Origin of the sequence: Flammeovirga sp. EKP202, assembly GCF_014534745.1 — a bacterium.
Taxonomy (GTDB): Bacteria; Bacteroidota; Bacteroidia; order Cytophagales; family Flammeovirgaceae; genus Flammeovirga.
In genome coordinates, this window is the sequence record NZ_JACVVP010000009.1 from 173,014 (window position 1) to 214,779 (window position 41,766).

Sequence of the window (41,766 nt, forward strand, 5' to 3'; positions counted from 1 at the left end):
TGGCAATATGGAGAGGCTAATTTAGCAGATTCATCACTTATTGCTATAAAGAAATCGATTCAATACGGTTTAAATAATCCATATATTCTAGAGAAGGTAGGGATAGAGGAAAATACTAAAAAAAGTCCTCTCAGAGAGGAAGTAGATCAACTTTTAAAACAGATTGAAAAACGAAATACAGAAGTTCAAAATTTTGAAATTGTCACCGCTCCAGTAGATCGTTTCTGGAACTACTTTAATAAAGCCCTTGATGATACATTAAATGCTAAAATTTACCTTACTAATTATATATGCGAGGGTTCAAATGCTCTAAAAGACTATTACCATATTCGCTATGAAAATGTGGATAATATGTACAACGTGATGATCAAAAGAAATCCTGACTATTACCTGTATCTAAGGAAATATATTACTTCCCAAATGCTACATCAAGTAGCAGAAGAATCTACAGAGATGATGCGAAAGTTTGCAACACTTTATCCAAAAGCCGTTTTCCCAAAGACTTATATTGTTCCTGATCTGATCAATGGTTCTGGTACCCTAACAGAATCAAGTTTGTATATAGGAGTAGATATGTTTGCAAAATCAGATAGCATGCCTTTGACTAATTTAAACGATTGGCAAATGGGAACAATTACGGAATTTGAGAATATGAAATTTGATCTAGTGCATGAATTAATGCATTTCCAACAGTCGTATTCTGATTTCGAAGGAAAGGAAATCTTATTGGGGAAGTTGATCGAAGAAGGATCTTGTGATTTTTTAGTGTCTTTATTGACTAAGAATAATAAAGTAAGTCCTGGAGTGCAGAGAAATCTTGATTATTTATCAGATCAAAAAAACTATGATTTTGTAATGGATGCTTTAAAAAAAGAGCTTTACAGTCATGATTTATCGAATTGGATGCACAATGGAGGGGGCATCAAAGATAGGCCTAGTAATCTTGGATATACAATGGGTTTCTTGATTTGTCAATCTTTTTATGAAAATGCAGAGGATAAACAAAAAGCAATTAAAAAGATACTGACAACTGATGATTTCAAAGAGATAATCCGTAATAGTAAATATAAAGAGATCCTTTAAAAGAGACTGATTAGATAATAAAATAATCAAAAACAGGTGACAGATTTTATAACAATTGAATCTGTTTTGATGGCAGGCTTATGGATTTAAAAATATCATTAATTTAATGCTACTTTTTAAACGATCCTTGCTTTAGTATGAAATACTTATTGACTCTTTTTATTACTTTTCTTCCCATTTTTTCTTCTGGACAATCCAATAATTATTTTGAAAGAATCACAAGCAATAACGGATTAAGTCAAAATGATGTTTTGTGTATTCTTCAAGACCAAAAAGGCTTTCTTTGGTTTGGAACAAATGATGGTCTTAACCGGTATGATGGCTATAGTTTTAAGCGTTACGGCATTAATCCAAATAGCGATATAAGTTTAAATAGTAATCTTATTTATAAGATTGCAGAGGATGAAAATGAGAAGCTATGGATTGGTACAACTGGACAAGGATTGAATGTTTTTGATCAAAAAAAGAATAAAATTTCCTCAATTACGACCAAAGATAAAAGGCATCAAGGGTATTTGAGTAGTGATTATATCAAGGAACTATTGATAGAAGAAGATACTGTTTGGGTGGGTACCAGAAATGGACTCGACAAAATTGTTTTTAATCTGCACACTGGAAAAGCTTCTATTGTAAATGTATTGATCAATAAGAGTAAAGATAATCTTGAGGTAAATTCGATAGTAAAAGATAGCAATGGATCTTTTTACATAGGAACCACAAAAGGTCTTTTTCTTATCAATAGGAAAAATGAACTTCAATTCGAAATCCAAAATCTGAATGATGAAATAACTGTCTATGATATCATTATTAAAAATCAAAAAGTAATATTAGCCACTCTAAGCGGTCTTTTTGTATATGATCAGGAACATTTTGAGAGAATAAATCATCAGAGTTATACAGTACTTTTGGATCATATCGGAGATCTCTTTTGGGCGGGTACAAATCAGGGATTACAGCTTTTGAAACTAACAAATTTCGAAGTTAGTATTGAAAATGAATTTATTCATCAAGTAAATGAGAGTAATAGTCTAAGTACTAATAGTATCAGGTCACTTTGTAAAGATCATACAGGGATGCTATGGATAGGAACTTTTGGAGGAGGCGTGAATAAATACAACATTCGTAAAGAACAGTTTCACCATATCCACAAAACACAAAATGTTCAAGGACTTTCTAATAATACAATTAAGTCTTTTGGAGTAAGTCAAGATGGACATTTGTTGATAGGGACACGAAAAGGAGTCAATGTTAGTACGTTAGGTGATCTTCAAAAGGAAAGAATTGCTTTCAAACACTTACCCATAAATTCAGCGGTGTGTGTCAAAGATCTTAAAGTAAATGATACTTATAAAATGTTTATTGGAACCTCCAATGGTAGTGGTCCTTATTGGTTAAATTATGAGAGGGATGATTTTAAAATAGAGCCTTTTCAGGCCTATAAAGGAGCGGTTTTTAGTATAGTACAAGATGAAAATGGGATACTTTGGTTAGGTACTTATTTTGATGGATTACTAAGGTTTAACCCCAAAACCAATCAATTGACAAAGTTTAATAAAAAGACAACGCCTTATTTTCCATCAAACACGGTCAGAAGTCTTTTAACGGATAGTGACCATAATCTTTGGGTGGGAACGGACCAAGGTTTAGTGAAAATTAGGAGAGAGGAAAAATACTTCAATATCCCAACATTTCAAGTATTCCGGCATGACTTAAATAATAAATGTTCCATCAGTCATGACTATATCCTTACAATTTTTGAAGATAGAGGTCAACACATTTGGGCAGGTACTTTCGGTGGAGGGTTAAACAAACTAGAAGATGGCCTCAAAGGTCATTTTAGACGATACACCACATCAGACGGATTACCGAATAATACTATAAAAGGAATTCTACAAGATGAGGATGGAAACTTATGGGTAGCTACGAATAAAGGGTTGTGTAAAATGAATACTACCAAAAATTTGTATGCTGTCTATGATGTAAGTGATGGATTGCAAGCCAATGAATTCCAAGAGCAAGCATGTATACAATTAAAGGATGATAAAATGTTTTTTGGAGGTATAAATGGGTTGAATAGTTTTTATCCCAAAGAAATAACGATCAATCATGTACCTCCAAAGGTAAGAATTACTGCTTTCCACTTATGGAATAAAGAAGTGAAAGTTGGTGAAAAAATAGAAGGAAAAACAGTATTGGTCAATGAATTGAATTCGCCTCAAAAAATCCAATTAGATCATAATGAGAATAGTGTTTCGTTTGAATTTTCAGCTCTACATTATCTATCACCGGCTAACAATAAATATCAATATAGATTAAAGGGATATCAAGAAAATTGGTTGAGTGAACCAGCTTCAAGGCGATTTGTGAATTATACCAATTTACCACCTGGGATCTACACTTTTGAAGTTAGAGGAGCAAACAATGATGGTGTATGGTCCACTGAACTAGCTCAAGTGAATTTTCAAATCTTTCCCGTTTTTTGGAAGACAAATTGGGCTTATGGTACCTACTTTTTGTTCTCTATTGTTGTTGTATTTATCTTTTTTCGATGGCTGAAAAAGCGTAGAGAGATGAAGAATAACCGATTAATAGATCATCTGGAAAGAAAGAAGGAAGAAGAGATTCAAGAGATGAAACTCCAATTTTTTACTAATATTTCTCACGAATTTAGAACTCCATTGACCTTAATTAGTGGCCCTTTGGATTACCTTGATGAAAATGAAGAGGACCTTACTAATCAACAAAGGCATAATCAATATAATTTAATGAAAAAGAACAGTGCTTTGTTGTTGAAGTTGGTCAACCAAGTACTTGATTTTAGAAAAATTGAAGGTGGAAAATACGAATTGGAATTTGAGAAAAAAGATATCATTGAATTCATCAAGAATATCATTGACTCATTTCATCCATTGGCAAAGAAAAATCAAATCAAATTTGATGTAGAATTACCAACCTATTCAGTGGCTTTTCTTTTCTCTGCTGATGCTGTAGAAAAGATGCTTTACAACTTACTTTCTAATGCTTTTAAGTTTAATAAAGTTGGAGGGAATGTGAAGTTGAAGCTAAGTGTAGTTGAAGACTTTTGTGTTATTACTGTTCAGAATAGTGGTACGGGAATTTCTAAGGAAAATGAGAAGAGGCTTTTCGATCGTTTCTTTACCACAAAAGGTAAAATATCAGATAGTGATCATAGTTCTGGGATTGGTCTTTCATTGACAAAAAGTTTAGTAGAGTTACATCATGGAAGTATAGAATTTGATAATAATAAAATGGAAGGAGCAAAATTTGAGGTGAAAATCCCTATGCATGAAGCGTATTACTCAAGAGATACCGTGATTCAAAACAAACCTTCAGAACATAAAAATGTAAACGTACAAAACCATGATTCTGAATTAAACTTTGTCAATCAAAATCGCATAAAAGAGAAACCTGTTGTATTATTGGTAGAAGACAGTGAAGACATGAGGTTTTTCTTAAAAGAAGGAATCATAAACCACTTTCAAGTTCTAGAAGCAAGTAATGGAAAAGAGGCATTGGAGATACTCAAAAACAGGACACCCAACCTTATTATAAGCGATATTATGATGCCTGTAATGGATGGTTTAGAGTTTGCTAAACTTTTGCGTTCTAATAAAAACTTTGATCATATTCCTTTTATTTTTCTCACCGCCAAAACCGCCGAACAAAGTCAAGTGATGGGCCTAAAAGCAGGAGCTGATGATTATATCTGTAAACCATTTAAGATGAATATTCTACTTCAGAAAATGAATAATATTATCTCCTACAGATCATCTTTAATCAATGCGTTTGAGGATGAGAGGGTAATTCGTCCCAAAACAATAGATATGATTTCTACCGATAAAGCGTTCTTGGAGGAAGTCACTTCAATCCTTGATAAAAACCTAATGAACTCCGATTTTAATGTGGATGCTTTGGTTGAAATAATGGGGATAAGTAGAACAGGTCTTTATCATAAATTCAAGGATTTAACAGGACTTTCTGCAGGAGATTATATTCGTAGATACAGGTTGATGTGTGCACATCAATATTTAGAAAAAACAGATTGGAGTATCAAAGAAGTAATGTATCGGTCGGGCTTCAATACCACCTCTTACTTTGCAAAGTGCTTCAAGAAGCAATATGGAAAGTTGCCAAGTGAGTTCAGAGAAGAATTCGAAAATCATGAAAGCAAATAGTTTGGTGGTTGTTTGATTTATTTACCTGGAAAACAAATGTTCAAAATTAGAGATCAAATGTTTAAGATCTTGATTTTGAATAAATAGCATCTTTTAAATCTTCATGTTTATAGATATTTGAATCATATTTAAACACCTGAAGATGATGAAAAGAATATTACTTATATGGATGTGTGGCTTTATTTATCCATTGGTTTGAGAGCACCTTACAGAGTTTTTGATGCACCAGATGGCTATGCTGAAGGGGTAGATACTTATCCTAACCCTGAAGCTTCTATAAGAGATAAAGATTTATTCCCAACAACGATGTTAGTGGATTATGTGAGGGTTTGGCAAAGAAATGAAGCATGGGTACAACATTCAGATTCTAATTTTAAAAAAGGGAAAAATAAAGTTTCCGTAAAATATTCAAGCGTAGGAACTAAAAATTTACAACTTCAAATTATTAATAAAGATGGAGAGGTTGTTCATCAAACAATAAAAACTATTGAAGGGCAGGGTTTTGTAGAATTTGATGTGGATATGTCGGAGTATACAGAAGGAAACTACTCATTTGTGACTACCCTTCTGAAAGGGCAAATGGAGGAAATTTCAACGCATCAAAAGACAATCCCAGTTCTCGATAAAATAGAGGAAACACCGACAAGTCTTGATGTAGAAAATCAACTTATTCAAATCTATCCTAATCCCGCTACAACTCTACTAAATATAAAGTCACATGTTGTCGATGATTACCAAATCATAAGCTTAACAGGAAAAGTTGTTCAAGAAGGTGAAGTGAAAATAGGAGAGAATCAAATTGAATTAAATGGACTGAAAGGCAGCCTTTATTTTGTTCATCTGATGGAAAATAATTTCACATCAAAACTACTAATTCAAGGAAACTAATCGAATACTAAACGTTTAAAACAAATGAAAGTAACAACCAAAAAAGCGATAACGCTACTGTTTATATTGACAGTTTATCAGCAATTGGTCAATGCACAAATTCAGAGTGAGAACCGCCCTAATATTATCGTTATTCTTGCAGATGATTTAGGATATGGTGATGTAGGTTTTACAGGTTGTAAAGATATAAAGACACCGCAAATAGACAATTTAGCTCAAAGTGGAGTAGTTTGTACCAATGCTTATGTGACACATCCGTATTGTGGTCCCTCACGGGCAGGCTTACTAACGGGCAGACATCAAGCGAGGTTCGGGATGGAAATCAATCCAACAAATTCACCATTTGATTTACATATGGGGTTGCCTTTAGAGGAAAAAACATTTGGTGAAAGATTGAAAGAAGTAGGATATACAACGGCTATTATTGGAAAGTGGCATATGGGAGGTGCACCGCCTTATCACCCCAATAACAGAGGATTTGACCATTTCTACGGTTTTCTTTCAGGGGGACATAGTTATTTTCCTTCAGGAATTAATGCTATTTCACCTTTAGTCAACAAAAATGGACAACCTAATTATTGTGCTAATGAAGGAGATTATAAACCTTTATGGAGAAATAACGGCGCTGGAGAATTTAAGGAGTACCTTACAAGAGCATTGAGTAATGACGCTGCCGCATTTGTGAAATCGGCAGATAAACCTTTCTTATTATACTTAGCCTATAATGCACCACATCAACCACTCCAAGCTCCCAAAGAAACGATCCAAAAATACAGCCATATTGAAAATAAGTATCGTAGAACGTACGCGGCAATGATTGATGAAATGGATCAAGGTATAGGAACGGTTGTCAAAGCTTTAAAAGCTACAGGGAAATATGAAAATACAATTATCTTTTTCCTTTCGGATAATGGTGGAGATAGAGCGATAAAACCTTGGCAACCGGTACACTATACTAGTAACTTTCCTTATAGGAAGGGAAAGGGATCATTCTTTGAAGGAGGAATTCATGTGCCCTTCTTCATTCATTGGCCTGATGGAATTGAAAAGCCACTTGAATTTGATGGTTTGGTTTCCTCATTGGATATTTCTGCTACTGCTTATGCTGTTGCAGGGGTAGACACAGTCGGTCGGAAGCTTGATGGTATTGATTTGGTTCCTTTTATACAAAGAAAGAAAAAAGGATCTCCTCATGAAGCTATTTTCTGGAGAGAAAATGAAGGAAAGGCTTGGGCCGTTAGAACCGTTGATGCTAAATACCTTTTAACTTCATCAAAAGAAAAACCTCAGCTTTTTGATATGAAAAAGGATCCTTATGAAAGTGAAAATATTGTAGAAACTAAATCCAAAAAGCGAGCTCAAATCGCTTCATTATGGAACAAATGGAATGAAGAAAATAAACCAGTGATTTGGTTACAATCAGGTGAATACCAAAAACGTAGGTTACAACTTTATCAGGAACTACATCAAGAAATGATAGATAAGGCCTCAGAAAGAAAACCTTTAATTATTGAATAGTTACTGTAAGAAATGATATATTATCAAGCCTCATGACTCCTTGATCATGAGGCTTTTGGGTTTTAAAGATTATTCAGAAATAATAATCGTAAAGGTTTTGTCATTTGAATCAGGTGATTCAATAATTACTTTATATTCTCCCGTTTCATTTGGAGTGAAATTAAAGGTGACCTCTCCAATAGGTGCAATGTCAGTACAAATACAGCCTTCATAGACCGCTTCGACTGAAAGAGTCACTGTTTTACCTTCTATGTTTTGATTTAATTTGCTGAATTGTCCACATCCATTGGATAGTGTGTATTCAATAGTACCTTCAATCGGTTCTCCAACTTTGCCTTGAGACGGTAGAGAAACGTCATTGATATAGCTTAGTTCAGTAGATCTACAATCTTCAATAATGTTATCATCAGAACTGCATGAGAAAATGAAGATGGATAAAATAAAGAATTGTAATACTTTTAACATTGTTTGCTTATTTTGATATAAATGAATTTGAAATTAAAGATAAAAAAAACTCCTTACATCTCTGTAAGGAGTTCGCAATCTATGTTTCAAATATTACTTTGCTAAGATTAATTCAGCTTGAATATTCTTTTGTTCCGCTTCACCCTGCATAAAATCTTCAATGATTTCTTTTACGTCACTATGAAGTGTTTTACTCTTACTTGCATCAATCACTACTTGTGAGTTTTCTGGGACATTGTCCAAGGCTTTTTTTACTTGTGCTTTATTCAGGAAACTGACCTGATTAGCCAATTCAATATGAATTGGCCCCTCTGCACTTTGTTGTTGATTGTCTTGCTTCACATCCACTACGTCTTTCATGGTTTCCCAAACGATTTCTACGACAGAAACGATAAGACCAAGTGCAATACCTTCTAATAAATCGGTAAATACTACACCTAAAGCGGTTACAATAAATGGTAAAAACTGTTGAATACCCTTGTTGTACATCGAAATGAAATTCTGAGGTTTTGCAAGTTTGTAGCCCACTGTAAGTAGAATTGCCGCCAAGCATGCCAAAGGAATTAAATCCAATAATACAGGGATAGTTAAGACACAAATAAATAGTAAAACACCATGAAAAATAGCAGATAATTTACTTTGTCCACCAGATTGAACATTTACAGAACTTCGAACGATTACTTGAGTAATCGGTAAGCCCCCAATTAATCCTGAAATAATATTACCCGTTCCTTGAGCGATCAGTTCTCTATTGGTTGGGGTATGTCTTTTTTGAGGATCCATTTTATCTGCTGCTTCAACAGAAAGTAGCGTTTCTAAACTTGCTACAATAGCCATTGTAAAGGCAATGGTATATACATGAGGGTTATTCCAAGCACTGAAATCAGGGAATCTAAAAGTTCCTAAAAACTCATCCATATTGTGAATTACAGGAAGAGCAACTAATTGAGATTCAAGAATACCAAAGGTTGGATGTCCTTCGGTTCCTACATAAAAAAGAATACCGAAGAGTACTGTAGCTAACGGTCCCGGTATAATTTTAAGTATTTTATTTTTTTGTATGAATGGCTTTTCCCAACCAATCAAAATAAGTAATGATACTGCAGTCACAATAACGGCACCCGTAGTAATATTAGAAAGGCTTAATGTTAATTCATGATCCGGTCCTACATATCCCAAAGCATTAGGTAACTGCTGGAATAATATATTAATACCAATACCTGTAAGCATTCCTTTGATCACAGCATTCGGAAAATAATACCCGATCACACCTGCTTTGAAAACGCCTAATAAAATCTGTATTACACCGGCTAATACAACTGTACATAAAAATGCTTCAAACGAACCTAAATCCTGAATAGAATGAAAAACGATTACAGCAAGCCCAGCAGCAGGTCCACTTACACCGACCGCAGATCCACTGAACGACGCAACAACAATTCCACCAATAATACCTGCAATGACACCAGACAATAATGGAGCACCTGAGGCTAATGCTATTCCAAGGCAGAGGGGTAATGCCACTAAGAATACAACTATACTAGCAGGAAAATCCTTCTTATAGTTGTTGAATAAATTTGATTTGTTCATCTTAAAAGTTATAGACAGAAATATCTGTTTGAATTATTATAGTATATGATTATAATACAATAATAGTGTGTACACTTTTAGAGGAACAATGCTAACAATCATCTTTTCATATTTGGATTAAAAGGGATATTGAATTATGAAAACACCCCTAATCATTGATAACAAAGTGCAGATTGAAAAGATGTTTATAGTGAAACAATTGTTATTTTTTTTAAATTATATTCTAGCTTGGTATTTATACAATTGATGGTACCTTCCTTCCTTTTGAAGCAAGGCATCATGGGTACCGGTTTCAATGATTTTTCCTTGGTCCATTACTAATATTTGATCGGCTTGTTGAATTGTGCTTAGACGGTGTGCAATAACGATTGTAGTTCTTCCTTTCATTAATTTAGCTAATGATTCCTGAATTAATGCTTCACTTTCAGTATCTAAGTTTGAGGTGGCTTCATCTAAAATAATGATTTGAGGATTGGCAATAATTGCTCTTGCGATTGCAATTCTTTGTCGTTGTCCACCTGATAATTTTACACCTCTTTCTCCTATTATTGTTAGAAGTCCATCATCGAATCTGTCCGTAAATTCATCAACATAGGCACCTTTAATAGCATTTTGTAATTCTTCTTCAGTGGCATCCGGATTGGAGAAAAGTATGTTTTCTCGAATGCTTCCTTCAAAAAGGAAATCATCTTGAAGTACAACTCCTAGGTGTTGTCGAAAGGAGTGAAGTTGTACTGTTCTTAAATCCTGTTGATCGAGGAATATTTTACCTTTTGTAGGGTTTAAAAATGATGCTGCCAAGCTGGCAATAGTTGTTTTACCAGAACCAGAAGATCCTACTAAAGCAGTAATACTACCTGCCTTTGCTTCAAAACTTATATTGTGTAATACTTCCTTGTCTTCCTCGTATTCAAAAGACACATTTTCAAATTTTATATTTCCTTCTATGGCATGTGGAACAATTTCTATTCTTAATGGATCATCTTGCTCGCCTGCTTGATTCATGATCTCCTCCGTTCTGTCTAATCCAGCGAAAGCCTCGGTAAGTTGGCTGCCAATATTACTCATTTGAATAATTGGGGCTACCATAAACCCAAGGTATAAGGTAAATGACAAAAAGTCTCCGACAGTGAGTTCACCTTGCATTATTTTATAACCACCAATACCCATAATACCAGTTGACGCAAGCCCTAAAAGAAAAGCACTAGAACTTGTCATGATAGCAGTGGCCGTCATGCTTTTCTTGATGTTGTTAAACAGTCGAATTACACCTTCTTCGAAAATACGATTTTCTTCTCCCTCAGCATTAAAACCTTTTATTACTCTTACACCATTCAAGGACTCTGTAAGTCGGCCTGTTACTTCAGCCTTAATCTGTCCTCTTTTTCTAAAAATAGGACGTATAGATTGAAAGGCTTTCATGGAGACGACTCCAAATATGGAGACAGGTACAAGTACAAACAAGGTCATGGAAAGGCTAATCTTCACGAGTAGTATGGTTGAAATTACAGCAGTAATTGTACCTCCAATTAATTGAACTAGGCCAGTACCTACTAAATTTCTAACCCCCTCCACATCACTCATAATCCTTGAGACTAAAACCCCTGATTTTGTATTGTCGAAAAAAGAAATCGGAAGTGAAATGATATGTTTTTGCACTTTCGCTCTTAATTCAGAAATCAAGCGTTGAGCTTCTATACTGAGTACTTTAGTAAGCAAGAAACTACTAAAAGCTTGAATGAAGATTGATGAAATGACTACAGTTACTAATAGTTTTAACTGTTCATAATCTTCATTCACGATTACATCATCCATTAAATATTTACTTGCACCTGGTAAGACAAGTCCGCTTAAACGATTAATGATAATGAGGACTAAACCGAAGAAAAGATATTTTCTTCTTGGCCAGATAATTTCTTTAAAAACTTTTTGAAGGGAGATTCTTTGTTTTGCCATATTACGTATCCTAAAGTATTCTATATATAATACTACATCAAAAATTGGACAAAAAAAAGATCTATACATTCTAAATGTATAGATCATATAATGATTAATTTACAGTTAGTACTTGGGTGTCAATGTTCTTAATGGGTTAATAAATCTTGCTTATTCTAAAAGTACCAAAAAAAATCTTCTAACACAGTGTAATGAAAGTAGAATCTTTAAAAGGTTCAGCGTTTTCTTACTATCCTTCTATTCGGTATTTATCTTTATAAAATTACACAATTTATCATGTATTTACCCCTTCATTTTTTTCCATGTGAAGCAAAATCTTTTTGATTTGAAGCATATGCCTTTCTTCATGATTAATGATAAAATGAATAGTATCTCCAAGTTGAAGTGTAATCCATTTTGAAATTGTTATGGGACACCTTTTTTGCTCTAGGTCTTTATTTTTTGCCTGTTCAACGATGATAAGCAGCTTGTTGATTTGCTGTATACGAGTAGTGATAACATCACTTTCAAGAGGTAAACCTAGTGGATTTTTCTCTTTAGGAGAGGGCATTTTATTTTTAATCTTTTGTTCGGAAGGCTTCATGCTATTGGCAAAATAATTACCAAGCCACCCACTTTTATATTGCTCCTTTTGCTTGTCTTTAGCTGTTTTAAGTAAATGTTGGAATTGAGGAATATAGAATTCACCATATAAGTTAAGGTGATATAAGCATTCTAAAATATTCCAGGCCTTTTCATATTTTCTGTATTGTAGATGTGCTAAAGGAAGCTGTTGGATTTTTTTGACCTGAATCAACTCTTTTTCTAAACCATCTTGGAGTGTTGCTAAAAATTGTGCTTGATTAATTCTCATGTGTAAAAGTTTTGTTTATACAAATATGAACCAACTTGTATTGGTAAATCTTGATTGAGATCAAGATTTTATAACGCAACAATTATTAGCAAGAGTGATGAGGTCTAAAGAAAAGAACTACTTCCTTTCTTAGTATCTGAATATGGAGCTTATTCAAAAGCATTCAGAGTACTTTTATAAAGAAGTAGTTCATTTTATAAAAACTTATAATAAAGCAAATAATAATAAAACGCAGTCTGTACTTAAATTAACGATAAAGCAGTATTTATAAATAGTAAAGTTTAATCAAGACTTTCATCTGAACTTTCAGGAGCATCTGGAGTGATTTCCTCGATGTCCTTAATTTTGTTAAGGTTTCTAGTTTTTCCAAACAATTCTATTGACTTTTTATTGTATGCCAAAGCTGCTTCTTGTGGTGTTTTATAAGTGCCTAAAGATATAGGTTTTCGATCTTTATAGATCACAGCTCTATAACTGTATTTGTCTTTCACTACTCCAATATAACCTGTCTTATTATGTTTAGAGGGGGTGTTTCTTTTTATAATAGATCGGTTTGAGTACGTCAGGTTTTTAATTCGACAATCTAACTTGTTACCATTAATAATACGAATTAAGGTGTAGTCTCCCTTTGTACTTTCATCTAAATATTTTTCAGCTATAAGTTTGTGAAGATAAATGGTTTCAGTTTTGTATTTACCGTCACTCTGCTTCCAAGATTTTTGGAATACCGCTCTGCCTGAAGAATGTTCCCTAAGGTTGTAGATAAAGTCTAGGCTCTTGTAGTAAGGATTGTCTCTTAAAAATTCATAAACATGATCATCAACGATCACCTGATTTGGAGAATTCTTTAGTTGTAATTTGACAAGCATGATAGATGAGGAGAGATATTAAAAAATAATTAAATTGTCAGTGCTGTAGAACTTTTTTTAGCTGCTTTTTTATTTTTTTCCTTAGCGGCTTCATGTCTATCTTTTGCCTCATGCCAGTACTTGTTGGTGATTTCAATTACTTCCTCTTTCTTCTTTTGAGTAATGTCTTGATAAAGCCCTAACTTTTTCCGGCCAACTCTATTTTTCACAGTGTTCGAAGCTCGTAAACATCCAAGTTCTTTTAATTTTTCAGCTATTTTTGAAAAAATGAATCCCATACGTTGCTCTTCATTTTCTCTCATTAGTTGATTACGATAATTCATCAAGTTACCCAGGATTAAGCTGTAGTCTTTTGTCCCTACTTCTCGCTGTTCACCAGGATAGTTTTTCCTTTTTCTCATTAGTTTGTTAAGTATATTAGTATCGACGCTAATTGGTAGCTATATTCAATTAAATGTTAATTAAATCAAATACATCGAATTATACAATTTTATCTAAGTTTATTTTATAAAAACATACTCTTTCACTAAAACATAAGCCTCTTTTTTTGAAAAGTGTAAACTTATTTCTATAATTGCCTAGTAATCCACTAGAGTAATTGTATTACTTTTAAAATTAAACTAATAACTTAATGTTTGTAGATAAGGTTTTAGAGAAAAGAATCGAGGAAAGCGACTCCGCGGTGAAGGATAAAAACAACAAACAACCTAAATGGGTGAGTGTTGCGAAATCAGTATCTTGGCGTGCTGTAGGCACAGTTGATACAATGGTAATTTCGTATTTCGTTACTGGTGAAATAACAATGGCTGTATCAATTGGTTCATTTGAAGTGTTTTCAAAAATGGTGTTATACTATTTCCATGAGAGAGTGTGGGAAAAATTCACTAAATAATATCTTTAGCAATAGATTCATGGTTATATTTACATTGTAAATTAAACAATGTGATATGTACTTCATTGAAAATCATATAGAAAAAAGAAGGCTGATAATTTTGTTTGGCCTTCTTTTTTACTATTCAAACTTTTTATTTTCCCAGTCTTCTAACATTACACTGACGTTTTCTCAAGGTCACCTTGGAGAAGTTACGTCTTTAGATATAAGTAAAGATGCTTCTTTGGTCATTTCGGCAGGGAAGGATAAGAAAATCAAAGTCTGGGACTTACAGCAAGAACGTTTACTAAGAACTATCAATGCTCATGAAATTGGGATTACTGACATTGCACTTTCTACTGACAAACAATACATTGTTTCCTCAGGTTCTGATCATAAAGTAAGAATTTGGCAGACAAAGACGGGGATGCTTTTAACTGAACTCAAAGAACTAAATGAGCCCGTAGTAGAAGCAAAATTTCAAAAAAATGTTGTTGTATTTATTGATGCCCGTGGTAATATTTTCCATTGGGATTGGCAGTCTGAGGGCTCAAAAGTAAACGGTTGGACAAGTGAAATGACAGGAGGTATTTCTTGTTTTATTACAAAACCGAAGTCGAGTTCGTGGACCGCTTTTGGTAAGTATAACGGTGAAGTAGAAATATGGAACTCCACTCAAAAAAAACTTAAATCAACTAAAAAGTTACATGAAGATTGGGTATCAGACTTAAGATACATTCATGATAAAAAAATACTTGTTTCTGGTAGTTATGATGGAACATTAAGAGTATGGAATCAACAAAGTGATGCTATAAATGATCCTATTCGTTTACCGGATAACAATGGTGTGCGATCGATAACTTATTCTCATTCTATAGATCGATTGATAGTAACTTCTCATGGAAATCATGCTTATTATTATAAGGTTATCGGAAATGATTTGGAGTTAGTATCTACATTTGAAGACCGTGAGATTGTAACAAATGCTTTTAATAGAAAGGGGGAACTAGCAGTTATTGCCTATAAAAATGGAGAAATTGCTTTATGGGAAATTAAAGGACGTCGATTGAAGGCAGCATGGAAACCAATATTAGACAAAGCAATTGGGTTTTCGGCTTCTCTCACTTCGAACGCAATTGCTGTTTCTTCCGAAAGTGGTAATATTAGGCTTTGGGAGTCAGGAAGTAGAGGTGATTTACAGAAATGGAAAGCACATCAAAAAGCAATTTCATCTATTTTCTTTAATTGGAAAGGACGGCTTGTCACGACTTCTCTAGACAGTACGCTTAAAGTTTGGGATCATCAAAATAATTATAAATTACTGTCTTCTAGGAAGTTTGATTATCCTATTATACTTTCAAAATTACATCCTGTTGACTCGTTAGCATTTTTGGTGAATAATGGAGGTGATCTTATTTTACAAAACCTCAACCAATTACAACAATCAAAAACTGTATTTAGCTCTTTCAATACTATTACTTCTTTAGCCATTTCTTTAGATGGTTCTAAAGTCGCCGTTGGGTTAAGCAATCGTTCTGTACATGTATTAGATCTAAAAAATAATTTTACAGTCTTAAAAAAGATTAGAGTTAGTGATCGACATATTAATACGTTAGCTTTTAGTTTGGATGGTCAATCTTTATTAGTAGGAAGTAATCATAAATTACTTTTGTACGATCTTAAGACTGGTGAAATAGCGCAGCAAAGGGAGGTGGATCACCCTGTTAAAAGTATTGCTTTTACTTTTGATGGAAAATATATATTGCTATCAGAAGAAAGTGGAGACTTGACTTCTTATTCCAGTGATCTAAAAAGTCAGGTTTATAAATATCCTCAGAATAATGGAGATATTATTGAACTTTTTGACTTTCCAGGAAAACAAGTATTTGTAACCTTGTCAAATGATTTTGCCGTTGGTATTTGGGATTTAGAATCACCCAACAGATTTGGGGCTGTACTATCGGATGGAGATGTTGGATGGGTAGTAGAGCATTATTCTGGTTTGTTCGATGCTTCAGAAACTAATATGAGTAATTTGTATTATGTGGTGGATAATGAAATCATTGATATAGCACAGTTGCAAGGTATGTATTGGGAACCTGGTTTGGGAACAAAACTGTTCAATGGGCAACCACTTCGTGAAGTTCCTTTCCTAAGCACAGTCTCTTTATACCCGGAAGCGAATTTATATACTAAGAATGACAAGCTTTATATTGAGGTTTTTGACCGAGGTGGAGGTATTGGTAAAGTAGCCGTTATGGTTAATAACAAAGAAGTTTTGGATGATGTGACACCTTATAGAATGGCTATTGATGTTAATCACTTAAACTTAAATATACTTAAGCAAAAGAGTCAGACGATTAAATATGTGGTGCCAATGGACACCTTAAGTTATTTATTCCAAAATGGTGATGCACTCAATAATATTACAGTAAAAGTCGAAAATAAGGAAGGGACACTGTCTGGGAGAGGCTTAACGATCAGACATAAATCTAAAAATACTCAGAAAGAAATACCTTCTTTTTATGGAATTGTAATTGGTGTGTCGGATTATAGGGGGACTACATTAGACCTTAAATATGCTGCAGATGATGCCGAGAAAATTGCTTCATCCATCAAAGAATCGGCCTCAGAATTATTTGGGGAACATAGAGTAAGAGTCGATTTATTTTCGACAAATGCTGAGGATCCTCTTTATCAACCTACAAAGGAGAATATTAAAAACAGTTTTGATAGTCTTCAGTCTTTGGCGAATCCATCAGATGTACTTTTTGTTTTTCTAGCAGGTCATGGAATGGCATTGCAAGAACAAAATGGGGAGGAAGATTTCTACTACCTTACCAAGGATATGATCACAGCAGATCTTAAAGATCAAAACATTCGAGATAATTATACTATTGCAGGTAAAGAATGGTTGGATTGGATGAAAAAAATCCCTGTTACAAGACAAGTCTTTATCATGGATGCGTGTAATGCTGGGAAGTTTGCAGAGACAATTATCGCCATGCGAAATGTAGATGATGAATCTGTTCGATTGAGAGCTTTAGAGCGGGTGAGGTCCAGATCTGGAATGTATCTTTTAGCGGGTTCTGCAGCAGATAAAGTAAGTTACGAATCGACAATGTACGGTCAAGGGTTATTAACTTATGCTTTGTTGGATTATTTAAAAAGAGGTAACCTTAGAAAAGGAGAGTTTGTAGATGTGCAAATGATGTTTGGGAATGCTGTAGATGAAGTGCCAAGATTAGCTGAGCGATTCGGGGCGTCTCAGCAGCCAGAAATGAGAATTCCTGAAGGAGGTGATAGTTTTGATATTGGAAGAGTCACGGATGATTTGAAAAGTAATATTAATATTTCAACTGCTTTATCAAGAGTGACTTCAACAGCAATAGAAGAAGATAGTTCTTGGGTGGATCATGAAGGTATATCAAAAATGATTGATGAAAGACTGTTGAGATTGTCTGAGGGGTTGAATAGTGGCTATAATTATTTTACTTTTTCACCTTTTGCAAAAGGAGAGGATGTTTATCAAATAAAAGGTAGATATACCGTAGTGAACGATTCTATTGCTTTGAAAATGAAAATAGTAGAAGGTCGTGAGCAAGTGTATTACAAAGAATATGTAGCAGATGAAAAGGAATCATTATTAGAACGTTGCATAATAGATATTCTAAACTTTTTTAGGGATCTATAGTTATTTATTATTTTTGAGTTTCGAAAACTGAACAACAAAGAGAATTTATACCTAAATGATAGATTTAAAAGGTAAAAAAATAATTTTAGCTTCAAAAAGTCCGCGTAGGGCTTCTCTATTATCAGAGATGGATATTCCATTTGAGGTAAAAGTAAGAGAGGTTGATGAATCGTATCCTGATACCCTTCCACCCGAAGAGGTAGCGGAATATATTGCAAAGCAAAAGGCAAAAGCGTTTGATGATTTAAAAGAAAACGAAATTGCCATTTTTTCGGATACCGTGGTGGTAAACCAAAGTGATGTGCTAGGTAAACCAAAAGATTTCGAAGAGGCTAAGGCAATGCTTCAAGGTCTGTCAGGAAATTCACATACAGTTTATTCTGCTGTTTGTATAAAAACAAGTACTCAAGAGGTTTCATTTACGGATCGAACTTTAGTGACTTTTCTTCCTATGAGTGAAGAAGTGTTGAACTATTATATCAATGAAAAGCAACCTTTTGATAAAGCAGGTGCATACGGTATTCAAGAATGGATAGGAATGACGATGATTCAGAAAATAGAAGGTTCTTATTTTACAGTAATGGGTTTGCCCACTGCTATTTTATATCAAAAATTAAATCAAATTATTAAAGAAGATAATTAATGAGTTCTTATTTAATGTGGATGTTTCCAGTGATTTCGGCTGGGATTGGATGGATTACAAATTATGTAGCGATTAAAATGCTCTTCCATCCAAGAAAACCAATTAAGATATTGTTTTTTACCTTACACGGTGTCTTTCCAAGAAGAAAGAAAACTTTGGCAAGGAGACTTGGAATCATCGTAGAGAAGGATCTCTTTACACCTGATATGATTTTAGATAAGCTAAAGACAGAGGAGAATCAGGAAAAACTCTTTAAGGCAATTATGGTCAGAGTTAACGAATTTGTTGATGAAAAAGCAACGCAGTTTGGACCTATGCTACAAATGTTTGGTGGTGATGCAATTATTCAGCAAATTAGAACTGGAATGGAAAACTCTGTAAAAGAGATGGTGCCGAAACTGCTGGATGATATTGGAACAAATATTTCAAGTATTAGCATCGAACAAGTGGTTTATGAGAAAGTCATGGATTTTTCGGATGCAAAGTTCGAAGATTTATTGATGTCAGTCATTAAGCAAGAGCTTACTTTTATAGAGATTATGGGAGCCGTTCTTGGTTTCTTTATTGGTTTGATTCAAGTGGGAATATTAATGCTAGCATAAATATTTATCCTTCATTTTATACTTTCAAGAAGGGGTTGTGTTGAAAACATAATCCCTTTATTTTTTGTCCTTTACCTTCTAATCATTTTCAAAAAGTAACGCCATCTAAAGCAAGTGAATGTTAGAGCGTAGAAAAAAGCACCGCCAATAGCAATTCCCCAATCCCACAAGATCAATGGTGGAGGGAGGATTAGATTACGTATGAATATTATAAAAATAAGTATACTAAATAGTTCCAACCAAAATGAGGGAAACCATTCACTCAGTTTAACTTTCTTCAAACTATTTTTCAAGTCAAATGCAGTAATCGCCAACCAAACACATTGTGCAGTTCCAAATAACGAAACGCTTACCCATATTATATTATGAATATTCATTTTAAAAGAAGGGGTGATGTAAACCTCGTCCATGAGATAGGGTAGGTCTTTTACAAAAAAACCTTCTTCACCTGTAATTGCATCAAGGAAAAAATGAGTGGCAATGCCTATTGATATAGAAACTAGAATTTGAAAAAATGAATAGTTTGTTCTTGTTTGACGTCTTTTGAAACGAATAGGAGTAACCCTTCTTAATACAGGTTTGAAAAATAATTTATTGATATAGTATACCAATATTCCTACAGGTAAATTAAAAACAAAAATGCCAATAAAGGTGTGAGCTAGTTTTACACTTTGCTGAAGTTGAAGATAATGCTCAAAATCTGGAATTATGCTTCCAATGATAAGAGCAGAGACAGATAAATAATGAGAATATCTGAAAAGTGGTAGAACTGCACTAGGATGAGCAAATGTTATGGGCATATATTAAAGCAAATTTTTACTAGTTTAAGATAAAAATTTGAGAACAGATAACATACCGATCATTATACTATCTGTTGATAATGATGTAAGAAAATAAAATTAATTCAATTTTTACAATAAAAAAAGGGGTTAAATAAGACTTTAACCCCTATTGTATATCTATATTTTATTGCACTACTTCCTGTTGAGGAGCAAACCAATTGCCATCCTCATCAATAAGTTTGATTAATTCATCTACTGCATCCGCTTCAGGAACTGATCTTTTTACGACTTCTTGTCCTCTATAAAGCGTGATTTTTCCTTTACCTGAACCAACATAACCGTAATCGGCATCAGCCATTTCACCAGGGCCATTTACAATACAGCCCATAATACCAATTTTGACACCTTTCAAGTGGTCTGTTCTCTGACGAATCATTGCTGTTGTTTCTTGTAGGTCAAATAAAGTTCGACCACAAGATGGACATGAAATGTACTCCGTTTTTGTCATTCTCGTTCTTGCAGCTTGCAGAATGCCAAATGATAATCGATTACAAAACTCAGTAGCTTCAAGTGTGTGTGTTGTGCTTAGCATTACACCATCCCCTAATCCATCGATTAATAATCCACCAATATCAGTAGAACTATAAAGTTGCAGTTGATCATCCGTAAGATTCTCATAGCTTCTCTCAATCACTACTGGATTTTTAACGTCCTCACTGTAAAGCTTAAATAATAATGCTCTCAACTCAGGCATAGCATGAGCGTTTTCTGTATGAATGATAAGCACTACATTTTCTGCTTGTTTCAATGAAGTTAAGGTAGCTTCATCAATAGATTCAAAAGTGACTCTTACAAAATTAAGCTCTTGGTGTACCTCTTCGCTATTTAAGTACTGATCTAATTCAAAAAGAGGGTAGGTGTCCTCCATTGAATTCCATGAAGAAGCATCAACAATATTTTTTAGACCATTAGGGGCCATAAAAGGAAGTGCTTTTTTACCTGTATAGATATAATCTGCTCCATGATCACTCATTGCCCATTTATCTGTCGCTGGTAAATAGTGATGCCCAATCGCTTTAAGGCTTTTCATGGTAATGTCCTCAATTTGAGAAAAATTAGCAATGACTCTAGGGACATTATGATCACCAAATGTAGCTACTTCTTTGGTTACTCTTCTTTCATATTTGAAAGGATTTTTTGGTGACGATGTGATTGGTGTGTTGATTGATTTGCTTTCAGTGCTTCTATTGTCATACCTTTTGATTAGAGCTTCAGCAACAGGAGCCTCAGCTTCTGGAGCTTCCGTTAACGATACTCTTACCGTATCACCAAGTCCGTCTTCTAATAAGGTACCAATACCTACAGCAGATTTTACTCTACCATCTTCTCCGTCACCTGCCTCCGTCACTCCTAAATGTAAAGGATAAGGTTTTAAGCCTTCTTCTTCCATTTTTTGAACCAACAATCTATAGGCTTGTACCATCACTTGTGTATTACTGGCTTTCATAGAAAGCACAATTTCATGATAATCTAATTCATCACAAATTCTTAGGAACTCTAACGCAGACTCTACCATTCCAAGTGGAGTGTCTCCATATCTACTTAAGATACGATCAGAAAGTGAACCGTGGTTTGTGCCAATTCTCATGGCAGTACCGTGTTCTTTACAGATTTCAACCAAAGGAATAAATTTCTCTCTAATTCTATCTAGTTCTGCCTGATAAGTAGCATCGTCGTATTCGATGAAGTCAAATTTCTTCTTATCAGCATAGTTACCAGGGTTGATTCTTACTTTTTCAACAATTTTGGCAGCTACTTCAGCAGCATTTGGAGTAAAGTGTATGTCTGCAACCAAAGGTACGTTATAACCTCTAGCTCTTAATCCGTCTTTTATTTCTTGAAGGTTTTCAGCTTCCTTTTTACTAGGAGCCGTGATTCTTACATATTCACAACCTGATTCAACCATTCTTATAATTTCTTCTATTGACCCTTCAGTATCCATTGTGTCAACAGTAGTCATAGATTGAATTCGAATAGGGTTGTCTCCTCCCATAGGAACTCCTCCAATATTAACGGTTACGGTTTGCCTTCTTTGATACGCGTTAATATTGTCGCAGTAGTTATATGTTTGAATATCTTCTTTTTTCATTGGAATGCTTGTTTGCGACAAAAATACAGATAAAATTTAGATTCAGAATAGAATAAATGTTATATGTTACCAATAACCAATTTTTTAATGTTTTGTTTATTTTGGCTTGGTGATAAGTACTAAGCCAAAAATAAATCATAGTTAATTCTAATTTATTTTTTGTGAGTACAATGCTAAAAAACGTATTAATAGTGGTTCTATTGAAAGTTTTTTGAAGGAAGTAATCGCAAAACAATAAATAGAATTAGTATTAAATAATTTTGTCTTGGTACTTAAGTACTTAAAAAACTATTAAACATAAAAAAAGAGGTCCTTTAATGAGGACCTCCATTTTGAGAATTTCATGGAAGAAAAAGCTTATACATTCATTAATGAATCTCTTCTTCTCATTTTTCCTGCAGGGATACCAAACATCATTTTGAATCGTCTACAGAAATAGGCAGTGTCTTTATAGCCCACCTCAGATCCGATGGCACGAATACTCTTTCTTGATGTACGAAGCAATTCAACTGCTTTTTCCATTCTTTGGTATTCAATGTAATCTTGAGGGTTAATACCAGTCAACATTTTGAAATATTGCCCTACATAATCTTCGGATACATTGGCTACGTTTGCAAGGATCTTGTTAGATAGATCACTTGATATATTATCCTTGATGAAGTTGAAAATATCAATCAATCGAGGATCTTTAAAGTAATTGCTATTTGTGGCAATTTGTTCCACAAACAATTTCTTTTCTAGTACATGTCTAAAGACTTCAATCACTGCATATTCAGTGATATTCGTCGCAATTCGGTCTCTTCCAGGCTTATCACCTAAAGATTCTTTATATATCTTGTCAATAGCTTCGCTGATCTCCTCGTGTTTTGGAATAATGAAAGGAGGGATGTCAAGAGAGTTAAAGAAATTCACTGAGTCAAAAGCTTTTGCGTCAAATGTAACTGACGTAAAACTTGTGTGAATGGTATGCAATGAAACATCATCATTAATTTTTCTCAAGTAAGAGTCTCTATCATTGATAAAGCTCTCATTCGTAACCTCTGTAGTATTAGAATTACCAAAAGCAATCTCAATAGATTTACCTCCAGGAATAAAAACAAGGTCTCCGGCACGAGCTACTTCGTTCTCGTTAACTGTGATATCACCTGATTTAACTTGAATAAGGGTGTTTTGGACATCATAAAAGTTAGAGACTTTTACAGAACGGATAACGTTTAAACTGTTTGAACGGATAAACTTAATGTTTAACGATTCAATGATTTTGTTGTAATCTTCTATCATAGTCATTGTAATTAAAAAGGAGAAATAACTACTACCTACTTAGGCATATGGGTTTAGACATCGGTTATACAAAATGTGCAATTTTATTCTATTACTTATAATCAATTTTTTGTGTAATAATAGGAGAATAACCATGTAGTTTATAGTTATATATTAGTTCCAATACTTAAATAAAGTAATAATGGATCTTAAAATCAAGCATTTTTTTATCTTTTTTTTAATTAATGAATTAAGGTCTATCTTGATATTGTGCAAATTTGTATAAAAATTATCTTTTTTGAAAGAAATACTTAAAATTATATTAATCTAATATTGCCCATTTTTCATCAAAAAATAGGGTATAAAAAAAGCCCAATTATTATTGAGCTTTCTTTATTTTTGAAGCAGAACCTTATTCTTACTTCAATATTTCGATATCGAAAATCTAACTTTGAACCGTAGTATATTGCCCTTGACTGTACAATAAAGGCTTATCGTCGTGATTTTCAGTTGTTTTTATATCCGTGATTTTCCCAATGAAAATACTATGTGTAAAACCATCATGAGCTTCCGTTAATTCACACTCAATGTTTGCAAGTGCATTTTCTAGTACACGACTTTCATCTGAGATATCCCATGTTCCAAGTTGAAATTTTTCTTCTCCCTGGAAGCCTTTATACCCTGCAAAACAATTCGAAATTTCTGACATATCTTCTCTCAAAATATGAACAGAGAATTTTTTATTTTTCAACACTTGATCATGGAATTCTCCATTTTTGTTGACTGAAACTAATAAGCTTGGGGGAGTGTCGGAGAGCGAAGTGACAGCTGTTGCTGTAATACCATTTCTTCCTGCATCACCATCCGTAGAGATTACATTTACGGTAGCAGCAAGGTGTCTCATCGCGTCTTTAAAGAGTTGTTTGTCCATCTATATAATAATAACTAAGAGTTCTTCTTTATTTGTTGGTGAAGACGACCAATTTCAAGTTCAAGCTCTACGATTTTCTTCTTCGCATTATTGAGTTCTTCCTTCGTGCTGATCATAAGGCTCAAACTTTCTTTCATTGTCTTCTCCTGTATAACTAATTGTTCGTTCTTTAGTTGTGCTTTATCTAATAAAATACGAAGTTCTTTTTCTTTTTTGTCTTGATCAGAAATGTCTTGAATGTAGGCAATTCTTCTTACGCCTTCATTATTCTTGATTTCAGTAATGAATATTAAAGCTGTAAACACATCGCCAGAAGAACGTTTAAGTTTCATTGTTCTTCTGTTATTTATGGCTCTGTCGTAGCTCTTACCTAGTAAATCTGATATATTTCTTCCATCAGATACAATGCCTATTTGAAAGATATGTGATGCGGCAGGGTTTAGTTTCAATATTTGTCCTTCTTCATCAAAAGCGATCATGGCATCCATTGCTCTCTCAAAGAATAAAAGACTTTCTTCTTCTTGTGCTTCAAGCTGTACTTGTTTGACCTCCATTTCTTTTTTGGTCTCTTCAAGTAATTTCATGTTTTCACTAAGTGTTTCCTCTTTTTCTTTCAGTTCTTGGTTGGTTTTCTGAGCGTCATCCAAAAGCTGATTCGTTCTGAGGGTTGATCGAATTGTGCGAATCGTAAGGGCAATAGAAGGTGCTATTTCTGTTAGTAATGCTTTTTCTTGAGGATTATACTCTCTCAATGATCCTAACTCAATTACGCCCACTACGTCATTTTTAATGGCTAATGGAACAAGGAAGATATTTTTTGGAATAGCTTCGCCTAAGCCTGATTGAATAGGAGTGTAGTCCGTAGGTATATCAGAGATAAGTGTTGGGGTGTTTTTTAGGAATACTTCACCCACTTGTCCTTCTCCTTTTTTATAAACATCGCCTACTTTTTTTCTTCTATGCTGACTGTAGCATGCCGTAATTTCAAGGCAATCTTTCTCTTCATTATAAAGGTAAAAAGCACCAATTGCTGATTGAGTGTATTCGGTGATTTCTCGAAGTGTCTTTGTTGAAAGCCTTTTGATATCTTTAACGGAAAGTAATAATTCACTAATAGAAGATAAACCAGAAGCAATCCATCCTTGATTCTCAACATCCTCTTTTTGAATCCTAACTTGGTTACGCATTGAAATCAATAAGTTTCCTAAGATGTCGTTTTCATGAATATTATAATCTTCGTATAGTTTTCCGTTTTCGATGTCTTGAGCAAGCTTTGTATTCTCATCAATATGCATTTGATCTTCAAGAAAAATGGCATATCGAGCATTTCTAAAACTTTGCTTTTTAAGTTGATTCGCAATAAAAATACATGCTAGATAGAAACTCAAGGCCACTAATGGGATAGAGACAATGCCTTTGAAAGACTTAGTAGTTAAACTTTCTTGATAAATCTGAGTGAGCCACATGTCCGAGCCAAGGAGTACTAATGAGACATACATTAGTACAGTCAGCATAAAATAGACCGTGAGTAAGTTTATATTTTGATAGAGCGATAAAAGTGCAAGAATCCCAAAAAAGGCAAACTGCCCATAAGGTGTTTGTGGAGACACCATGAGGTATTGTACCTGAAACAGGAAAAAGGTAAATGCTAAAATGTATCGCGTTGATGATGTATTTGTTGAGCCATATAAAAATATGAAGTAGACAAAAGTACTCACTGTTGCCAAAGCCAAGGCGAGTATCCAATTTCCCGATTCAAAAGACAATCCAATCGCTAAAATAAATGACCCAATAAGGGTGTATTGCATTGCTCTATCTAATCTTTTAAAGTTTTCATAATAATAACTTTCAACTCTCTCTCGGGTAGGTGTGAATTTATCTACTTCTTGCTCTATTGACATATCAAAAAATTTTAGACTAAATAACCTCCATTCATCCTTTAATCTTCATAAGGAGGTTTAGTAGTAATACGATGTCCTTTGTAAGATATTGCGGAACCACAAAAAATACCAATGACTAAGCCTTCACTTTGGTCGTTTGTGGCAATAATATTGGTAGGGACATTTGCTAATGGTCTAGCAAAAAGTCCTCCATTTGACATCTGAGTTCTTGATTGACTTAAAAAATCAAAAGCATTTTCAGTGATAGAGTGTATTTCACAATATACAGAATCACCAATCTGGTAAAGCGGTGCATTGTTCTCAATTTCTTCTTCACTTCTAGAAGGATTGATGCCACCACGAATAGGAGGAATAAAATAAGTGTCTTCTGTAAGAATATCGCCAAAATCACTTCTGCCAGGTGTGATGTCGAATGCAATGAGCAATTCATTACTTTTATTTAGGAAATCTCCATTCCTAAAAGTCTTGATCCAATAACAGTCATTTGGTCCGGCATAATCTTTTGCCCACAACTCTGCAGTGATTTTTTCATCTTCTTCTTTTTCTTCTCTTGATGTCTTAAAAATCAGAGAATCAATTGGAGGTACTCTTTCCAATGAAGTGTAAGCCTCAAAGGATAAATCCTGTTCTTGAAAATTAACATCGACTTCTAATTTGTAATAGTTGTCGTATCTGCCATCACCATCTCTATCGAAATCAGCGGGTCTTTGTCTTACAATCAGTGTGTCAGCTTCCGTTGGAGGCGTCCAAGTATAGTAGCCGTCACTTTCATAGGTAAATGTGATGGTTTTACTGTTGACCAAATCGATCACTCTTACATTTGCATTTTCAACTAATGGAGGAGTATTGGGGTCGAAATAACCATTTGTATTGATAAGTCTTATTCTTTGCTTTTCAAACTTATTGTTAATGAAGCCATCTACTACAATTTGAGTTTTTCCTTGCGGAAGGTCTATCGTTATGACGTCCTCACATCCAAAAAGTAAGAGTGAAAGTATAGTGAAGATATATAATTTATTATTTCTCATTGTTTACCATTTGAAGTTGAATGAAACAGAAGGGATGATATTTGCTAGTACAGAAAATTGAATCGCTTCATTTGCTGCCGGTTTTCCTTGTTCAGGTCTTTCATCTGAAGGTAAGAAATAAATTGAATAAGGATTTTTGCGAGCATAAGTATTGTAGACGCCAAAGATCCAGTAATGTTCCCATCTTCGATTAGGTTTTTTCTTTCCTTTTAGTGTGGCAGATATATCTAGCCTGTGGTAATAAGGAATTCTCTGATTATTTCTAACATCATCTACATTATGAGGGATTCCGTAGCCTTGTATTTGTAATTGATTGGTAGGGAAAGTAGTTGGAGTTCCACTAATCAAAGAAAAGTTAGCCGCAAAAGACCACCTGTCATTCAACTCATAAAAATTACTTAGCGTTAAGTTATGAGCTTGATCAAATCTTCTAGGGTAGTATTGACTTTGATTTATCCCTTCTGTGATTTGTTCAGACCTTGCGAGCGTGTAACTAAGCCACCCCGTATATTTTCCTTTTTTCTTTCTTAGATAAACTTCTAAACCATAAGCTCTACCGGTAGAATTCAATAAATCACCCTCTAAATACGGATTTAAGAGTAGGTCGGCACCGTTGATATAATCAATCAAATTACGCATGGGCTTGTAGTATACTTCTGTAGAAAACTCAAAAGTATTGTCTTTCATATTTCTAAAATACCCCAAGGCATATTGTTCTCCTCGTTGAGGGACAATATTGTTTGTACTTGGAGACCAAACATCAAGTGGTGATGCTGCAGAAGTATTTGAGATGAGGTGAATGTACTGAGCCATATGAGTGAAGCTTGCTTTAATAGAACTCTTCTCATTCAGTTGATATTTTATGGCAAGTCTTGGTTCAAGACTGAAGTAGGTTTTAACGGGTTCCCAATCACCATACACTCTTTCAGAATTTTCTACAGGATCTCTTCTCGTATTTGGAATAGCAGCCTCTTCGTATTCATAAGTAGTGACAGGACCTAAATAGGTAAATGAACTCCATCTTAAACCGTACTGTAACGTGATTTTGTCTGATAGTTTTTGGTCGTTTCCAATATAAAGTGCGTTTTCAAGTGCAAACTGATTTTGTAACTCAAAAGGAGGAAGTTCTTGACCTCCACTCATAGCGGAAGTAGTACCAGGAGAAAAATCATAATAAATTGATTGTGCACCCATAGTAATGGTATTGTTTTTTCCTAAATACCACGTGAATTCGGGTTTGATAGAATAGGTTTTTATTTGAGATTTCCAATCGAAAGCATCTGTTGCATTTTGTCTGAAATTGAGATTATAATCATAATTTGATAGGTAGGCCACAGTGTTAAGTACTAGCTTATCATTGAATAAATGATTCCATCTGAAAGTACTTGTTATATTTCCCCAACCTGAGTCAAAAGATTCAGCATCTCCGAAGTTATCTCTTCCCCAATAGGCCGAAAGGTAAATTTTATTTTTTTCACTTAAGTCATAATTCACCTTAGCAGTAAGGTCCCAGAAATTGAACTTAGAGCTTCTTAGATCTTCTTCTAGGAACGGTTTTGCTAAAATATCGATATAAGATCTTCTACCTGCCACTAAAATAGACATCTTATCTTTTATGATCGGAGCTTCCACACTCAAACGACTAAAAATTACACCAACTCCGCCATTTATACTTAGCTTTTCAGGACTACTATCTTTCATTCTAACATCCAGAATCGAAGATATACGACCTCCATATTGAGCAGGGATACCACCTTTAATAAGTTTTACATCTTTTACTGCATCAGGATTGAAAACAGAGAAAAAGCCAAACAGGTGAGAAGAGTTAAAAACAGGAGCTTCATCTAATAAAACTAGATTTTGTCCAATTCCACCACCTCTGACATTAAAACCAGTAGCGCCTTCTCCAACAGAACTTACCCCCGGTAATAATTGAATGGATTTAATAACATCAACTTCACCAAGAAGAGCCGGGATTTTGAGCATTGTCTCAATGTCCATTTTTTGTGTACTCATTTGCACATCAGTGACATTCGCATCTTCTCTCTCTCCAGTAATTAAAACCTCGTCTAGCTCAGTCTTTGTACCAGTTAATTCGATGTTTAATTTTTTGTTTTCATTGAGTTTTATCTTTTTTGAAAAGCTATTATAACCAACATACGTTGATTTAACGGTATACTCTCCTTCGGGAAGTGTCAATGAAAAAAAGCCATAATCATTCGTGACAACACCTGATTTTAATTCAGCAGTGTAAACGGTCGCACCAATAAGAGATTCGCCAGTTGCTCCATCTTTGATATAACCACTTAAGGTGTAATTTTTTGATTGTCCATATAAAAAAGTGGTGCAGAGCAGACTGAAGAGAATAAAAGTAATTTGCCTAAATTTTGACATGTAGTTTACTGTAAGAGTGGATAAGTTAATGTAATATTACAATTACTAATTAAGGGTTAATTTGTTTAATAAAAATATAAAAATAAATCAAAAAAGAAGAGAATCTTATTAAATTACTTTTACAAAAGACTATAAAAATACACTTTAATACTAAGATATGATGAACAGGGATAAGATGCTTAGTGAGCTTAAAGCACTCGAAGAATATGATGTAATTGTGATCGGAGGAGGAGCTTCTGGCTTAGGTACAGCGCTAGATAGTTGTCTACGAGGCTATAAGACATTATTACTCGAACAACATGACTTTGCAAAAGGGACATCTAGTAGAAGTACAAAACTAGCACATGGAGGAGTAAGATACCTTAAACAAGGTGATGTTGCGATGGTCAGAGAAGCACTTAGAGAAAGAGGTTTAATGAAAGAAAATGCTCCTCACTTAGTTCACGATCAAAAGTTTATTGTACCAGTTTATGATTGGTGGGACGCTCCTTTGTATACAACCGGACTCAAAGTATATGATGTTATGTCTGGCAAATTAGGGTTAGGTCCATCAGAAATGATCTCAAAAGAAAGAACTATTGAACATATACCCAACCTTAATCAAGAAGGGCTCCTTGGAGGAGTGAGGTATTATGATGGACAGTTTGATGATGCACGATATGCCATGACATTAGCATTGACCATTAGTGATTATGGTGGGACGATTCTAAACCATGTGAAGGTAACGGGATTAATCAAAGATGATGACGAGAAAGTAAGTGGAGTACATGTCAAAGACATGCTTACAGAAGAAGCTTTTGAGGTCAAGGGAAAGATAATTGTCAATGCAACAGGTGTTTTTGTTGATAAAATCCTAAAAATGGACAATGAAGAACACAAAAGAATGGTGAGTCCAAGCCAAGGTGTTCATGTCATCTTAGATAAAGAGTTTTTACAGGGAGCATCATCAATCATGGTTCCTCGAACGAGTGATGGTAGAGTCCTGTTTGCAGTGCCGTGGTATGATAAAATAGTGGTTGGAACAACAGATACCCCATTGAAAAAAGTATCTCATGAGCCAAGAGCCTTGGAAGATGAAATAGATTTTATCCTTAAAACTGCAGCAAAATACCTCAACAAAACACCCACTAGAGCTGACGTGAAAAGTGTTTATGCTGGTTTGCGTCCTTTGGTTAAAAAGCAAAAAGCTGAAACTAAAAATATTTCAAGATCACATAAAATTGTGGTGAGTGATTCTAATCTAATTACCATAGTTGGTGGTAAATGGACAACCTATAGACAAATGGCTGAAGATGCTGTTGATACGATTGAAAGAGTAGGAAAATGGCCCGCTGTAAAATGTATCACAAAAGAAGTATTACTCCATGGCTATAAAAAAGGTTTGGACCGTTCAGATGTGAGGAGTGTTTATGGAAATGACCTTCAGAAGATCGATCAATTGACAGAAAATGTCCCTTCACTTAAAAAGAAATTACACAAAGACCTTCCTTATACTTTTGCGGATATTTACTGGGGTACTGAATTTGAAATGGCAATGACATTAGAAGATGTTTTAGCTAGAAGAACACGTTGTTTACTTTTAAATGCTAAAGCAAGTATAAAAGTGGCTCCAAAAGTTGCAAAGCTTATGTCAGGAATATTAGGCAAAGATGAGGAGTGGGAAAATGAACAGGTGAAAAAATATAAGAAGTTAGCCAAGGGTTACTTATTAACCTAATGTCAATATAAGCTGATCCTTTTTAGGAAATTTGTGGTGCTTTTAAGTAAACGAAGAAGAGGCAAGTTAGTTAGATAGTATACAATTGAACAATGAGTGTGTTTGGCACTTATTACATCCATTACAATGTATATTAATCTACTAACTTGTTTTACTATGAGGTGTTTCAATCTTTTTCTACTTCCATTAATGTTTCTAGTTTCGTGTGTAAACCTAGAGGAAGTACCTGTTGGTGTTAAACCTAATTTTGGGACAACTGAAATTGATATTAAAAATGATACAACAATTACTTCAGCCAATTTATTTTGGTCTACAATTACCATTCATGAAGACGTGAGGGTTGATGTCGTTACGGCACAACTGACGTCATCTAAATTTTTGATGAAGGAAGGGTCGTCAATAATGATTCATGGTAGTGCTCATATCACAGATGTTGATTTTATTGCTGAAGGTAAAAATGCAATATGTGGGAAAGAAGGCGTAAGATTAGATGTGGATGGTGTACAGTATATCATGCCGGAAGGAGGTTCATGTTTTGATACAGGAGATGATCTTCCTGTAGAACTCCTTTATTTTAAGACAACTTTAAAGGATAATGAAGTTTTGATTGAGTGGTCCACTGCGACTGAGATCAATAACGAAAAGTTTATTGTAGAAAGAAGTGTCGATAAAAAGAATTGGGTGGGAATTGCCACAATTGAGGGTGCTGGTAACTCAAGTGTACCTTTAAAATACGATCATTTGGATCAGCAAGTCCCAAATGCAAGTATTATCTATTACAGACTAAAACAAATGGATTTTGACGGGGCCACAACAATTTATGGACCTAGTGCTATTTCAAATGCTGATGTTGTACCTGAATTGACGGTCTATCCTAATCCAATTCGCTATGGTGAAAAATTAAATGTACTGTCTAATACCAATGGATTTGATGTCAACCTATTTGATTCGACAGGTCGGTTATATGGACAATTTTCAACAGATAATAATTATTTGGAGATCCCAATGATTTATGGAGTTGGTCTTCTTTTAGTTGAAGTGAAGACATTTTCGGGCAACACAAGGACAGAGAAAGTCATAGTTAACTAAGCGAGTTTAAATAACTGATAGTGTTTTCGTGAAAAGATATTCCCTTTTTTCTTTAGTTTTGCTAAAATTTAAATCAAAATACAATGAGCAAAACAATCAAGATTCCTCAAGGCATCCAAGGTCTAATATTCGATATGGATGGTACTTTGGCTGATACAATGCCTACACATTATTTAGCATGGAAAAAGACATTAGCATCGGTAGGGTATGATTTTACTGAAGAAGAATTTTATAGTTTGGCAGGGATGTCAACGGAAAGAATCCTTGAGAAAATTGGAAAAGAGCACGATATTGAAATGGATGTGCCCAAGCTTGCAGACTTGAAAGAAAAAGAGTATCTCCAATTAATTGATGATGTAAAGCCAATTGAACCTGTTTTCAAAATAGCAGAAGAAAACTACGGGAAAATGCCAATGGCAATTGGTACTGGAAATATTGATGAATTAATAGAACATACATTGACATCGCTAGGGGTTTACCATTGGTTTGATGTAAAAGTTGGAGCTGATCAGGTAGAAAACCCTAAACCTGATCCAGAGACATTTTTACAATGTGCGATTCGAATGGGAGTAGAACCTCGTTTTTGCTTAGTGTTTGAAGATGGAGACCCTGGGATTCAAGCTGCCAAAGCAGCAGGCATGAAAGTCATTGACGTTAGGGAGTATTTATAAGAATACAAAACCATAGCAGTAAATTAAGAAACGTTTTTTGATATATGTTTTTCGTCTGAAAATTATCACTTTCTAAGCGAATCTAGGAAGTATACATTTTCATATGGAAAAAATGAAATATCAGTAACCTACCTGGTTACTGATATTTTTTTATTAAAGCGTTTTACTCTATCTCTCAGTTTTATTTTTGAGATCTTGTTAATTTACAATAAGTTTGTCTTAAATTTTTTGATGGAAGTATAAAAAATACTCCTCTCTTTTAATCTTACTTGTTGTATCATGAGCAAACTATTAGCAACACTTTTATTAAGTGTTTTGGTGACTTCTTATTCATTTTCTCAAGAACCTATTTTCAAAAACGGGTTTGACTTAGAGTTTAATATCGCGATAACAGGGGATGGCTACTCATTACAACGCGATTATGTAGGTAAAGATAACGGTACAATTACTATTGGTTTTCAATTGGGTAATCATTGGTATGTTTATAGAAATAATAAATTAGGTATCGCAATTGATGTGAATTGGTTGGATTTCGCGTATGGAAGAAAATCAAAAGAAACATCAAATTTAAATTTTATCGAGGTAGCTCTTGTTGAAGTGGGGCCTTTAGCGACATATGCTTTGACAAATGATATAGCCATTGAAGGGTACTGGAATATCCGACTAACTTTTTTGAGCACTTTTAAAAGTGATGATTGGGATATTGATGCTTTGACTGATACTGCAAATGGAATTACAAACGCAATTGGGCTAGGGGTTAAACTTAAAAAGTACTACGTTGGATTAGAAAGTACTTTTGGATCAGTAAAGGATAGAAGAAGAGCTATTAGTCGAAAGTTAATGTTGACTCAGTTTCGTTTTATAGGAGGATTTAAGTTTTAATTTACTATAAATTCATATACACGAATATCCTTGGTCTAAAATGCGTGTTTTTAGGTCAAGACTTGTATAATAGGTTGAAAATTAAGGTGTTAAAAGTACACTTGAATAAAAAAATTAATAATTTTTTGTTAATATTCCACTATTTAATTTAACTCTTTTGTTAGTAACACCTTCAAAAACAAAGGATTATTTGATGATCTAATTGAAACATATTGATGTCTTTTTAGTAGACTGACAATAGTCATGTTTTAAACCGTTTCCATTGCCTAGTATTGTATCGTTTTAAAAATCAATAATAAAAAAAAATACGAAGACATGAGTTTAATCGTAGACGTTCACGCAAGACAAATTCTTGATTCAAGAGGTAATCCTACTGTAGAAGTTGACGTAACAACTGAAACTGGTACTATTGGCCGTGCTGCTGTTCCTTCAGGAGCATCAACTGGTGAGTACGAAGCAGTTGAATTACGTGACGGTGGTAAAGATTATCTTGGAAAAGGAGTTTTAAAAGCTGTTGAAAACGTTAATGAAATTATTGCTGAAGAATTAATCGGTGCGTCTGTATTTGAGCAAAACGCTATCGACCAAGCAATGATCGCTTTAGACGGTACTCCAAATAAAGCAAAATTAGGTGCTAACGCTATCTTGGGTGTTTCTCTTGCAGTAGCTCACGCAGCAGCAGCTGAGTTAGGTCTTCCTTTATATAGATATGTAGGTGGTGTTTCTGCAAACACAATGCCTGTTCCAATGATGAACATCATCAACGGTGGTTCTCACTCAGATGCTCCTATCGCATTCCAAGAGTTCATGATCCAACCTGTATCTGCAACTAACTTTACTGATGCTATCCGTATCGGTTGTGAAGTATTCCATGCATTAAAGAAAGTTATCCATGACCGTGGTCTTTCTACTGCAGTAGGTGACGAAGGTGGTTTCGCTCCAGCTTTCGATTCAACTGAGGATGCTTTAGATTCAGTAAAATTAGCAGTTGCAAACGCTGGTTACGAGTTCGGTAAAGACATCACTATCGCTTTAGACTGTGCTGCTTCTGAGTTCTTCGTAGACGGTAAGTACAACTATGAGAAGTTTGGTGACATGAAAGGAGGTATCAAAACTTCTGAAGAGCAAGCTCAATACTTAGCTGAATTAGCTGAGAAATACTGTATCACTTCTATCGAAGACGGTATGGATGAAAACGATTGGGATGGTTTCAAGAAATTGACTGACCTTTGTGGTGATAAAGTACAATTAGTAGGTGACGATTTATTCGTGACTAACGTTGAGAAATTAGAGCGTGGTATCAACGAAGGTATTGCTAACTCTATCCTTATCAAAGTAAACCAAATCGGTTCATTAACTGAAACAATTGCTGCAGTTGAAATGGCTCACAGAGCTGGTTATACTTCAGTAATGTCACACCGTTCTGGTGAGACTGAGGACAACACTATTGCTGACTTAGCAGTAGCATTGAACTGTGGTCAAATCAAGACTGGTTCTGCATCTCGTTCAGACCGTATGGCTAAGTACAACCAATTACTTCGTATCGAAGAAAAATTAGGTTCTACTGCTAAATACTTAGGTTTGAAAGCATTCAAGCAAGATTTCAACTTCTAATTAGAAGTTAACCATATTTTCGCACTGTAACTAGGTTGCAGTCGGGTTGGAGGCTATCCTTTTGGGTAGCCTCTTTTTTTGATCTATTCGGAATGACGGTCTTTAAATTTAATACTAGTATTGCTCGTTGGTGGTAGCGTAGTCCTGCTACGCTAAATTCTTAAAATAGGATAACTTTTTTTTACATCATAGTTTGAAGCGTTTTGAGTAATTAGACCAATTTTCTTTAATCTCATCTTCCGTCAAGGTTGACATCAGGAGAAAATCAAAAATTAATGTTACTTCATAGAAATTTTAAAACTAAAAAAATGGCAGACTATAAATATTTTTTGTGTATTAATGTGTATTCTGAGTGTGGATGTTTTTAGCCAAAAACATATAAAAAGAGATAGAGAGTTAGTAAATATTTTTGAAAAACATTTTAATATTAATCAGCCAAAAGATTATGGAGGAATTATTTTAGATCATAATAATGGTGTTAATTTAGTTGATGAAAAAAATATCAATTGTATTTCTTTATTAAAAGAAATTAATAAAAAAACATTTAATGAAATATGGGTCTTTGGAAGGGGGTATGACTTTATTACTAATGATAGTATTTACGTTCTAAATATTAATACAAAAGGAGATTACCTTAAAATGTTAGATAAATTAAGTGAGCAAGATGACTTAATTAAATTCTATCACAAAAGGGTAATAACTAATGGTTACTCTACAGATGATTTTATTATCTATAACTTTTATAAAAAAAATGAGTTGTTTGATGATAAAAGACTAACTCTTAACTATAAAAAAATAATAGCAATACATTTTATTTCAATTATTTGTGAATCTTATTCTAATGAGGAATACAAGGAGATATTGAAATAAAATAACAAATTCGAACTTTGCTAAACCCAATTGAGAATTTACATATTAAATAAGTATTCAATTTGAAGAATTAAATATTATTATAATAAAAAGGCTGATTTATACCGTAACAGTACAAATCAGCCTTAAATTATATTGCAATATATAGATTATATTAATCTACTTTTTTGAAAACCACTGCAGATCTATTCACATTATAAATAGAAATGTGTTTGTTTTCATCCGTAAAGAACTTACTAGAGGTGTCTACACGACCGTGTCCTCCAAATTGTTCGTCATCAGAACATAAAACAATTTCATAAGAACCTTCATCACCTACATAGAATTTGTAATCAGGAAGTGAGTTAGTAGGAGAGAAGTTGAAAACAAAAACAAGATCACCTTTCTTAAAGCATATTGTTTTATTTTCTGTATCCATATTCAATAAGTTCACTGGAGTGTTCTCTTCTAATAAGTTGTGATCTCTTACTAAGTGAACCATTGCACCATCAAAATTATTTAGCTTTTGGTAGCGTAAGAATCCATTTTCTACCAATGACCACTGACGTCTTGCATATTGGTAACTCCAACCGTTTCCTTCTCTTGGGAAATCAATCCATTCAGGATGACCAAATTCATTACCCATAAAGTTAAGATAACCATCGCCCCCAAGAACACAAGTTAAGAAGCGAATAATTTTATGAAGGGCAACACCTCTGTCAACGACAAGGCTACCACTTGCATTGTCCATGCTTGTATACATTTCTGCATCCATTAACCACATGGCAATCGTTTTATCACCTACCAATGCTTGGTCATGAGACTCTGCATAAGCAATCGCTTTCTCGTTGGCTCTTCTGTTCAGCATTACGCTCCAAAGATCCCAAACGTTCCAGTCTTCATCTTTCTGTTCTTCAAGAAGTTTTACCCAGAAGTCTGGAATACCCATGCTCAAACGGTAATCAAAGCCTACACCGCCTTCCTCAGACGCTCTACTTAAGCCTGGCATACCTGATACATCTTCCGCAATAGAAATAACGTCAGATTTGATCTCATGAGCTACTTCGTTGGCTAATTGTAAATAGCGTACTGCATCTACATCTACACCCATATTGAAGTAGTCATCATAACTGCCAAAGCCAGCATGGCCATGGTGATGATACATCATAGAAGTAACACCATCAAAACGGAAGCCGTCAAAATGGAACTCTTCTAACCAATATCTAACATTTGAAGCAAGGAATTGAATTACTTCCCATTTATTGTAATCAAATAACTTTGAATCCCAATCAGGATGATCACCTTTACCACCTGTATGGAAGTATTGGTAAACTGTTCCATCAAACTCATTGATCCCTTCGTTGTGGTTTTTTACAGCATGAGAATGCACAATGTCCATGATTACAGCAATACCCATAGAGTGTGCCGTTTTAATCAATTGTTTCAATTCTTCAGGTGTACCAAACTTTGAAGTTGCAGCGTAGAAATTACTAACGTGATAACCAAAAGACCCATAATAAGGGTGCTCTTGCACAGCCATCAATTGAATACAGTTGTATCCTAAATCTCTAACTCTTGGAAGTACATTTTCAGTAAACTCAACATAAGAACCCATTTTTTCTTCTTCTTGGGACATTCCTACGTGAGCCTCGTATATAATTGGGTTTTTGATTGATGCTGTTTCAAAATTGTCATCAGACCAATCAAAATTCGTTTCCTCACTAAACCATAATTGCCCTTTGAAGTTTGGAGAATTTGGTTCTTGTACCACTCTTGTAATGTAAGCAGGAATTCTATCATGATCACCGATCTGAGATAAAACTCTTACTTTGATAAAACTTCCGTGTACAAACGTGTCTTTGTATTCATCTTTTGGAAGGAAAATCTCCCAAACACCATCCCAATGTAGTGATCCTTCAATTTTTCTTAAAGGATGACTATCTCTATTCCAGTTGTTAAAGTCACCAGTTAGATATAAAGCATGTGCAGCAGGTGCCCACTCTCTATACCACCAACCGTTGTTTGTTGCGTCAAAGTTAAAGCCAAGGAACTTATGAGCACCAGCGAATTCATATATACTACCATATTTATCATTCAGGTCATTTTTAAGTTGCTCGAAGCTGTTTATTCTAGCATTAATCTCTTCAGTTTGCGGTTCCAACCATGGGTCGTCCTTAACTAGTTTTGGTAATTTTGTACTCATTATTTTTTAGATGTGATAAACAAATAACACGAACGAAAGTACTAACATAGTCAATGTTTCGGACTTCTCAATTTAAGTGTATAAATTACGTACTGAAAATAAGTTGTAAAATACTGTTTATCAATGTATTTCTTTGTTTTTCTGTATTGATTAACAATTCAAAAAACGAAAAATATTTTATTTTACAATAAAGAAATACTAAATCTTTTTTGTTCCACGAGCGAAGTTTATTTGTTTTGCGCTATGAAAACACTAATTGCACCTTCAGTATTGGCAGCAGACTTTGCAAATTTGCAGAGAGATGCTGAAATGCTTAATGAAAGCCAAGCGGATTGGTTTCACATTGACATTATGGATGGAATGTTTGTTCCTAACATTTCTTTTGGATTGCCAGTATGTGCAGCCATTAGCAAGCATGCTAAGAAGCCTATGGATGTTCACTTAATGATTGAACAACCTGATCGTTACCTTGAGGATTTTAAGAAAGCAGGTGCTGATATGATTTCAGTTCATGCAGAAGCTTGTCCTCATTTACACCGTACAATTCAAAAAATCAAAGAGTTAGGGTTGAAGGCTGGAGTAGCACTTAATCCTCATACTTCTATTGACTGCTTGAGATATTTATTGCATGAAATTGATTATGTATGTATCATGTCAGTTAACCCTGGTTTTGGAGGTCAAAAATTCATTCCAACAACTTACCAAAAAGTAAGAGATTTGAAGGATATGATCGATGAAGCTGGAGCAGAGGTTTTAATTCAGATTGACGGAGGTGTTGATGCTTCAAATGCAGCGAAGTTGAAAGAGGCAGGTGCTACAGTTTTAGTAGCAGGAAGCTATGTTTTTGGGGCTGAAGATCCAAAAGCAGCCATCGAGAAAATAAAACTTTAATATTAGGAAAGAGGTAAGAATTGATCTACTCGATTCTTACCCATACCTCTTTCCTCTTACCTCAAACAAATGCGTGTATTTAAGTTTGGAGGAGCCTCCGTTAAAAGCGCTGATGCTGTAAGGAATGTCCAAAAAATCATTGGGCAATATTCTGAACAGAAGAATCTAGTGGTGGTCGTCTCTGCCATGGGTAAAACCACAAACCTAATTGAAAAGATAGTTCTGGATGTCATCAAAGGTGAGCCTTTTGAGCATCATATAGATGAATTGAAAAATTTTCACCTGACTATTGCAAAAGAACTGTTTCAAAACCCTCAAGCAAGTATTTTTCAGCAAATTGAAAAACTAATTATTGATCTAGAAGGGAAGCTGAACCTTCGCTATTTTTCCGAAGAGGAATTGTATGATCAAACCGTTTGTTACGGGGAGTTGTTATCGACTCACATCGTGTCAGCTTATCTTAATCAGGAGAAAATACCTACTCAATTTCTGGATGCAAGAATCTACATTCAAACGGATGATAATTGGAGAGAAGGAAACGTAGATTGGATTTGGACAGAACGGATGATGAAGGCTGATGTGCCAAAACTAATTGAAGACAACGTAGTGGTGACACAAGGTTTTATTGGCGGAACTATTAATAATAAGACAACGACACTAGGAAGAGAAGGGTCTGACTTTACGGCAGCAATTTTTGCTTACTGTTTGAATGCTGAAAATGTTTGTATTTGGAAAGATGTACCAGGTATCATGAGCAGCGATCCAAGAAGAGTAGAGGATGTAACACTTTTTTATGAATTACCTTACAAGTATGCTGCTGAGTTAACTTATTACGGAGCATCGGTAATTCACCCTAAAACAATTCGTCCTCTGGCACTAAAAAATATACCTTTACACGTCAACAGCTTCTTAAATCCTGAAGCAAAAGGAACAGTGATCGGTGATTTTGAAACTTCACCTTCTTTACCTTCCATTATTTTCAAATCAAATCAAATGCTCATCCGATTTGAGGAAAAGGATTTCTTGAATGTAAGTAAAGGAGATTTAGGGTTGGTATTCAGTGAGTTTTCAAAAATGAATATGAAGGTAAATCTCATTAAAAATAGTGCATTGTCATTGTCGATATGCACGAATAATGAGCCAAAGAAAATACAAAAGCTGGAAGAATTATTTCAAGATAAATTTAATATTGAGATCATAGGCCAAATGGAATTGGTGACGGTTAAAAACTATAAGGAAGACATTATTCAGCAACTTGGAATAGATCTATCAAAAGTATATATGAGACAAATCTCTTTTGATACATTACAGATTGTTTTGAAGAAGGAAGATTTAGAGTTGTAGATTAAATTTTCATTTCAAATTATGAATAATAATAGGCTTTTAAAAACTATTTGAAAAAGAGTTTTTTATCACAAATATTACTTTGTATTAACAAAAACTATTGCCTATTTTTAATTCATAGACGAAATAATTCTTTTATCTTTAACGTCGAATAAGTAATATATTTACATTTTTATATTTAATCAGATACATGGATACAACTGCAATTGATAAAGCACTAATTGAAATTATTGAGAAGCGTAATCAGTTAAACGCATTATCTTACGAAGATGAGTCTTATGATGATATTGAGGATGAACTTCATGATTTAGAGGATGACTTTATTGACGAGCATGGGGAGACATTAGAAGACATTATTGGTGACGTCCATGAGGATTTTTCAGTAGACACTGATGTATTATCTCCATTAAGCTATATTGCTCAGAGTTACACAAAAACAGGAGAGAATGAAGTGGGAGCACAATTTGATTGTGACCACGGTCAAGGTGTACCAGTAGAGGTTGACGACCTTGAAAGAAAGCCAACGAAATTGGTAATCATTCCTAACCCATTGAGAATCATTCTTAATATCGATAGTAGAAATAGAAAAATTGTTTGGCAGAACAGCTAGACTTTTTCACAATATTAAAAGATCCCATAGGTTGACCGTTAACCTATGGGATCTTTTTTTTATGATGAAATTTTGGACAAAAAAAACACCTCAACGAAATGTTAAAGGTGCTATAGATGTGATTGAGTATTTTTTTGAATTACTAGCTGAGCTTTCGCTCTTTTAAAATTTTGATTTTTCATTATTTGATTTAAAGTCGATCTTTATTCTATGAAAAGATTTG

The 41,766-nt window shown here is 34.3% G+C and carries 31 protein-coding genes (1 of these 31 only partly in view); 17 read left to right on the forward strand and 14 right to left on the reverse strand.

What is annotated here, in order from left to right:
- The 4 genes from IC221_RS07970 to IC221_RS07985 all read left to right on the forward strand — a co-directional run.
- Nucleotides 1–1,083 carry the 3' portion of a hypothetical protein gene (locus IC221_RS07970; RefSeq protein ID WP_188168451.1) on the forward strand. It extends 168 nt beyond the left edge of the window, so the window shows 1,083 of its 1,251 coding nt (coding positions 169–1,251); its start codon lies off the left edge, out of view; its stop codon occupies nucleotides 1,081–1,083.
- A 137-nt stretch (nucleotides 1,084–1,220) separates the two neighbouring features.
- Entirely contained in the window at nucleotides 1,221–5,279 is a 4,059-nt protein-coding gene (locus tag IC221_RS07975; RefSeq protein WP_188168452.1) for a hybrid sensor histidine kinase/response regulator transcription factor, read from the forward strand.
- 165 nt (nucleotides 5,280–5,444) lie between these two features.
- Entirely contained in the window at nucleotides 5,445–6,167 is a 723-nt protein-coding gene (locus IC221_RS07980; protein WP_188168453.1) for a T9SS type A sorting domain-containing protein, read from the forward strand.
- Nucleotides 6,168–6,191: 24 nt separating this feature from the next.
- A complete protein-coding gene (locus tag IC221_RS07985; protein WP_188168454.1) occupies nucleotides 6,192–7,685 on the forward strand; it encodes a sulfatase-like hydrolase/transferase in 1,494 nt (497 codons plus the stop codon).
- 69 nt (nucleotides 7,686–7,754) lie between these two features.
- Here the strand turns inward: IC221_RS07985 and IC221_RS07990 are convergent, their stop codons facing one another.
- The 6 genes from IC221_RS07990 to IC221_RS08015 form a co-directional block, all read right to left on the reverse strand.
- On the reverse strand, nucleotides 7,755–8,150 hold the full coding sequence (locus tag IC221_RS07990; RefSeq protein ID WP_188168455.1) for a hypothetical protein: 396 nt from the start codon (nucleotides 8,148–8,150) through the stop codon (nucleotides 7,755–7,757).
- Nucleotides 8,151–8,243: 93 nt separating this feature from the next.
- Complete coding sequence (locus IC221_RS07995) at nucleotides 8,244–9,740, reverse strand: SulP family inorganic anion transporter (RefSeq protein WP_188168456.1); 1,497 nt, start codon at nucleotides 9,738–9,740, stop codon at nucleotides 8,244–8,246.
- Between the two features lie 216 nt (nucleotides 9,741–9,956).
- A complete protein-coding gene (locus tag IC221_RS08000; RefSeq protein ID WP_188168457.1) occupies nucleotides 9,957–11,696 on the reverse strand; it encodes an ABC transporter ATP-binding protein in 1,740 nt (579 codons plus the stop codon).
- A gap of 274 nt (nucleotides 11,697–11,970) precedes the next feature.
- Nucleotides 11,971–12,549, reverse strand: a complete 579-nt coding sequence (locus IC221_RS08005) for a DinB family protein (RefSeq protein WP_188168458.1) — start codon at nucleotides 12,547–12,549, stop codon at nucleotides 11,971–11,973.
- Nucleotides 12,550–12,830: 281 nt separating this feature from the next.
- Entirely contained in the window at nucleotides 12,831–13,418 is a 588-nt protein-coding gene (locus tag IC221_RS08010; protein ID WP_188168459.1) for a Pathogenesis-related transcriptional factor and ERF protein, read from the reverse strand.
- 29 nt (nucleotides 13,419–13,447) lie between these two features.
- Complete coding sequence (locus tag IC221_RS08015; protein WP_044200710.1) at nucleotides 13,448–13,819, reverse strand: hypothetical protein; 372 nt, start codon at nucleotides 13,817–13,819, stop codon at nucleotides 13,448–13,450.
- Nucleotides 13,820–14,049: 230 nt separating this feature from the next.
- Here IC221_RS08015 and IC221_RS08020 point away from each other — a divergent pair, with 230 nt between their 5' ends.
- From IC221_RS08020 to IC221_RS08035, 4 genes are read left to right on the forward strand one after another with little or no spacing between them, the layout of a single operon-like run.
- On the forward strand, nucleotides 14,050–14,310 hold the full coding sequence (locus IC221_RS08020) for a DUF2061 domain-containing protein (RefSeq protein WP_188168460.1): 261 nt from the start codon (nucleotides 14,050–14,052) through the stop codon (nucleotides 14,308–14,310).
- Between the two features lie 55 nt (nucleotides 14,311–14,365).
- Nucleotides 14,366–17,983, forward strand: coding sequence for a caspase family protein (locus IC221_RS08025; RefSeq protein ID WP_188168461.1), 3,618 nt, complete (start codon nucleotides 14,366–14,368; stop codon nucleotides 17,981–17,983).
- Between the two features lie 55 nt (nucleotides 17,984–18,038).
- The gene (locus IC221_RS08030; protein ID WP_188168462.1) at nucleotides 18,039–18,626 is read left to right on the forward strand and encodes a Maf family nucleotide pyrophosphatase; all 588 of its coding nucleotides are present in this window, start codon (nucleotides 18,039–18,041) and stop codon (nucleotides 18,624–18,626) included.
- Nucleotides 18,626–19,228 carry a DUF445 domain-containing protein gene (locus tag IC221_RS08035; protein ID WP_188168463.1) on the forward strand — a complete coding sequence of 201 codons (603 nt, stop codon included), beginning with the start codon at nucleotides 18,626–18,628 and terminating at the stop codon, nucleotides 19,226–19,228. The genes IC221_RS08030 and IC221_RS08035 overlap by 1 nt, the downstream gene beginning before the upstream one ends.
- Before the next feature lie 71 nt (nucleotides 19,229–19,299).
- Here the strand turns inward: IC221_RS08035 and IC221_RS08040 are convergent, their stop codons facing one another.
- The 7 genes from IC221_RS08040 to IC221_RS08070 all read right to left on the reverse strand — a co-directional run bounded on the left by IC221_RS08040 (nucleotide 19,300) and on the right by IC221_RS08070 (nucleotide 29,673).
- Nucleotides 19,300–20,028 (reverse strand): DUF4184 family protein, encoded by a 729-nt coding sequence (locus IC221_RS08040; RefSeq protein ID WP_188168464.1) that lies wholly within the window; start codon nucleotides 20,026–20,028, stop codon nucleotides 19,300–19,302.
- A 166-nt stretch (nucleotides 20,029–20,194) separates the two neighbouring features.
- Nucleotides 20,195–22,159: a (E)-4-hydroxy-3-methylbut-2-enyl-diphosphate synthase gene (gene ispG / locus IC221_RS08045; RefSeq protein ID WP_188168465.1), complete on the reverse strand. Its 1,965-nt coding sequence runs from the start codon at nucleotides 22,157–22,159 to the stop codon at nucleotides 20,195–20,197.
- A 357-nt stretch (nucleotides 22,160–22,516) separates the two neighbouring features.
- Nucleotides 22,517–23,437 carry an AraC family transcriptional regulator gene (locus IC221_RS08050; protein ID WP_044201009.1) on the reverse strand — a complete coding sequence of 307 codons (921 nt, stop codon included), beginning with the start codon at nucleotides 23,435–23,437 and terminating at the stop codon, nucleotides 22,517–22,519.
- 427 nt (nucleotides 23,438–23,864) lie between these two features.
- Nucleotides 23,865–24,350 carry a flavin reductase family protein gene (locus IC221_RS08055; RefSeq protein WP_188168466.1) on the reverse strand — a complete coding sequence of 162 codons (486 nt, stop codon included), beginning with the start codon at nucleotides 24,348–24,350 and terminating at the stop codon, nucleotides 23,865–23,867.
- A gap of 14 nt (nucleotides 24,351–24,364) precedes the next feature.
- Nucleotides 24,365–26,251 (reverse strand): GAF domain-containing protein, encoded by a 1,887-nt coding sequence (locus tag IC221_RS08060; RefSeq protein WP_188168467.1) that lies wholly within the window; start codon nucleotides 26,249–26,251, stop codon nucleotides 24,365–24,367.
- 38 nt (nucleotides 26,252–26,289) lie between these two features.
- Nucleotides 26,290–27,279: a DUF4249 domain-containing protein gene (locus tag IC221_RS08065; RefSeq protein WP_188168468.1), complete on the reverse strand. Its 990-nt coding sequence runs from the start codon at nucleotides 27,277–27,279 to the stop codon at nucleotides 26,290–26,292.
- 3 nt (nucleotides 27,280–27,282) lie between these two features.
- The gene (locus tag IC221_RS08070; RefSeq protein WP_188168469.1) at nucleotides 27,283–29,673 is read right to left on the reverse strand and encodes a TonB-dependent receptor; all 2,391 of its coding nucleotides are present in this window, start codon (nucleotides 29,671–29,673) and stop codon (nucleotides 27,283–27,285) included.
- A 157-nt stretch (nucleotides 29,674–29,830) separates the two neighbouring features.
- Here IC221_RS08070 and IC221_RS08075 point away from each other — a divergent pair, with 157 nt between their 5' ends.
- The 6 genes from IC221_RS08075 to IC221_RS08100 all read left to right on the forward strand — a co-directional run bounded on the left by IC221_RS08075 (nucleotide 29,831) and on the right by IC221_RS08100 (nucleotide 36,516).
- The gene (locus tag IC221_RS08075; protein ID WP_367397762.1) at nucleotides 29,831–31,390 is read left to right on the forward strand and encodes an FAD-dependent oxidoreductase; all 1,560 of its coding nucleotides are present in this window, start codon (nucleotides 29,831–29,833) and stop codon (nucleotides 31,388–31,390) included.
- A gap of 156 nt (nucleotides 31,391–31,546) precedes the next feature.
- Entirely contained in the window at nucleotides 31,547–32,479 is a 933-nt protein-coding gene (locus IC221_RS08080; protein ID WP_188168470.1) for a T9SS type A sorting domain-containing protein, read from the forward strand.
- An 83-nt stretch (nucleotides 32,480–32,562) separates the two neighbouring features.
- Nucleotides 32,563–33,150 (forward strand): HAD family phosphatase, encoded by a 588-nt coding sequence (locus IC221_RS08085; RefSeq protein ID WP_188168471.1) that lies wholly within the window; start codon nucleotides 32,563–32,565, stop codon nucleotides 33,148–33,150.
- A gap of 279 nt (nucleotides 33,151–33,429) precedes the next feature.
- Nucleotides 33,430–34,032: a hypothetical protein gene (locus IC221_RS08090; protein ID WP_188168472.1), complete on the forward strand. Its 603-nt coding sequence runs from the start codon at nucleotides 33,430–33,432 to the stop codon at nucleotides 34,030–34,032.
- Between the two features lie 315 nt (nucleotides 34,033–34,347).
- Nucleotides 34,348–35,646, forward strand: coding sequence for a phosphopyruvate hydratase (gene eno, locus IC221_RS08095; RefSeq protein WP_188168473.1), 1,299 nt, complete (start codon nucleotides 34,348–34,350; stop codon nucleotides 35,644–35,646).
- Nucleotides 35,647–36,000: 354 nt separating this feature from the next.
- Nucleotides 36,001–36,516: a hypothetical protein gene (locus IC221_RS08100; protein ID WP_188168474.1), complete on the forward strand. Its 516-nt coding sequence runs from the start codon at nucleotides 36,001–36,003 to the stop codon at nucleotides 36,514–36,516.
- A 154-nt stretch (nucleotides 36,517–36,670) separates the two neighbouring features.
- On the opposite strand, the gene IC221_RS08105 is transcribed toward IC221_RS08100, so the two are convergent.
- Entirely contained in the window at nucleotides 36,671–38,698 is a 2,028-nt protein-coding gene (locus tag IC221_RS08105; RefSeq protein ID WP_188168475.1) for an alpha-amylase family glycosyl hydrolase, read from the reverse strand.
- A gap of 243 nt (nucleotides 38,699–38,941) precedes the next feature.
- Here IC221_RS08105 and rpe point away from each other — a divergent pair, with 243 nt between their 5' ends.
- The 3 genes from rpe to IC221_RS08120 all read left to right on the forward strand — a co-directional run bounded on the left by rpe (nucleotide 38,942) and on the right by IC221_RS08120 (nucleotide 41,543).
- Nucleotides 38,942–39,589 (forward strand): ribulose-phosphate 3-epimerase, encoded by a 648-nt coding sequence (rpe, locus tag IC221_RS08110; protein WP_044200620.1) that lies wholly within the window; start codon nucleotides 38,942–38,944, stop codon nucleotides 39,587–39,589.
- A gap of 69 nt (nucleotides 39,590–39,658) precedes the next feature.
- Nucleotides 39,659–40,933, forward strand: a complete 1,275-nt coding sequence (locus IC221_RS08115) for an aspartate kinase (RefSeq protein ID WP_188168476.1) — start codon at nucleotides 39,659–39,661, stop codon at nucleotides 40,931–40,933.
- Between the two features lie 190 nt (nucleotides 40,934–41,123).
- Complete coding sequence (locus IC221_RS08120) at nucleotides 41,124–41,543, forward strand: hypothetical protein (RefSeq protein ID WP_188168477.1); 420 nt, start codon at nucleotides 41,124–41,126, stop codon at nucleotides 41,541–41,543.
- Nucleotides 41,544–41,766: the final 223 nt, after the last annotated feature.

Coding starts and splice junctions, on each gene's coding strand:
- IC221_RS07975 (WP_188168452.1), top strand. CDS start 1,221: ATGAAATACTTATTGACTCTTTTTATTACTTTTCTTCCCATTTTTTCT.
- IC221_RS07980 (WP_188168453.1), top strand. CDS start 5,445: ATGGATGTGTGGCTTTATTTATCCATTGGTTTGAGAGCACCTTACAGA.
- IC221_RS07985 (WP_188168454.1), top strand. CDS start 6,192: ATGAAAGTAACAACCAAAAAAGCGATAACGCTACTGTTTATATTGACA.
- IC221_RS07990 (WP_188168455.1), bottom strand. CDS start 8,150: ATGTTAAAAGTATTACAATTCTTTATTTTATCCATCTTCATTTTCTCA.
- IC221_RS07995 (WP_188168456.1), bottom strand. CDS start 9,740: ATGAACAAATCAAATTTATTCAACAACTATAAGAAGGATTTTCCTGCT.
- IC221_RS08000 (WP_188168457.1), bottom strand. CDS start 11,696: ATGGCAAAACAAAGAATCTCCCTTCAAAAAGTTTTTAAAGAAATTATC.
- IC221_RS08005 (WP_188168458.1), bottom strand. CDS start 12,549: ATGAGAATTAATCAAGCACAATTTTTAGCAACACTCCAAGATGGTTTA.
- IC221_RS08010 (WP_188168459.1), bottom strand. CDS start 13,418: ATGCTTGTCAAATTACAACTAAAGAATTCTCCAAATCAGGTGATCGTT.
- IC221_RS08015 (WP_044200710.1), bottom strand. CDS start 13,819: ATGAGAAAAAGGAAAAACTATCCTGGTGAACAGCGAGAAGTAGGGACA.
- IC221_RS08020 (WP_188168460.1), top strand. CDS start 14,050: ATGTTTGTAGATAAGGTTTTAGAGAAAAGAATCGAGGAAAGCGACTCC.
- IC221_RS08025 (WP_188168461.1), top strand. CDS start 14,366: ATGTACTTCATTGAAAATCATATAGAAAAAAGAAGGCTGATAATTTTG.
- IC221_RS08030 (WP_188168462.1), top strand. CDS start 18,039: ATGATAGATTTAAAAGGTAAAAAAATAATTTTAGCTTCAAAAAGTCCG.
- IC221_RS08035 (WP_188168463.1), top strand. CDS start 18,626: ATGAGTTCTTATTTAATGTGGATGTTTCCAGTGATTTCGGCTGGGATT.
- IC221_RS08040 (WP_188168464.1), bottom strand. CDS start 20,028: ATGCCCATAACATTTGCTCATCCTAGTGCAGTTCTACCACTTTTCAGA.
- ispG (WP_188168465.1), bottom strand. CDS start 22,159: ATGAAAAAAGAAGATATTCAAACATATAACTACTGCGACAATATTAAC.
- IC221_RS08055 (WP_188168466.1), bottom strand. CDS start 24,350: ATGGACAAACAACTCTTTAAAGACGCGATGAGACACCTTGCTGCTACC.
- IC221_RS08060 (WP_188168467.1), bottom strand. CDS start 26,251: ATGTCAATAGAGCAAGAAGTAGATAAATTCACACCTACCCGAGAGAGA.
- IC221_RS08065 (WP_188168468.1), bottom strand. CDS start 27,279: ATGAGAAATAATAAATTATATATCTTCACTATACTTTCACTCTTACTT.
- IC221_RS08070 (WP_188168469.1), bottom strand. CDS start 29,673: ATGTCAAAATTTAGGCAAATTACTTTTATTCTCTTCAGTCTGCTCTGC.
- IC221_RS08075 (WP_367397762.1), top strand. CDS start 29,831: ATGATGAACAGGGATAAGATGCTTAGTGAGCTTAAAGCACTCGAAGAA.
- IC221_RS08080 (WP_188168470.1), top strand. CDS start 31,547: ATGAGGTGTTTCAATCTTTTTCTACTTCCATTAATGTTTCTAGTTTCG.
- IC221_RS08085 (WP_188168471.1), top strand. CDS start 32,563: ATGAGCAAAACAATCAAGATTCCTCAAGGCATCCAAGGTCTAATATTC.
- IC221_RS08090 (WP_188168472.1), top strand. CDS start 33,430: ATGAGCAAACTATTAGCAACACTTTTATTAAGTGTTTTGGTGACTTCT.
- eno (WP_188168473.1), top strand. CDS start 34,348: ATGAGTTTAATCGTAGACGTTCACGCAAGACAAATTCTTGATTCAAGA.
- IC221_RS08105 (WP_188168475.1), bottom strand. CDS start 38,698: ATGAGTACAAAATTACCAAAACTAGTTAAGGACGACCCATGGTTGGAA.
- rpe (WP_044200620.1), top strand. CDS start 38,942: ATGAAAACACTAATTGCACCTTCAGTATTGGCAGCAGACTTTGCAAAT.
- IC221_RS08115 (WP_188168476.1), top strand. CDS start 39,659: ATGCGTGTATTTAAGTTTGGAGGAGCCTCCGTTAAAAGCGCTGATGCT.
- IC221_RS08120 (WP_188168477.1), top strand. CDS start 41,124: ATGGATACAACTGCAATTGATAAAGCACTAATTGAAATTATTGAGAAG.